This window comes from Actinomadura violacea (assembly GCF_017573465.1).
Classification (GTDB): domain Bacteria; phylum Actinomycetota; class Actinomycetes; order Streptosporangiales; family Streptosporangiaceae; genus Spirillospora; species Spirillospora violacea.
In genome coordinates, this window is the sequence record NZ_JAGEPF010000011.1 from 169,880 (window position 1) to 227,550 (window position 57,671).

A 57,671-nucleotide genomic window follows, 5' to 3' on the forward strand; every position below is an offset into this window, starting at 1 on the left:
GGCGGCAGCATCACCGGCAGGTACACGACGAACCGCAGGTAGGCGCGGGCGTGCTTCAGCTCGTTCAGCACGATCGCGACGGCGAACGGGACGACGTACCCGACGACCAGCGCGAGCAGCGTGAACTCCGCCGTGTTCACCCACGCGTCGACGAACCCGGGGTCGGCGAACACGGTGCGGAAGTTGTCGAACCCGACCCAGCGGGCCTCGCCGACGAAGTTGGTCTTCTGGAAGCTGAGCAGCACCTCGCGGACGATCGGGTACCAGGAGAAGAACGCGAAGCAGATCAGCGCCCCGCACAGGAACCCGTAGGCGGTCAGGTTGCGCTTCACGGTGCGCCGGGCGCGCGACGGGCGGCGCCGCGAGCGGGCGGCGGGGCGGACGAGCGTCCGCGCTGTGGTCATCTGTCACTCCAGGGGTGGGACGGCGGGTCCGGGACGCCGGCGCCGGCGCGCGGGCCGGCGCCCCGGAAACGGGGGCGTCAGCTCCCCGACCGCGCGAGCGCGGCGTCGGCCTTCTTCTGCGCGTCCGCGAGCAGCTGGTCGATGTTCGCGTCACGCCTGGTCAGCACGGCCTGGACGACCGAGTCGAGGATCGTGTAGAGCTGCTGGGCCTGCGGCGGCTCCAGCTTCCCGGGCACCTTGCCGTAGGCGTCCTCGTACGGCTTGAAGTTCGCGACGGGCAGGTTCGCGGCGTCCGCGCGCAGCTGCCGGTCCTGCTGCCCCACCGCGTTCTGGCCGAACAGCTTCGGCTGCGGGATGCCGACGGGACGGCCGTCCTTGGCGGCCCGCGCGTAGTTCAGCTGCCCCTGGCCGGGGGTGAGCATCGCGTAGTCGAGCCACATCAGCCCGGCCTTGATCTTCTCCGGCGACGCCTTGGGGCTGAACAGGTAGCCGTCGCCGCCCATCAGCGTTCCGGCCGACCCGGGGATCGGCGCCATCCCGTAGTCCTCGTACTTGCCCTTGAACTGGTCGACCAGCGCGGTCGCGTTGTCGGGGGCGCCGAGGTACATGCCGAGCTTCCCGGCCGCCATCATCCGCTGGACGTCGGCGTCGACGAGCAGCTGCTTGCTGCCCATCGAGTCGTCGGTCCAGCGCATGTCCTTGAGGTTCTGCAGGACGGCCTTGCCCTGCGGGCTGTTGAACGCCGTCTTCTTGCCGTCGGCGGTGACCATGTCGCCGCCCTGGCTGTAGATCGACGTGGCGAAGTGCCAGCCGCCCTGGTTCTTGGCGCTGAACTCGGCGTACCCGACCGTCCCGTCGCCGAGGGCACTGATCTTCTTGGCGTCCTCGCGAACCTCCGCCCAGGTCGTCGGCGGCCGCTCCGGGTCGAGGCCCGCCTTCTTGAACAGGGTCCGGTTGTAGAACAGGCCCATCGAGTAGTTCTGCCGGGGCAGGCCGTAGACCTTGCCGCCGTTCTTGAAGACCTTCTCGACGGCCGGATCGAGGTTCGGGTACTCCTTGGACTGGCCGATGTACGGCGTGATGTCGGCGGCCTGCCCGTTGGCGATGATGCCGCGCACGTCGGTGAAGTAGACGTAGTAGACGTCCTCCATCTGCCCGCCCGCCAGCTTCGCCTGGAAGGTGTTCGGGTCGATGCAGGGGAAGGCGTCCTTGCCCTCGACCGTGATGTTGGGGTGCAGCTTCTGGAACGCGGCGACGTCCTCGAGCCACTCCTTGCGCTGCGCGGCCTGGCTCTTGGCCGGCATGCAGCCGACCGTGATCGACACCTTGGTGCCGGCGTCCAGGGGCGCGGTGTCCTTGCCACCGGAGCCGTTCCCGCCGCAGCCGGCGACGGTGGCGCCGAGGGCCGCGGCGAGCGCGGTGGCGAGAATCCGGGATCTCATGGGGGTTCCCTCCTGGGCCGTTGGGGCGGCCGATTGCGAGGAACATACAGAGACCGACATCACAGTGCAATAGATGAATGAAGATACGCAAGAACCAAACAAACCCAACGATCGAGAGCGCAAGCCGCCGCAGAACGAAGAAAGCCGCCCAACGCGGGGGCGGCTTTTCGGACGGTCCGGATCAGGCGCGGGCGGTCCTCACCCGCGCCGTGGACGCGCGGACGACCAGCTCCGGCTCGTAGAGCAGCTCCTCGGCGGCGACCGGGCCGCCCTCCACCTGGCTCACCAGCAGCGTCACCGCGGCGCGCCCGATCGACTCGATGGGCTGCCGGACGGTCGTCAGCGGCGGGCTCACGCAATTCATGAACGCCGAGTCGTCATAGCCGACGACCGAAACGTCCTCCGGCACCGACATGCCGAGCCGCCGCACCGCACGGATGACGCCGAGCGCGAGGGGGTCGCTGGCGCAGATCACGCCGGTCACGCCGTCGCGGATCAGCCGCCCAGTGACGGCCTGGCCGCCCTCCAGCGAGAACATGCTGCGCCGCACCCACGCGCCCGGCAGCTCGACGCCGGCGCGCTCGGCTGCGGCGCGCGCCGCGGCGAGCTTGCGGTTGGACGGCACATGGTCCTCGGGCCCGAGGACCATGCCGATGCGCTCGTGGCCGAGCGACAGCAGGTGCGCGAACGCCTGCTCGGCGGCGACGGCGTCGTCCGTCGACGCCTGCGGGAAGCTGAGCTTCTCGCTCGCCGCGTTGACCAGCGCGACGGGCAGCCGCACGTCCCGCAGCCGGTGGTAGTGGTCGTGCGGCGCGTCCGCCTCGGCGTACAGCCCGCCCGCGAAGATCACCCCGGACGCCTGCTGCTGCAGCAGCATCTCCACGTAGTCGGCCTCCGACAGGCCGCCCGGCGTCAGCGTGCACAGCACCGGCGTGAACCCGCGCTGCGCCAGCGCGCCGCCGACCACCTCCGCCAGCGCCGGGAAGATCGGGTTGCCGAGCTCCGGCAGCACCAGCCCGACCAGCCGGGCCCGCTCGCCGCGCAGCTGCGTCGGGCGCTCGTAGCCCAGCACGTCCAGCGCGGTCAGCACGGCCGCGCGGGTCGCATCGGAGACCCCCGGCTTGTCGTTCAGGACGCGGCTGACGGTGGCCTCGCTGACCCCGACCTTCTTGGCGACCTCGGCCAGTCGACGTGTCATGCCGCAACTATACGACGCCCACTTGCAAACCGCTTGCGTTCCTTGCAGCTGCCCCCGACTAGCCGCCCATGGACCCGGCTGGACACGGGTACGAGGGCCAGACCTCAGCCACCGGTCACGGGCAGGCACGCGGAGCGAGCCCTGGCGAGCGCAGCGGGCATGCCCGACGACGAAGAAGGCGTTTCCCGCGGAGCGCTAGCGGAGCGGGAAACGCCTTCTTCGTCGCAACGGGGGTTCCAGGGGGTCGCCCCCCTGGGCAAAAACGGGCAGGCACGCGGAGCGAGCGCCAGCGAGCGCAGCGGGCATGCCCGACGACGGACAGGCCGTTTCGCGCGGAGCTCCAGCGGAGCGCGAAACGGCCCGTCCGTCGTGACGGGGGTTCCAGGGGGTCGCCCCCCTGGGAAACTACGCCCTGGCTACGCGGTTCACCGCCGAGAGCATCGCCTTCAGGGAGGCGGTGACGATGTTGCCGTCGATGCCGACGCCCCACACGGTCGTGCCGTTAACGTCGCACTCGACGTAGGCGGCGGCGCGCGCGTCGCCGCCGGCGCTCATCGCGTGCTCGGCGTAGTCCAGTACCCGCACGCCGATCCCGACGGACGCGAGCGCGTCCTCGAACGCCGACACCGGGCCGTTGCCGACGCCCTCGATCTCGCGGATCTCGCCGTCCACCCGGAGGTCGCAGCTGAGCACGTCCTTCTCGTCCACCCGGGACGTCGCGCGGTGCGCCAGCAGCCCGGCGCGGGGGCCGTTGCCGAGGAACTCCGCCTCGAAGATCTCCCACATCCGCTCGGGCGTGACCTCGCCGCCCTGGTCGTCGGTGTGCTCCTGCACGACGCGGGAGAACTCGATCTGCAGCCGGCGCGGCAGTTCGAGGGAGTGCTCGGTCTTCATGATGTAGGCGACGCCGCCCTTGCCGGACTGGCTGTTGACCCGGATGACGGCCTCGTAGGTGCGGCCGACGTCGTGCGGGTCGATGGGCAGGTACGGGACCTCCCAGGTGTACTCCTCGACCGGCTTGCCGGCGGCCTCGGCGTCCCGCTTGAGGTGGTCGAAGCCCTTGTTGATGGCGTCCTGGTGGGAGCCGGAGAAGGCGGTGTAGACCAGGTCGCCACCGTAGGGGTGCCGCTCGTGCACGGGCAGCTGGTTGCAGTACTCGACGGTCCGGCGGATCTCGTCGATGTCGGAGAAGTCGATCTGCGGGTCGACGCCCTGGGTGAACAGGTTCAGGCCGAGGGTGACCAGGCAGACGTTGCCGGTGCGCTCGCCGTTGCCGAACAGGCAGCCCTCGATGCGGTCGGCGCCCGCCATGTAGCCGAGTTCGGCGGCGGCGACGGCGGTGCCGCGGTCGTTGTGCGGGTGCAGCGACAGGACGACGGAGTCGCGGTAGGCCAGGTTCCGGTTCATCCACTCGATCTGGTCGGCGTAGATGTTCGGGGTCGCCATCTCCACCGTCGCCGGCAGGTTGACGATGACCTTCCTGTCCGGGGTGGGCTTCCACACGTCGTTGACGGCGTTGCAGACCTCGACGGCGTACTCCAGCTCGGTGCCGGTGAACGACTCCGGCGAGTACTCGAAGTAGATCTCGGTGTCGCCCATGTCCTCGGCGAGCTTGGCGCACAGCTTGGCGCCCTCCACCGCGATCGCGGTGATGCCGTCCTTGTCCTGGCCGAACACCACGCGGCGCTGCAGCGTGCTGGTGGAGTTGTACAGGTGGACGATCGCCTGCTTGGCGCCGCGCACCGCCTCGAACGTCCGCTCGATCAGCTCCGGCCGGGCCTGGGTCAGCACCTGGATCACCACGTCGTCGGGGATCCGGCCCTCGTCGATGATCTGCCGCACGAAGTCGTAGTCGGTCTGGCTGGCCGCCGGGAAGCCGACCTCGATCTCCTTGTAGCCCATGCGTACCAGCAGCTCGAACATCTTGAGCTTGCGGTGGGCGTCCATGGGGTCGATCAGTGCCTGGTTGCCGTCGCGCAGGTCGACCGCGCACCAGCGGGGCGCCTCGGTGACGACCTTGGCGGGCCAGGTCCGGTCGGTCAGCTTGATCGGGGTGAACGGCCGGTAGCGCTCGAACGGCATGCCGGAAGACTGCTGTTGCGGATACATCCGATGTGATCCCTCTGCTCGAACCTCACGGCCGACGTCCATAACGAAGTCCCGCAGCGAGGGAGCCGGCCTGTTACAGGCCCCCGCTGCGGCCGCTAAGGAGGAGCAGCTCACGCAACACGCCTGTCAACGTAACAGACGACGTCCCAGTAACGGAAACCGACGTCCGCATGTTGAGATGACAGGGGCCTCTACCGCCTCCTCCAACGGCGCCCGGCGGGCCGCGCATTCCCGCGCCCCACCTCAGGGCACGAGGACGGACAGGCAGGTCACGCAGCCTTCCAGGGCCTCGAACTCGCCGATGTCGACGCTGGTCACCCGCAGTCCGTCCGCGGCGAACTGCGCGGCGGTCCGCGGCGCCGACGCCGACATGAGCACGTGGTCGGGGCCGAGCGGCACCACGTGCGCGCCCGCCGGCTCCGGGACGACCCGGATGAACGGCAGCACCGAGGTGTCCACCAGTTCCGGGACCCCGATCAGGCTGCCGTCGGGCAGCGCCGTCATCGCCGACTTCAGGTGCAGGCAGCCGCGCGTGTCGACCGGCACCACCCGCCGCCCGCCCAGCAGGTGCGCGAGCTGGCAGATGCCCTCCTCGTTGGTGCGCGCGCCGCGCCCCGCGTACACGGTGTCGCCGACGCACAGCACGTCGCCGCCGTCCAGGGTGCCGGGCGCCTTGATCCGCTCGACCCGCAGCCCGAGCTCGCGGGCGGCCTGCTCGGTGCCGGACGTCTCGCCCCGCCGGCGCGGCTCCCCGGACCTGCCGAGCACCGCCAGGTCGCCGCACACCACCACCGTGTCCTCGACGAACACCGCGTCGGGGTGGCCGTCGGCGGGCGGCACCGCCCGGATCCGCCGCCCGGACGCCCGCAGCGCCGCGACGTACGCCTCGTGCTGGCGGGCGGCGAGCGCCGCGTCGACGGGGCGGCGCGCGATGTGGGTGACGATCCCCTCGGCGAGCCTCGGCCCCGGCGGCCGCACCAGGGCGGTGCCGGGGCCGGGGCGGGCGTCGGCGGGGTCCATGTCAGCGGGACGCCCCCTCGGTGGTGACGATCACGCCCAGCGCGTACGCGCGGGACATCCCGAGCAGTTCGGCGACGGCGTGCAGCGCCTGCCGCTCGCCCTCGTCGAGCGGGCCGTCCGCCAGCGCGATGCGGACGGCCTCGGCGAGGAACCACTCCTTGGCCTCCACGGCGAGGTGGGCGCCCGCCCGCTCGACCTCCTGGCCCAGGAACACCGGCGCCACCACCAGGTCGGCGTCGATGGCGTCGTCGTCGTAGTCCGGCTCCCCGTAGCGGGTGACGGTCTCGACGGCGCGGGCGCGGGCCGCGGCGTCCTCCGGCGCGCCGGAGCGCAGCACCAGGGCGGCGGCCGCGCGCATGCCGGCGGGCAGCGCCGACGCCATCTGCTGCGCGGTCGCGGCGCGGAGCGTCGACACCGGGAAGCGGCCGCGGCACGAGCGGCACTCCACCGCGTGCCCGAGCCGCCACAGCGGGACCAGCGGCACGAAGAACGGGCTGAACCAGCGCCGCGCGGCCCGCCGCCGGTAGGCGCGGTCGCCGCCGCACTGCGGGCAGTGGAACGTGCCCTCCCCGACCGTGCGGAAGACGACCGTCAGCCCGAAAACGAGCAACACCGGGGCTCTCCTCCCAAAACGGACTTCGCTCCAAAGTACCGACCCGGCGCGGCCGCCGTGGCCCGTCCCGGCGAACCGGGCCGCTCCGTTTACGCTGGGTCCATGACCGGTGACCTGGGTTCCGACGGCCGAGCGCGGCCGCGCCCGTCCTTCCTGCCGCCCGAGGGGGCCGAGCCGGACCCGCCGCCCGCCGAGCCCGGCCCGCCGCCGGCACCGCCCGCGCCGACCGGGGCGCGCCCGCGCCGCGCCGGCTGGGACTTCGCCGTGATCGCCGCCGCCGCCGTGCTGGTGGTGTCGGCGTTCCTGCCGTGGGCGCACGCCCAGACCGTCCTCGACCTGTTCGGCCGCTCGCTCACCCGCGACCAGGGCAGCGTGGCGGGGATCGACGCCGACAACCTCGTCCTCGCCGTCCCCGTGCTGGCGGTGGTCGCGATCGTGATGGCGTTCTGGAACCTGGTCTCGCGGGACCCGCGGATCGGCGCGCTCGCCGCCGTACCGGCCGTGCTGTCGCTGCTCACCTGCGGGATCTTCGTGCTGCGGCTCGGCGACGTGCCCGACCGCATGCCCGACTACGGGCTGAACCTCACCTACCAGGTGAGCCTGCGGTACGGCTGGTTCCTGGCGGTCACGATGAGCCTGCTGCTGACCGTCTTCAGCCTCGTCCGCCCGATCTCCGACCGCCTGGCGGCCAAGGAGGCCGGCCGGCCGGACGCCGAGGAGCAGCAGTACGCCGCTCAGCAGTACGCGGCGCAGCAGCAGTACTGGGGCGAGCAGGGCGCCGCGTGGCCCGAGGAGGCGCAGGCATGGGGCCGCGCCCCCGAGGAGGAGCACCCCGCACCGTCGCCGCAGCCCCGTCCCCAGCCGCGACCGCAGCCCGAGCAGGAGTGAGACCGGTCAGTCGTAGAACCCGAGCCGCCGCAGCTGCTTCGGGTCGCGCTGCCAGTCCTTCAGGACGCTGACCCGCAGGTCGAGGAAGACCTTGGTGCCGAGCAGCGCCTCGATCTGCCGGCGCGCCGCCGCGCCGACCTCGCGCAGCCGGGCGCCCTTGTGCCCGATGATGATCCCCTTCTGGCTGGACCGCTCGACGAACAGGTGCGCGTACACGTCGATCAGGTCGTCGCGGCCCTCGCGCGGGTTCATCTCGTCCACCACCACGGCGATCGAGTGCGGCAGCTCGTCGCGGACGCCCTCCAGCGCGGCCTCGCGGATCAGCTCGCCGATGAGGACCTGCTCGGGCTCGTCGGTGAGGTCGCCCTCCGGGTACAGCGGCATGCCCTCCGGCAGCCGCGAGATCAGCAGGTCGCCGACCAGGTCGACCTGGAAGCCGTCCGCCGCCGAGCACGGCACGATGTCGGCGAACTCGCCGAGCCGGCCCACCGCGAGCAGCTGCTCGGCGACCTGCTCGGGCGCGGCGAGGTCGGTCTTGGTGACGATCGCCACGACCGGCGTCCGCTTCACCCCGGCCAGCTCCCGCGCGATGTACTTGTCGCCGGGCCCGACGGGCTGGTCGGCCGGCACGCAGAAGCCGATCACGTCCACCTCGGTGAGGGTCGAGCGGACGAGGCTGTCCAGCCGCTCCCCCAGCAGCGTGCGGGGCTTGTGCAGGCCCGGCGTGTCGACCACGACGAGCTGCGCGTCCGGCCGGTGCACGATCCCGCGGATCGCCCGCCGGGTCGTCTGCGGCCGGCTGCTGGTGATCGCCACCTTGGTGCCGACCAGCGCGTTCATCAGGGTCGACTTCCCCACGTTGGGCCGCCCGATGAAGCAGGCGAACCCCGCCCGGTACCCCTCGGGCGCGGTCCCGCCCATCACGTCTCCGCTCGTCACACCGCCTATTGTTGCAGTCCCTGACACAACGGGCGCCGCGGCGAGGCCGCCGCGGGCCGGGGTCACGGGCGTGCGGCCGCCGGGATCCAGAACGGGGCGTTCAGGCGGTGGGCCACTTCGGCGGCCTTGCGGTCGTGGGCGGCGGCGGTCACGGCGGGGAGGCCGAGGAAGCGGGCCAGGTCGCCGAGGATGAGGGCCACGGGCCCGATGGTGGCGACGGCGGTGGCGCCGCCCGTGACATGCCCCTCGTACGGGAGCAGCGCCTCATAGGCGCGGGCGGCGAGGTCGGGCTCGCCGAGCGCGATGGCGCGGCGCCCGCGGATCGCCATGACCAGGTCGTAGAAGTAGTCGCGGCGAATGGGCCCGGGGTCGCCCCGGACGACGCGCCGGGCCTCGTCGACCCGGCCCGCCGCGGCGAGCGCCAGGGCGTGCAGGTCGGCGGTCGCGGCGACGTGCGGCCACTGCTCGTGCAGCCAGGCGGTCTCGCCGACCAGCTCGCCCGCGCGGCCCTGCACGTACCGGAGGCAGAACGCGCCGACGAGCATCATCCCGCGCTCGCTGCTCCAGATCCCGGTCCTGCCGATCGCGCCGCCGACCTGCGTGTAGACCCGTTCGGCCTCGTCGAAGCGGGCGCCGAACGTGTGCGCGAGGCCCGCGTACCATTCGGCGATCATGGCGAGCAGCGGGAGGCCGTACTGCTCGGCGAGGCGGCGGCCCTCGTCGAGGTGGCGCCGCGCCGCGGCGAGGTCGAGCGAGGCGACCTCGGCCTGCTGGAACTGCAGGTGGGCGAGGACCCGGTAGCGGGGCAGGTCGTGCTCGGTCGCGAGTTCGAGCAGCTCGGCGGCGATGCGGCGGCGCTCGCGCAGGCCCTCCGCGGAGCGGTAGCCGTTGAGGTAGCCGCCGTTGAGCGCGGCGGCCAGCAGGCCGGGATCACCGAGCCCGCGGGCGGTCTCCATGGCCTCGCGGGCCGCCGCGGCGCCCCGGTCGTCCTGCTCGCCCTCCAGCTCGATCGCCAGCGTCGTCAGCAGCCGGGCGCGCAGCGCGGGGTCGTCGCCGGGCGGGCCCGCGAGGGCGTGCTCGGCGGCCTCGATGACGTCCCGGTCCAGGATCCCGTACTCGCGGCTCGTCCACAGGGTCGGCACGTCGAAGGCGACGATGATCCGGGCGAGCAGGCGGACGTCCCCGAACGCACGGGCGTCGGCGATGGCGCGGCGGCGCCGGTCCCGGGCGTCGACGACGTGCCCGGCCAGGGCGGTCGCGCGGATCGCGGCCGCCTCGATCGCCAGCCGCTCGCCGGTGGCGCCGCCGCCCTGCGAGCGCAGCGTCTCGGCGGCGCGGACCCACAGGTCGGCGGCGAGGCGGTGGGCATAGCGGGCCTCGGCCGCCTCCGCCGCGAGCCGCGCGTACCGGACGGCCGGGCCGGGCGACGTCCCGGACTCCAGGTAGTGGTGCGCGATGGCGGCGACCTCGTCGGGACGGCGCCGTTCGAGGGAGGCCGCGACGCGGCCGTGCAGGCGGGTGCGGCGGGCGCTCGACAGCCCGGTGTAGAGGGTGTCGCGGACCAGCGCGTGCGCGAACCGCATCCGGCCGGGTGCGGGCTCGGTGACCAGGCCTGCGGCGAGGGCGGACTCGACGGCGTCGATCACGGCGTCCTCGTCGCCGGACAGGTCGGCGAGGACGTCCAGGCCCGCGTCGCGGCCGGCGACGGCGGCGTCCCGCAGGACGGTCTGGGCAGGCCCGGGGAGCCGGGCGATGCGGCGGCGCAGCACGTCGCCGACGCCGGCGGGCACCCGGCGGGTCGCGGCCGACAGCCCTTCGGCGGCCACGAGCCGCGCCGTCTCCCGGGTGAAGAACGGGTTCCCGCCGGTCCGCTCGGCGATGGCGGACAGCTCCGCGTCGCCGAGCCGGACGCCGCACGCCGCGCGGGCCAGCTCGGCGACCTCGTCGGCCGACAGCCCGGGCAGCTCGATCCGGGCGGGCTCGTGCCGGGCCAGCACGGCGAGCGCGGCGGCGAGCGGGTCGGGGACCTCGGTGTGCCGGAACGTCGCGGCGAGCAGGACGCGCCGGTCGCGCAGCCGCCCGGCGAGCCGGGTGAGCAGCGCGAGGGTCTCCTCGTCGGCCCAGTGCAGGTCCTCGAGGACGAGCAGGAGCGGCGTGCCGGCGGCCAGGTCCGCGAGGTAGTCGCCGGCGGCGAGGTGCAGGCGGAAGCGGCCGGCGCTGACGTCGGCGCCGCCGTCTCCGGTGGCGGCGTCGTCGAGCAGCGGGGCGAGGCGTGCGGCCAGGCCGGCGGCGGGCGGGGCGGTGGCGGCGAGGTCGCGCAGCAGCTCCGCCCAGGGCCAGGCGGCGGGCGCTCCCCCGGTCTCCGGCGCGCGTCCCCACGCGCACGTCCAGCCGCGCCCGGCGAGCAGGCGGGCGAACCGCTCGGCGAGGGCGGTCTTGCCCATGCCGGCGTCGCCGCTGATGAGGACGGTGGTGCCGCGCCCGGCCTCGGCCTCGCGGGCCGCCTCGTCCAGCCGGGCCAGTTCCCGCGTCCGCCCGACGAACGCGGCGGCCGGCGGCTCCGGCCGGACGGCCGTCTCCCGGGCGGGCGGCGGCGCCGCGCCCGCGAGGTCGGGAGCATGGGCGAGGATGCCCGCTTCGAGATCGCGCAGCGCCGGACCGGGGTCGACGCCGAGCTCCTCGGCGAGGGCGGCGCGGGCGCGGCGGAGCGCGGCCAGCGCGTCCCCCTGCCGGCTCGACCGGTAGAGGGCGAGCGCCAGCAGCCGCCACGCCTCCTCCCGCAGCGGGTTCGCGGCGGCGTGCGCCTCCAGGTCGGGGACGGCCTCGGCGGCGGCGCCGAGCGCGAGCATCGCCTCGGCACGGCGCTCCACGGCGAGGCGGCGCCGCTCGTCCAGCCGGGCGGCCTCGGCGGCCGCCCACGGCAGGGCGGCGAACTCGGCGTAGGCGGGCCCGCGCCACTCGGCGAGCGCCGCCTCCGCGCGGCGCCGGGCCTCCCCCGGGTCGGCCGGCCGCAGGGCGGCGGCCTCGTCGATCAGCGCGTCGAAGCGCCAGGCGTCGACGGCGCCGTCCGGCAGCCGCAGCGCGTACCCCGGCGGCTCGGTAACGAGGACCCGCGCGGGCGTGCGGGGCGGACGGTCCGGTTCGAGCGCGCGGCGCAGGTGCGAGACGAACGACTGGAGGCCGGCGGCGGCGCGCGGCGGGGCCGTCCCGGCCCACAGGTCGTCGACGAGCCGGTCGGCGGGCACCATCGCGCCCCGCGCGGCGACGAGCCGGGCGAGGACCGAGCGCTGCCGGGGGCCGCCGAGGTCGGCGGCGGACCCGGCCACCTCGGCACCGAAGGCCCCGAGAACGCGAACGACGGGCGACATGTCCCGGTCAGCTTAACCGGGACATGCCGGACGTTCGCGATCACTCCCCCCGTCACGCGCGGGTGGGTTCGGGCTCCCTCTCAGGCGTCCCGGCGACGGGGGCCGCGCCCTCCAGGTCGATGGCGGGCAGGACGCGGGCGAGCGGCTTGGGCAGCCACCAGTTCGCCCGTCCGAGCAGCGACATCGCGGCGGGCACCAGGACCAGCCGGACGACCGTCGCGTCCAGCGCCACCGCGACCGCGAGCCCCACCCCCATCTGCTTGATCACCAGACCGGGGTCGGCGGCGAAGCCGAGGAACACCGCGACCATGATCAGCGCGGCGCTGCTGATCACCCGGCCCGTCGCGGCCAGCCCGGACGCCACCGAGCCGCGCCCGTCGCCGTGCCGCAGCCACTCCTCCCGCACCCGCGACAGCAGGAACACCTCGTAGTCCATCGACACCCCGAACAGCACCGCGAACATCGGCAGCAGGATCAGCGACGACACCGGCACGCTGTGCGGGAGCCCGAGCAGGTGCGCGCCCCAGCCCCACTGGAACACCGCCGTCAGCACCCCGTAGGCCGCGCCGATCGACAGCAGGTTCATCGCGGCGGCCTTCAGCGGCGCGACCAGCGACCGGAAGACGATCATCAGCATCACGAACGAGGTGGCGACGACCGCCCCGATCATCGGCCAGAGCCGGTCCGACAGCGAGCGCGACAGGTCCACGTACGCGGCAGTCAGCCCGGTGATCTCCGCGCCGGGCGGCAGATCATGCGCCCGGATCCGGTCGACGACGCCCGGCGCCCGCTCGTCCTGCGGCCCGTACCGGGGCGTGGCGACGAGGACGGCGGCGTCCCTGCCCGGCGACAGCAGCGGCGGCGTCACGCTCACCACCCCGTCGGTGCGGGCGATCCGGTCGCGCAGCGCCGGCAGCGCGCCCGCGTCGGTCTTCCGCAGGTCCACCGCGACGATCAGCGGGCCGTTCGCGCCCGCGCCGAAACCCGCGGCGACCAGGTCGTACGCCCGCCGGACGGTGTTGGACCCCGGCTCGCTGCTGGCGTCGCTCGGCCACGTGCGCATGCCGAGCGCGGGCGCCGCCAGCGTGACCATCAGCACCAGCCCGGCGAGCAGCCACGGCCACGGGCGCCGCCCGACGTGCCCGGCCCAGCGCCGCACCCGCGGCGAGTCCGCGTGCACCACCGCGCCGGGCGCCCGGTCGCGGCGGCGCAGCACCCGCCGCCCCGCCAGGCCCAGCACCGCCGGCAGCAGCGAGACGGCGCTCAGCACCGTCGCCGCCACGACGAGCCCCGTCGCGAACCCCATCGTCATGTAGACCGGGTTCCCCGACAGCACCAGCCCGCACAGCGCCAGCAGCACCGTGAAACCCGCGAAGATCACCGACTGCCCGGCGGTCGCGATCGCGCGCCCCGCCGCCTCGGGCACGTCCAGGCCCTCGGCGAGCCCCTCCCGGTGCCGGGTGAGGATGAACAGCGCGTAGTCGATCCCGACGCCCAGCCCGACCATGACCGCCAGCGTCGGGGCGGTCGTCGACACGTCGGTGACCGCGGCGAGCAGCGTCACCCCGGACACGCCCGCCCCCAGCCCGGCCAGCGCCACCGCCAGCGGCAGCCCCGCCGCGACCACCGACCCGAACGCTAGGAACAGCACCACCAGCGCGGCCACGACCCCGAACCCCTCGGCCATGCCGCCGGGCGCCGTCACGTTCTCCGGCACCTGGCCGCCGAACTCGACCTGGTAGCCCGCCGCGTCCAGGTGCCTCGTCGCCGCCTTCAACCGGTCCACGGTCTCCTTCGGCGCCAGCTCGGTGACCTGCACCGAGTACCGGACGGTCAGCAGCGCGGTCCGCCCGTCCGGGCTCGGCTGCGCCGGATCCACCGCGCTGACGTGCGGGAGCGTGCGCAGCCGCGCCCCCGCGGCGGCCAGCGCCCCCTCGTCGACCCGGCCCGCCTTCGCGTGCACCACGACCCGCGCGTCCGCGCCCGACAGCGCCGGGAACCGCTGTTCCAGCAGGTCCCGCGCCTGCTGCGAGCCGCTGCCGGCCTGCGTGTAGTCGTCGTGCAGCGCGCCCCCGGCGACGGCCGCGAGACCGGCCAGCGCGCCGACGAGCACCAGCCACACGGTGATGAACCGCCACGGCCGCAAGGCCGCGGCCCTGCCGAGACGGTGGAGCAGGCGGGACATGAATCTCCCCCAGAACGATGGTCATCCGACGCCGCCCAGGCTCGCGCGCCCCGCTTGCCACCCGCTTGCCGGTGACTTGCGGCCCCCGGCCTGCCCGTACGCTGGTGCCGTGAGCGAGCTGAACGCCGAGGACGCGAAGATCATCACCCTGGCCCGGTCCGCCCGGGCCCGCACGGGCGCCGCGGAGGGCGCCGCCGTCCGGGACGAGACGGGCCGCACCTACTCCGCCACGAGCGTGGACCTGCCGTCGCTGAAGCTGTCGGCCCTCAAGGTCGCCGTCGCGATGGCCGTCTCCAGCGGCGCCGAGGACCTCGAGGCCGCCGCCGTCGTCACCGCCGCGGACGCCCCCGACCCCGCCGACATCACCGCCGTCCGCGACCTCGGCCCCAAAGCCCCCGTCCTGGTAGCCGCCCCCAACGGCACCCTCCACACCACCCTCTGACCCCAACCCGACCCCCGCTCCGGTGGTTTGAACCTCAGCCCCCGGTCACGGGCAGGCACGCGGAGCGAGTGCAGCGAGCGCAGCGGGCCTGCCCGCCGACGGACGAGGCGTTTCACGCGGAGCGCCAGCGGAGCGGGAAACGCCTCGTCCGTCGCAACGGGGGTTCCAGGGGGTCGCCCCCCTGGGTCAAGACAGCCGGTGGACCAGGACCGTGCCTACGCGGTTGCGGCGGCCGGCGATCGTCTCGGCTTTGAGGGACAGGACGGGGGCCTCGCCGTCGGGGGGGCCGACCTCGGCGGTGGAGCCCTCGATGGGGACGCGGCCGAGGGCGTGGGCGAGCAGGCCGCCGACGGTCTCGACCTCCTCGGCGTCGAGTTCGACGTCGAACAGTTCGGCGAGGTCCTCGACGGGCAGGCGGGCAGTGACCCGGGCGGCGCCGTCGTCGAGCCAGGTCACCGGCGGGGTCTCCCGGTCGTACTCGTCGGTGATCTCGCCGACGATCTCCTCGAGGATGTCCTCGATGGTGACGAGGCCGGCGGTGCCGCCGTACTCGTCGATGACGACGGCGAGGTGGATCTGCCGGGCCTGCATCTCGCGCAGGAGCTCGTCGATCGGTTTGCTGTCGGGGACGTAGGTGGCGTCGCGCATGACGGAGCCGACCGTCTCGACGGTCTCGCGGCCGGGGTTCTCCTGGCTGCGGCGGACGACGTCCTTGAGGTAGGCGATGCCGACGACGTCGTCCTCGTTCTCGCCGACGACGGGGATGCGGGAGAAGCCGCTGCGCAGCGCGAGCGACATCGCCTGCCGGAGCGTCTTGCCGCGTTCGATGAACACGATGTCGGTGCGCGGCACCATCACCTCGCGGACGAGGGTGTCGCCGAGCTCGAACACCGAGTGGATCATCTGCCGCTCGTCGGGTTCGATGAGGCTGCGCTGCTCGGCGAGGTCGACGAGGTCGCGCAGTTCGGCCTCGGACGCGAACGGGCCCTCGCGGAACCCGCGGCCGGGGGTGAGGGCGTTGCCGAGCGCGATCAGCAGCCGGGGCAGCGGCCCGAGCACCCGGGTGACGGGGTGGATCACCGCGGCGCCGGCGAGCGCGATCCGGCCGGCGTGCTGGATGCCGAGCGTGCGGGGGCCGACCCCGATCACGACGTAGCTGACCACGATCATGATCGCGGCGGCGACGACGTAGGCGCGCCACGTCTCGTCCAGCCAGGAGATGCACAGGTCAGCGACGATGACGGTGGCGACGAGCTCGCAGCCGATCCGCAGCAGCAGGACCATGTTGACGTAGCGGGCGGGGTCGGCGACGACCTCGGCGAGCTTGCCGGCGCCGCGCCGGTTCTCCCGGACGAGTTCCTCGACGGTGACCCGCGAGACGCGGGCGAGCGCGGTCTCGGCGCCGGCCAGCAGGCCCGCCATCAGGACCAGGCCCACCGCCAGGGCGGACAGCCACCCCTGCGCGGTGCTCATCGGCGGCCGCGTTCCTCCCGCCAGGAGGCGAGCAGCCCGGCCTGCAGGCCGAACATCTCCTTGTGCTCCTCGGGTTCGGCGTGGTCGTAGCCGAGCAGGTGCAGGATGCCGTGCGCGGTCAGCAGCTCCAGCTCCTCGCGCGTGCCGTGCCCCGCCTCCTTGGCCTGCTTCTCGGCGACCGACGGGCACAGCACGACGTCGCCGAGCAGGCCGGGGTCGGTCTCGCCGTCCTCGTCGGCACCGCCGGACATGTGGCCGGGGCGCAGCTCGTCCATGGGGAACGACAGCACGTCGGTCGGGCCGGGCTCGTCCATCCACTTCTCGTGCAGCTCGGTCATCGCGGCCTCGTCGACGAGCAGGATCGACAGCTCGGCGAGGGGGTGCACGCGCATCCCGTCCAGGACGTGCCGGGCGAGGGCGGCGATGCCCTTCTCGTCGACCTCGGCGCCCGACTCGTTCAGCACCTCGATGCTCACTGCCGCCCCCGCTTGCGCGGCGCGCCGCGGCCGCCCTGCTTGAACTCCGGCACCCGCGTCTCGTCGTAGCGGTTGTAGGCGTCGACGATGTCGGTCACCAGCTTGTGCCGGACGACGTCGCGGCTGTCGAGCCGGGAGAAGTGGATGTCCTCGACGCCCTCCAGGATGTCCTGGACGACGCGCAGCCCGCTGAGCTGCCCGTTCGGCAGGTCGACCTGGGTGACGTCGCCGGTGACGACGACCTTGGACCCGAAGCCGAGCCGGGTGAGGAACATCTTCATCTGCTCGGGCGAGGTGTTCTGCGCCTCGTCGAGGATGATGAACGAGTCGTTCAGGGTGCGGCCGCGCATGTAGGCGAGGGGGGCGACCTCGATGGTGCCGGCGGCCATCAGCCGCGGGATCGAGTCGGGGTCGACCATGTCGTGCAGCGCGTCGTACAGCGGCCGCAGGTACGGGTCGATCTTCTCGTAGAGCGTGCCGGGCAGGAAGCCGAGCCGCTCGCCCGCCTCGACGGCCGGGCGGGTCAGGATGATCCGGTTGACCTTCTTGTCCTGCAGCGCGCGGACGGCCTTGGCCATCGCCAGGTAGGTCTTGCCGGTGCCGGCGGGGCCGATGCCGAACACGATCGTGTGCTTGTCGATCGCGTCGACGTAGCGGCGCTGGTTCAGCGTCTTCGGGCGGATGGTGCGGCCCCGGCTGGACAGCACGTCCAGGGTGAGGACCTCGGCCGGGCGCTCGCCGCCCTCGCCGCGCAGCATCGCGAGGCTGCGCTCCACCGCGTCGGGGGTGAGCTGGGTGCCGTTCTTGAGCAGCTCCAGCATCTCGGTGAACAGGCGGGACGCGAGCTCGGTCTCGCCGTCCGGGCCGGTCACCGTGATCTCGTTGCCGCGCACGTGCACGTCGACCGCGCTGCCGAACGCGCGCTCGACCGCGTGCAGCAGCTCGTCCCGGGAGCCGAGCAGGCTCACCATCGAATGGTCGTCCGGCACCACGATCTTGATCTGGGAGCGCGCGCCCGCAGAGTCGTCGCGCCCTGGGCGAGGTGACCTCGCGTGAGTTGATTCGACCATCAGCCGGGCCTTGCGGCCTCTCCGACCTGCCTTCTGTTCGCTCCGGGTGTCCAGGGTTGCGTTTCCATGGTACTGGGCGGGTCCGGCGGAACGCCGCCGCTTTTCCCGCGCCCCGCGGGGCGCCCTGGCGGCCGGTGGGGCGGCCGGTGGGGGGTCAGCCGGGCGGCCAGTTCAGGCCACGGCCGCCGAGCACGTGCGCGTGCACGTGGAACACGGTCTGGCCGGCCTGCGCGCCGGTGTTGAAGACGATCCGGTAGCCGGTGCCGTCGATGCCCTCGTCCACCGCGACCCGGTGCGCCTCGCCCAGCACCTCGGCCAGCAGCGGCGGGTCGGCGGCGGCCAGCTCGGCGGCGGTCGGGTGGTGGTCCTTGGGGATGACCAGCACGTGCGTGGGCGCCTGCGGGTTGATGTCGCGGAACGCCAGCACGCGCGCGGAGTCCCGGACGACCTTGGCGGGCACGTCCCCCGAAATGATCTTGCAGAACAGGCAGTCGGTCATCTGTCTCCCCTCACCGCGGCCGGGGCCGCGTTCCGAGATCCTATCGAGACCGGTCCGGGGATGGCCCGCGACGCCCCAAGATCGCTAAGGTTTCCGGCGTCGATCTCCGGTTGTCGAGCCGCATTCCGACCGGCCACTGGTTAAGGTTGTCAACTCAGGGCGTACCCCCCGGTCCGAGGGCGTTGCCGCGTGCTCGCGCGGTGGGGGACACCCGATTCGATGCCGGTCCGCAAGGCCCGTCCGAAAGGCGGCCGGGGGACGGTGAAGGCGGCGGATAGGTGACCGAGGTCCTCAAGAACATGCCCTTTCGTAAACCCAACGCCGAGGGTGCGCGTCCCACTGACGTGACCGAGACCCTCGTGGCCAGGGGAACGGCGGGGGCCGTGGCCGTCGCCTGGGACGCCGATCAGGCGGTGACCGCGCTCTACAGCGCCAACTACCGCTCGCTCGTGCGTCTCGCCGCCATGCTCGTGCGCGACTCCGGGACGGCCGAGGAGGTCGTCCAGGACGCGTTCGTGGCGATGCACGGCGGATGGCGGCGCCTGCGCGACCCCGACAAGGCCCTGTCGTACCTGCGCCAGTCCGTGGTGAACCGGTCGCGATCGGTGCTGCGGCACCGCGCCGTCGTGGAGAAGTACGCCCCGAAGGGGCTACCGGACGCGCCGAGCGCGGAGGCCGGGGCGATCGGCGAACTGGAACGCTCGGCGGTGATCGACGCGCTCTCCCGGCTCCCCGCACGCCAGCGGGAGGCGCTCGTCCTGCGCTACTACGCCGATCTGTCCGAAGCGGAGATCGCCAACGCGATGGGGATCTCCCGAGGCGCCGTGAAGAGCCATACGGCGCGCGGCATGACCGCGCTACGCAACGTCCTGGAGCAATTCTCATGACCACCGACCCCCACGACGAGCACGGCGAGATCCTCCGCCGCGCCCTGCACGCGGAGGCGGACTCGGTCTCACCCGCCGACGACGGCCTGGACCTCATCCGGGCCCGGATCGCCGACCCGCGCCGCCGGCGCTGGTTCGGCCTGGAACGGTTCGGGACGGCCTGGTACGGGCTGGACCGGTTCACCCTGAACTGGGCGCGACCCGCGCTCGCGGTGGCCGCCGCGGTGGCGATCGCCGGCCTCGGCGTGACCGCGCCGCAGACGATCGACCTGATCCAGCAGTCGGTCGGCAACAACGGCCCGTCCGGCGGCGGGCACGACGACCACACCGGCGACCACGTCGACGCGCAGGGCCACCCGATCCTGCCCGGCTCCCCCAAGGCGTCGCAGTCCGGCTCGGCCGGGTCGGAGTCCCCGTCGGCGTCGGCGTCGCCGTCGCCCTCGTCCAGCCCCACGCCCTGCACGACCCCGGGGGTCGGTGACGCGAAGGCGCCCAAGCCGTCCGACACGGCGAAGAAGCACGGCGCGAAGGCGTCCGCGTCGCCATGCCCGAGCGGCACCCCCACCGCGAGCCCGACGCCGACGCCGACCCCGTCGACGCCGCCGCCGTCGACGCCCACGCAGCCGACCGAGCAACCGACGCCGCCCGCCACCAGCGCTCCCGCCACGACGACGGAGCAGGGCACCGGCGCCTCCGCGCCCTAGCCGCCCGCGCCCCGGGAGGCCTCAGGGCCGCCCGGGGCCGGTCACCAGCGGCCGGTGGCGGCCAGCAGCACGGCCGCGGCGGCCACCCCGGCCGTCGAGGTCCGCAGCACCGTCGGGCCGAGCCGGGCGGGCCGCCCGCCCGCGGCCGCGAAGCGCTCCAGCTCCTCGTCGGCGATCCCGCCTTCGGGCCCGACCACCAGCACGATCTCCCCGTCCGCGGGCGCGGCGATGGTGCTGAGCGGCTCCTCGGCGTCCTCGTGCAGGACGAGCGCGAGCGACGCGGCGGCGATCCGGGCGGCGACATCGCCGGTGGACGCCAGGTCCGGCACGTCCGGCAGCCTGCTGCGGCGCGCCTGCTTCGCCGCCTCGCGCGCGGTGTTGCGCCACCGCCCGAGGGCCTTCTCGCGGCGCTCCGGGCGCCACTGCGTCACGCACCGGGCCGCCGCCCACGGGACGATCTCGTCGACGCCGGCCTCGGTCATCGTCTCCACGGCCAGCTCGCCGCGGTCGCCCTTCGGCAGCGCCTGGACGACCACGAGCCGCGGCGCGGGCTCCGGATCCGTCCGCCGCGACAGCACGTCCAGGGTCAGCGACGCCTTGTCGGCCGCGGCGACGACGCACTCGGCGAGCAGCCCCGCGCCGTCGGTCAGGTCGACGCGCTCACCGGGCCGCAGCCGCCGCACCGTCGCGGCGTGCCGGCCCTCGGCGCCGTCCAGGACGACCCGGTCGGCGCGCAGCCGGCCGGGCTCGGCGAGGAACACCGGCGGACTCATCCCACTCCCCCCGGGCCGCCCGCACGGCCGTCCGCGCGGCCGCCGGCGGGCGGCGTGCCGTCGCGGCCCTCGCGGTAGGCCTCCGCAGTGGCTCTTCAGTGCTGGTTGAAAACGTCCCGGAGGCGGGAGAACATGCCGCGCTGGCCCGGCGCGAACTTGCCGGGCGGGCGCTCCTCGCCGCGCAGCGCGGCGAGCCGGCGCAGCAGCTCCTCCTGCTCCTCGTCGAGCCGGTTCGGCGTCTCCACGTTCACGTGGATCATCAGGTCGCCGCGGCCGGACTCGTTGAGGTGCCGCACGCCCCGGTTGTAGAGCGTGATGACCTGGCCGGACTGGGTGCCCGGCTTGATGTCGACCTCCTCGGCGGCGTCCAGCGTCTCGATCGTGACGTTGGTGCCGAGCGCGGCGGCGGTCATCGGGATCTCGACCGTGCAGTGCAGGTCGTCGCCCTCCCGCTCGAAGATCGGGTGCGGCTTCTCGGCGATCTCCAGGAACAGGTCGCCGGGCGGGCCGCCGCCGGGGCCGACCTCGCCCTCGCCGGCCAGCTGGATGTGGATGCCGTTCTCCACGCCCGCCGGGATCTTGACCTTGACGGTGCGCCGGGTGCGGACCCGGCCGTCGCCCGAGCACTCGGTGCACGGGTGCCGGATCACCGAGCCGAACCCGCCGCACGCGGGGCACGGCCGGGCCGTCATGACCTGGCCGAGGAAGGACCGCTGCACCTGCTGCACCTCGCCGCGGCCGTGGCAGGTCTCGCAGGTCTCCGGGTGGGTGCCGGGCGCGCAGCCCGACCCCTCGCAGGTGGTGCAGGCCACCGCGGTGTCGATGGACAGCTCGCGGGTGGTGCCGAACGCGGTCTCCGCCAGGTCCAGCTCGACCCGCAGCGTCGCGTTGCGGCCGCGGCGCGCGCGCGAGCGCGGGCCCCGGGAGGTCGCGGTGCCGAAGAAGGCGTCCATGATGTCGCTGAACGGGAACCCGGCGCCGCCGAAGCCGCCGGCCCCCGCGCCCGCCCCGCCGCCCGGCGCGAACGGATCCGCGCCCAGGTCGTACATCTCGCGCTTCTTGGGGTCGGAGAGCACCTCGTAGGCCTGGGTGATCTCCTTGAACTTCTCCTGCGTCTCCGGGTCGGGGTTGACGTCCGGGTGCAGCTCGCGGGCGAGCCGCCGGTACGCCTTCTTGACCTCGTCGGCGCTGGCGTCCCGGCGGACGCCGAGGGTCGCGTAGTAGTCGTTGGCCACTTACGACCCCGCCAGGATCTGTCCCACGTAGCGTGCCACTGCCCGTACCGCTCCCATCGTGCCGGGGTAATCCATGCGTGTCGGCCCGAGCACTCCCAGCCGGGCCAGCGTGAGGTCGCCGACGCCGTAGTCGGCTGCGACGACCGAGGTCGAACGGAGCCCCTCATCGGGGTTCTCGGTGCCGATCCGCACCGTAAGACTAGAGGAGTCGCCGGTCTCGCCGAGCAGCCGCATGAGGACGACCTGTTCCTCCAGCGCCACCAGCACCTCCCGCAGGCTCTGCGAGAAGTCGACGGCGGCCAGGTTCGCGGCGCCGGCGAAGACGATCTTCTCCTCGTGCTTCTCGACGAGGGTCTCCAGCAGGACCGACAGGACCGCGGCGGCCACCGGCCGCTCGTCCGGGCCCACCTTGTCCGGCAGGTCCGCCACGGCGGACGGCACGTCGCCGAAGCCCAGCCCGTCCAGGCACGTATTGAGCAACGCCCGCAGGTGCCCGACGGATTCCTCGGAGATCTTCCCCGTCTCGATGACGCGCTGCTCCACCCGCCCGGTGTTGGTGATCAGCACCAGCAGCAGCCGGCCCTCGGCGACCGGGACCAGCTCCACGTGCCGCACCGACGAGCGGGTCAGCGACGGGTACTGCACGACCGCGACCTGCCGGGTCAGCTGCGCCAGCAGCCGGACGGTGCGGCCGACGATGTCGTCGAGGTCGTAGGCGCCGGACAGGAACGTCTCGATCGCGCGGCGCTCGGCGACCGACAGCGGCTTGATCGTGGACAGCCGGTCGACGAACAGCCGGTAGCCCTTGTCGGTGGGGATGCGCCCGGCGCTGGTGTGCGGCTGGGCGATGTAGCCCTGCTCCTCCAGCACCGCCATGTCGTTGCGGATGGTGGCCGAGGACACGCCGAGGTTGTGCCGGTCCACGAGGGCCTTGGAGCCCACAGGCTCGTTGGTGTTGACGAAGTCCTCGACTATGGCGCGCAGCACCGCGAGCTTCCGGTCGTCCAGCACCCGGTCACCTCCTTCTGCACCTTCCACGGGCCCCACGTCCACATATACCGCCGACGGGGCGTTGCTGGCACTCCTTCGTTCCGAGTGCCAAGTGTACGGCCCGGCGGGGACGTTCCGGGGGCCGCGGCCGTGCGCCCGGCCCCGCGCGGCTGCGTGATCTTATCCCGGCCGTTAGTGTGCGGAACCGTGCGGAGCAAGAACTACGGAGACGACGTCCTCGCCGGCGACTGGCGCAGGCCCCGCAAGGGGCAGATCCCCGAGGTCCCGGCCGAACCCGGCCTGGTCGCCGAAGACCCCGACAGCGGCTTCTGCGGCGCCGTCGTCGGCTGCGACAAGTTCGGCGTGACGCTGGAGGACCGGTTCGGCAAGCGGCGCGTGTTCCCGCTGACCAAGTCCGGCTTCCTGATCGACGGGAAACCGGTCACGCTCGTCCGGCCGTCCGCCGCGCCCGCCGCCCCGGCCCGGTCGGCGTCCGGCTCCATCGCCGTCCAGGGGCTGCGCGCCCAGGTCGCCAAGGAGAGCCGGATCTACGTCGAGGGCCTCCACGACGCCGAGCTCGTCGAGAAGATCTGGGGACACGACCTGCGCGTCGAGGGCGTCGTCGTCGAGTACCTCGAAGGCGTCGACGACCTGCCCGCGATCGTCGAGGAGTTCGCCCCCGAGGAGGGCCGCCGCCTCGGCGTCCTCGTCGACCACCTCGTCGAAGGCTCCAAAGAGAGCCGGATCGCCGCCCAGGTGTCGTCCCCGCACGTCCTCGTGACCGGCCACCCCTTCATCGACATCTGGGAAGCCGTCAAGCCCGCCGCCGTCGGCATCGACGCCTGGCCCCGCGTGCCCCGCGGCATCCCGTGGAAAGAAGGCGTCGTCGACGCGCTCGGCTGGGACTGCGAGACGGGCGCGGCCTGGAAGCGCATCCTCCGCTCCGTCTCCACCTACACCGACCTGGAGCCCGCACTCCTCGGCCGAGTGGAAGAACTGATCGACTTCGTGACGTGTTAGCCCAGGGGGGCGACCCCCTGGAACCCCCGTTGCGACGGACGAGGCGTTTCCCGCTCCGCTAGCGCTCCGCGGGAAACGCCTCGTCCGTCGGCGGGCAGGCCCGCTGCGCTCGCTGCACTCGCTCCGCGTGCCTGCCCGTGACCCGCGGCTGAGGTTCGAACCGCCGGGGCTGGGGTTCGAACCGCCGGGGCTGGGGTTCGGACCGCCGAGGGCTGGGGTTCGGACCGCTGGGGGTGGGGTTCGGGCTGCTGGGGCGGTGGCCGGGGGTCAGGTTAGGTCTCGGGTTACGGCGTCGGCCAGGAGGCGGCCGCGGCGGGTGAGGACGGCGCGGCCGCGGGCGTGGGGGCCCGGATCGATGAGGCCCTCGGCGATGGCGCGGCGGACGGCGGCGTCGTCGAGCAGGCCGGCGGGGCAGCCGTCCGCGAGGCGGAGTTCGAGCATGATCCGCTCGATGCGGCGGTCATCGGCGTCGAGGACCTCGCGCGCGTACGCGGGAGTGGTGCCCTCGGCTAGGCGGGCGGCGTAGGCGGCCGGGTGCTTGACATTCCACCAGCGGGTTCCGCCGACGTGGCTGTGGGCGCCGGGGCCGACGCCCCACCAGTCCGCGCCCGTCCAGTACAGGAGGTTGTGGCGGCAGGCGGCCTCCGGGGTCGAGGCCCAGTTGGAGATCTCGTACCAGTGCAGGCCGTGCGCGCTGAGGAGTTCGTCGGCGATCAGATAGCGGTCGGCCATCGCGTCGTCGTCGGGGGCGGCTAGTTCACCGCGCCGCACCTGCGCTGCTAGGCGGGTGCCCTCTTCGACTATGAGCGCGTACGCGGAGACATGGTCGGGCTCGCATTCGAGGGCGGCCTCCAGGGAGGCGCGCCAGTCGTCGTCGGTCTCCCCCGGCGTCCCGTAGATGAGGTCGAGGTTGATGTGCTCGAAGCCCGCCTTGCGCGTCCACTCGACGACCTGGGGGACGCGGCCGGGCGTATGGGTCCGCTCCAGGACGGCGAGGACGTGCTCGCGCGCGCTTTGCATGCCGTAGGAGACGCGTGTGAAACCGACCTCGCGGAGCTTCGCCACATAGGCCTCGTCCACCGATTCGGGGTTGGCCTCGGTGGTGACCTCGGCGCCTGGGGCGAGGCCGAATTCGGCATCGATCGCCGCGAGGACGCGCCCCAGGTCGTCGGGCGCGAGGAGGGTCGGTGTACCGCCGCCCACGAAGACCGTCTGGACGGGAAGGTCCGCATCACCGAGCACCTTGCGGGCCATGCGGATCTCGGCGATGGCGGTGTCCGCATAGGAGTCACGGCTTGCGCCCGGGCCGAGTTCGGTGGCGGTGTAGGTGTTGAAGTCGCAGTACCCGCAGCGCGTCACGCAGAACGGCACGTGCACGTAGAACGCGAACGGCCGCGTGCCCAGGCCGTGCAGGGCGCTGCGGGGCAGCGCGCCGTCGGCGGGTACGGGATCACCGTCAGGCAGCGTAGAGGGCACCTCTACAGTCTGCCGCGCGCGTCCCTATGGTCAGACCTCGTCGAGCTTGCGGCGGAGCCAGCCGGGGATGTGCGCGTCGGTGCGGGGGAAGCGGTCGAGGTCCAGCGCGTAGGCGGACGGCGTGAGCGGCGGCGTGAACTCGGGTTCGCCGTCGTAGTCGAACTCGGCGCTGAACCGGCCGGAGCGCTCGACCTCCAGCCGGGCGGTGAACCACGCGCCCTTGCCGCGCCGGTACATCACGCGGCGCAGCTCGTCCATCTTCCCGACGGCCTGGCCGGGCGGCGTGGCCTTGCGGCGCTCGCCGTCGGCGTCCTCGACCTCGAAGGACGCGCTGTCGATGCCGACGGTGGCGCGGAACTCGAAGCCGAGCCGCTCCCAGCCCGCGGGCGCGGCCGAGCGCAGCGCGCGCACGGCGCCGTTGACGGTCTCGCGCTCCTCCGGGGAACGCAGCACCTGCTCGGAGTGGGTCACGCTCGAACCTCCGGTACCGTCGACGCACTGCCCCCGACCGTACCGACATCCGGGCCCGGATCGAGCAGCGCCGGCCGTGTCGCGGCGAAACCGCCGGCCGGGTTCGGCGCCCAGGCGGGACGATCTTGGTCGAGCCGGGCGGGCGGCGGGCGGCACGGGCCGCAATGCGGCGTGCCGCCCCTCTTGGGCGGATAGGGTCGTCCGAATGCGGAACGAGGGGCCGGTGGACTGGGGGCGCGTGCCCGCGCGGGTGCTGCTGCGCGGCGGTCCCGGCGGGTGGCACTACGTCGTCGTGGACGACAAGGGCGCGGAGCGCAGCACCGCGTTCGACGGCCCCGGCACCCGCTGGCAGACCGGCGGGCGGTCCGACCCCGAGCCGCCGTGGTGGCGGCGCCGGCTCGCCGAGACCGCCGAGGACCTGCGCTCGGCGATCGCCGAGCGGCTCACCGACGCGACCTTCCGCGACCTCGGCGCGGAGGCGGCGATCACCTGGTTCGCGGTGGACGACCCGGTCGAGTGGGAGGGCCTGGTCACGCTCCGCGAGGCCGACCCGGCACGGTTCCCGGGCCGCGTCGCGCCGTTCGTGATCACGCTGGAGCCGGGCCGCGGGGCGCTGCTCCCGGACGCGCACCTGCTGTTCAGCACGCCGGCGTCGGACGCGTGGGCGACGCTCTCGGCGGTCGCGGAGCGGTGCGGGACACCCCCGCCACGGGCGCAGTTCCTGTGCGGGTGGGCCGATCACCGCAGCGTGCAGGTGGGGCGCGGGGTGCTGTCGCTGTCGACGGAGCGGTCCGGGACGGGCGCGGAGCGGGTCGCGGAGATCTGCGGGACGCGGCGGCCCGGCTGGAGCGGCAACCCCGAGATGCGGTTCCGGCTCGACGGGATCGACCTGCTGGACGAGCCGGCCGCGGACGTGGCGGCGCTGCTGGAGGAACTGGGGCACGAGGTCGTGCGGCGCGGGCGGTCCGTGCGGCTGCCCGGGCTCGGCCTGTCGCTGTTCGAGCCCGAAAGCCGGACCGGGGGGCCGCGCAGCAGGCGGTCCACCGGTGCCGCGGAGCGCTTCGAGGCCGTGTCGATGCTGCTCCCGGCCTCGTTCGCCCGGCTCTGGACGAACGCCTGACGTTCCCGGGCCGTGCGGCGCGTCCCGGGTGATCGGGTTCGCCGTAACGATCCCGACGCCCACCGGGGACCGGCCCGTCACCGGCGCGCAATCAGCCCGCCCTAGGTTTCCCGATCATGAGAAGCCGTGCGCGTCACACAGCCCTCGCCCTGTCCGCCGCCGCCGTCGCTCCCCTCGCCCTCGCCGCCGCCCCCGCCGAAGCCTCCCCCGCCGTCTCCCCCGCCGTCTCCTCCGCACGGGCGATCAATGTCCACCGCGGCGGGCCCGCCCGCTCGTTCTCCTTCACCGCCGGCCGCGCCGGGGAGGCCCTCATCGGCTTCACCGCGTCCGCGCCGGGGGTGTCGTGGGCCCGCAAGGGCGCCGAGTCCGCCGTGGTGTCGATCGCGGTGGACGGCCGGCACGTCACCGACCTCGTCGTCCCCTCGTCCGACCCGACGCCCCGCAGCCTCGCCCTCGGCCACGTCGCCCGCGGCCGGCACAAGGTCACCCTGCGGTTCGCCAAGGGCAGCGCTCCGGCGGCGAGCCGGGTCCGGCTCGCGCGCACCGGCGTCCGGATGCCCGCCGCCGACCAGCGCGTCCTGCGCTACGCGCCCGTCGTGGTCGGGCGGACCGGCTGGCCGCTGGGCGACCCGTACCAGAACGCCACGACCGACACCCCGCTGATCGCCTGGCACGAGACCAGGCCCGCGGCCACGCCCGGCCACGAGATCATCGAATACTCGGTCGTATGGAGCAATGAGGACGGCGGGACGGACACGCCCGCGCTCATGGCCCGCTGGGGCCGCACCACCGACATCGAGTGGATCTACCGGGTGGAGGTCGACGCGAAGGGGAACCGAGTCGAGGGCACCGGCGAGTACCAGGCGCCCGCGCACGCGACCCTGAAGTTCACCGGCAAGTACGAGGCCGACCATCCGGTCCTGCAGACGTGCACCTCGAACAACAACATGTGCGACGTCGTCACCCCGGACTCGCCGCTGCGCTTCATGCCGGACGTCACCGCGACGCGTCCCGCCGACCGCACCCGCGAGTACGTGATGGACCAGCAGCCCTGGACGTACCGGGTCATGGCGCAGGAGATGCTCCGCGAAGGCAAGATCGAGAACCCGTCGGATCCGGCGACGACGGCGGTCGGCGACCAGCGCACCTACCTGTACGTCGAGTTCGCCAAGACCACCGGCGCCGCCACCGGGACCGGGTCGGTGCCGGGCGTGGCGCTCGGCGTGCGGCTGAAGTCCGACCCGTCGCGGCTCTACCGCTCCGACCACGACCAGCCGACCTGGTCGATCGACCGGGACGGGCCCGTCGCGACGACGGTCGAACTGCCCGCGGGCACGAAGGCGTCCGACATCGCGAGCGTCGAGGCGCTCCGGCGCCCCACCGGGATCGGGGACGACGGCGCGCCCGCCACCGTGACCTCGGTGAACCGGGGCTTCTTCCTGGACGCCTCGTACCTGCCGCAGCCCTCGTTCCTGGCCTGGAAGGGCTCGGCCGCGCTGACGCCGCAGGCCCCGTCGGCCGTCCTCTGGCGGCCCTGACCGCCCCCGAGGACCCCGCACGGGCGACGGGGGCGGGAAAGGCGGGAAACCGGACGAACTCCGGGTGCGTCGTAAGAGTCGTACACTTCGCCAAAGCTCGCTCAGCGAACCGGAGAGGACACCCGCCATGGCCTACGGGCCTCCCCCGTCGCCCGGCCAGGGACAGCAACCCGGCCAGAACCAGGCCTGGCAGCAGCAGCCGCCCCAGCAGAGCCCGTGGCAGCAGCCCGGTTCGGCCTGGCAGCAGCCGCAGCAGCCTCCGCAGCCCGAGGGCGGGGCGTGGCAGCAGCCCCCGCAGCCCGGGAACAACGCCTGGCAGCAGCCCGACCAGAGCCAGGGCTGGCAGCAGCCGCCCCAGGGGCGCGGCACCACGCCGATGCCCGGCCATTTCGGTCCCGTCAGCGACGACGACAGGACCTGGTCGCTGATGGCCTACCTCGGCCAGTTCCTCGTCGGCGCGATCGCGCCCGCCGTCGTCTACCTCGGCAAGGCGCGCACGCCGTTCGTCCGCCGGCACGCCGCGCAGGGGCTGAACATGGGCATCGCGGCGCTCGCCGTGTGGATCGTCGGCGGCCTGCTCTCGCTCGCCGCCGAGGTACTGATCTGGGTGCCGCTGCTGTTCACCGCGGCCGTGCTGTTCTTCCTGGTGTACGCCGCGCGGGCCGCCAACCGCGGCGAGTTCCGCCGGGTCCCCGTCGTGGTCGCCTGGCCGATCGTCAAGTAGCCGGACCCCGGGCCGCGCCCGGGGCCCCGGCGGCTACTTGCGGCCCTTGTCGGCGGAGGAGTCCCCGCCACCGGTGGACAGCGCGGCGACGAACGCCTCCTGCGGGACGTCCACCCGCCCGATCGTCTTCATCCGCTTCTTGCCCTCCTTCTGCTTCTCCAGCAGCTTGCGCTTGCGGGAGATGTCGCCGCCGTAGCACTTGGCGAGGACGTCCTTGCGGATGGCGCGGATGTTCTCGCGCGCGATGATGCGCGCGCCGATCGCGGCCTGGATGGGCACCTCGTACTGCTGCCGCGGGATCAGCTCCTTGAGCTTCGCGGTCATCATCAGCCCGTACTCGCGGGACTTCTCGCGGTGCACGATCTGGCTGAACGCGTCCACCGACTCGCCCTGCAGCAGGATGTCGACCTTCACCAGGTCGGACTCCTGCTCGCCGCTCGGCTCGTAGTCCAGCGACGCGTACCCGCGGGTCCGCGACTTCAGCTGGTCGAAGAAGTCGAAGATGATCTCGGCGAGGGGCAGCGTGTAGCGGATCTCGACCCGGTCCTCCGACAGGTAGTCCATGCCGAGCAGCACCCCGCGCCGCCCCTGGCACAGCTCCATGATCGCGCCGATGTGGTCCGACGGCGACAGCAGCGTCGCCTTCACCACCGGCTCGTACACCGCGCCGATCTTGCCCTCGGGGAACTCGCTGGGGTTGGTGACGGTGTGCTCCGACCCGTCCTCCATGACCACCCGGTACACCACGTTCGGCGCCGTCGAGATCAGCGACAGGCCGAACTCGCGCTCCAGCCGCTCGCGGACGATCTCCATGTGCAGCAGGCCGAGGAACCCGCAGCGGAACCCGAACCCGAGCGCCGCCGACGTCTCCGGCTCGTAGATCAGCGCCGCGTCGTTCAGCCGCAGCTTGTCCAGGGCGTCGCGCAGCTCGGGGTACTCGTCGCCGTCCACCGGGTACAGGCCCGAGAACACCATCGGCTTCGGGTCCTGGTAGCCGCCGAGCGCGTCCGGCGCCGGCCGGCCCGCGACGGTCACCGTGTCGCCGACCCGCGCCTGCCGGACGTCCTTCACCCCGGTGATCAGGTAGCCGACCTCGCCGACGCCGAGCCCCTGGACGGGCTTCGGCTCCGGGGAGATCACGCCGACCTCGAGGGTGTCGTGCGCCGCCCCGGTCGACATCATCAGGCTCTTCTCGCGGCGCGACAGGTGCCCGTCCATGATCCGGACGTAGGTGACCACGCCGCGGTAGGTGTCGTACACCGAGTCGAAGATCAGCGCGCGGGCCGGGCCGTCCGGGTCGCCGACCGGCCCCGGCACGTCCGCGACGATCTTGTCGAGCAGCTCGCGCACGCCCTCGCCGGTCTTGCCGGACACCCGCAGCACCTCGGACGGGTCGCAGCCGATGATCCCGGCCAGCTCCTCGGCGTACTTCTCCGGCTGCGCCGCGGGCAGGTCGATCTTGTTCAGCACCGGGATCAGGTGCAGGTCCGCCTCGAGCGCCAGGTACAGGTTCGCGAGCGTCTGCGCCTCGATGCCCTGCGCCGCGTCCACCAGCAGCACCGCGCCCTCGCACGCCGCCAGCGACCGCGACACCTCGTAGGAGAAGTCGACGTGGCCGGGGGTGTCGATCAGGTTGAGCACGTAGTCGGTGCCGCCCGCGCTCCAGGGCAGCCGGACCGCCTGGCTCTTGATCGTGATGCCGCGCTCGCGCTCGATGTCCATCCGGTCGAGGTACTGGGCGCGCATCTGGCGCTCCTCGACGACACCGGTCAACTGCAGCATCCGGTCCGCGAGCGTCGACTTGCCGTGGTCGATGTGCGCGATGATGCAGAAGTTGCGGATGATCGCGGGATCGGTCTTGTCAGGCTCAGGCGCTGGCACCGGGGTCCGTTCGCAAACTCACAGGTGGACAATGGATCTGTACGTTCCATAGTCCCATGCCGGACGCGATGCTCCGTGCAGGGCCTCCGCGGCGTCCGGCGCCCGTCCCCGATCGGCCGGTTCGCGGTGCGCCGACGCGGTTGGTAGGCTGTGCGACTGCGTGTGGCGTAGCGTCGTGCCCCGGGGCACCGTCCGCCCCCGTCAGACATCCTGTTCGCGCCTGCCGAGTCGGCAGGCCACGATCGCAACCAAGGCTGAGGCACTACGACGTGGCTAACATCAAGTCCCAGATCAAGCGGAACAAGCAGAACGAGAAGGCGCGGCTGCGCAACAAGGCCGTCAAGTCGGAGCTGAAGACCGCGATCCGCAAGTTCCGCGAGGCCGCCGAGGCCGGTGACCTCGACGGGGCCACCACCGCGCAGCGCACCGCCGCCCGCAAGCTGGACAAGGCCGTCAGCAAGGGCGTCATCCACAAGAACCAGGCCGCCAACCGCAAGTCGGCGATCGCCAAGCAGGCCGCCGCCCTGCAGGCCAAGTAAGCACGGCGCTCGAAGCAGACGCGCACGCCCGGGGCCGGTCCATCGCGACCGGCCCTGACGCATGCCCGGACTTCCTCAGGGCGGGGGGACGCCATGGACGCGCGGCGCACGGTGAAGATCTCCAAGTACCTCGCCAAGCACCTGCGGCACCGCCCCGAGCGCATCGGCCTCACCCTCGACGCCGGCGGCTGGGCGAGCGTCCCCGACCTGCTCGACGCCGCCGCCCGGCACGGCTTCCCGTTCACCCGCGCCGAGCTCGAGCACGTCGTCGCCGTCAACGACAAGCGGCGCTACGCCCTCGACGGCGACCGGATCCGGGCCGTCCAGGGGCACAGCATCGACGTCGACCTCGGGCTCCCGGCCGTCCAGCCGCCCGACCTGCTGTACCACGGCACCACCGAGGCCGCCGCGCCCGCGATCCGGCGCGAGGGCCTGCGGCGGATGGACCGGCACGCCGTCCACCTGTCCCCCGACACCGCGACCGCGCGGCGCGTCGGCGCCCGCCGCGGCCGTCCCGTCGTGCTCGTCGTCGAGGCCCGGCGGATGGCCGCCGACGGGCACGCGTTCCGCGTCAGCGCGAACGGCGTGTGGCTGGCCGACGCCGTCCCGCCGGAATATCTTCGCTGATCAGCGCGGCGTCCGCCCACGACGGGACGTGCCGCACCCAGTCCGGGGCGTCGCCCTTCTGCGGCCCGAACAGGTACCGGTACGGGACGACCGCGCGGATCGCCCGGTGCACGTCCAGCCGGTCGTCGATCATGTGGGTGATGCCGAGCTCGGCGCAGTGCAGCGCCTTCTCCGGCCGCTTCCGGCAGAACCGCACGTTCCCCCTGGCCAGACCCGTCCTGCCGTAGAAGTCGTGGTGGTCCAGCCACGCCAGCGTCCGCTCGCGGACCCGGTCGCCGCACTTGGAGATGATCCACGCGCGTCCGCCGAACGCCTCCACCAGGACCGGCAGCACCTCGTACACGCCGTCCGCCGCGGGCGACGCCATCGCCTCCGCGAACGACCCGCCGAGGAAGGCCGTGTCCGCCACCCCCGGCGCCGACACACCTTGGATGACGCGACCGAAATCGATGCCGAGACGAGGTTCCATGCCTCGACCCTGATCTCTCGGCCGCTAGAACAGAACTATCGATGACTCGGCGGTCTATAGTCTCCGGTTATGGAGCTGAGCCGCCTGTCGACCGACGCGCTCGCCTCCTTCGCCGCGTTCGCCGACCGCCTCAACTTCACCCGCGCCGCCGAGGACCTGCACATCTCCCAGCCGGCCCTGCACGTCAAGATCCGCAAACTCGCCGAGACCATCGGCCGCCCCCTCTACACCCGGCACGGCCGCCGCATCGCGCTCACCCCCGCCGGCGAGGCCGTCGCCCGCCTCGCCCGCGACTTCGACGCCCGCGTCACCGCCTTCCTCGCCGACCTCGACGGCACCACCGCGTCCCGCCTCCCCGTCCTCGCCGCCGGCGAAGGCGCCTACCTCTACCTGCTCGGCGACGCCGTCCGGCACGGCGTCCGGCTCATCAACGGGGACCGCGCGCGCACCCTCACCGCCGTCCGCACCGGCCGCGCCGACCTCGGCGTCGCCGTCCTGGACGTCCTGCCCGCCGACCTCGCCGCCGTCCCGCTGGCCGCCTACCCGCAGGCCCTCGCCGTCCCCGCCGACCACCCGCTCGCCGGCCGCACGTCCCTCACCCTCGCCGACCTCGCCGGCGCGTCCCTCGTCGTCCCGCCGCCGGCCGGGCCGCACCGCATCGCCCTCGAACGCGCCCTCCGCGCCGCCGCGGTCCCCTGGACGGCCGCCGTCGAGGCCGAGGGCTGGCCGCTGCTGCTGCACTTCGTGTCCCTGCGCGCCGGACTCGCCGTCGTGAACGGCTGCGTCGTCCCGCCGCCGGGCGTCGTCCTCCGCGAGATCACCGACCTGCCCGCCGTCCCCTACTACGCCGTCCACCTGCCGGGCCGTGGCACCGACCCCCTCGTCGCCGGCCTGCTGACCAGGATCCGCGCCGCACTGAACACCGGGAGCCCACCGTGCACTTCGAGATCACCGTCGACATCGACGCCGCCCCCGAGACCGTCTGGAACCTGCTGAAGGACGTCGAGCGCTGGCCCGACATGACCGCCTCGATCAACCGCGTCGAACTGCTCGACGGCCCCGTCCGCGACGGCGCGCGAGCCCGCGTCCACCAGCCCGGCATGCCCGCCGCGATCTGGACCGTCACCGCGTTCACCGAGAACGAGAACTTCACCTGGCAGTCCCGCTCGCCAGGCGTCACGACGACCGGCGGCCACGAGGTCCGCCCCGGCGCGGCCGGCGGCAGCACCGTCCGCCTCACCCTCGACCAGACCGGCCCGCTAGCCCCGGTGCTCGCCCTCCTCCTCGGCTCCCGGACCCGCCGCTACGTCACCATGGAGGCCACCGGCCTCAAGACCATCGCCGAATCCTCCTGACCCGGCACACCGGCAACACCGCAGCGGCCCCTCGCCGCAACGCGCGCTCGCAGCGGCCCTGAACAAGCCCTCAGCGCCGCCGAGAGCTTTGCGGAACTCACTCGGCGGCGGCCTGCTCCAGGTCCGCTCACAGCGCCCGGTCAGCCGCGGGCGGCGACGATGTCGGCGACGGTCTTCTCCAGCGCGTACGCGGGGTCGGCCGCGCCGCCCTTCACCTGCGCGTCGGCCTCCGCGACCGCGGTCAGCGCGCGCGCCACCCCGTCGCCCGACCAGCCGCGCAGCTGCCTCTGCACGCGCTCGATCTTCCACGGTGGCATCCCCAGGTCCTTGGCCAGCGCGGCGCCACGCGCTCCGCGCGGCGCACCGCCGACCTTGGCCAGCCCTCGCACGCCCTGGGCGAGCGCACTGACGATCAATACCGGCGCCACGCCGGTCGCGAGCGCCCAGCGCAACTGCTCCAGCGCCTCGGCGAGGTGCCCCTCGATCGCCTTGTCCGCGACGGTGAACCCGCTGACCTCGGCGCGCCCGCGGTAGTAGCGGGCGACGGCCGCGTCGTCGATCTTCCCTCCGGTGTCGGAGACGAGCTGGCTGCACGCGGCCGCCAGCTCGCGCAGGTCGTTGCCGACCGCCTCCAGCAGCCCGCGCGCCGCGTCCGGCGAGATCTTGCCGCCGGACCGGCGGATCTCCGCCCGCACGAAGTCGACCCGCTCCCCCACCTTGGTCACCTTGGGGCAGGCGATCTTGCGCGCCTTCAGCTTCGTCAGCCCGTCCACCAGCGCCTTGCCCTTGGCTCCGCCGTGGTGGACGGCCACCAACACCACGTCGTCCGCCGGCGTCTTGGCGTACTTGAGCACCTCGGCGGCGAGGTCCTTGCCGAGATCCTGCGCCGACCGGATCACGAGCACCTTCCCGCCCCCGAACAGCGACGGCGACGTCAGCTCCGCGATCCGCCCGGGCTCGAGCCCGCCCGGCGCGAGGTCGATCACCTCGGCGTCCGGGTCCTGCGCCCGCACCGACGCGGCGACCTCGCCGATCGCCCGCTCGACGAGCAGTTCTTCGTCTCCCACGATCAGGATGATGGCCTCGGACACCCCACGAGCATGCCACGCCGACCCCCCTCCCCGCGCCACCTCGCCCCCGCTCACGTGGTCTCCAAGCCGTCGACGAGCGCCGCGGCGCCCTCCGCCGTGCTGCGTTCGGACGCGCCCCGCCGCAGCCGGTAGAAGATCCCGGGGATCTTCGGGCCGTCCCGGCGCAGCAGGTAGGCGACGTCCTGGACCCGGCGGCAGTCGCCGGGGTCGAGGCCCGCCGGATCGCCCCGGTGCGCGTCCCACAGGTCCTGCATCTCCTGCAGCGCCTCCTCGCGCCGGCCCGCGTGCCGCCGGTGGGCCCCGGCCAGCTCGACGCAGTCGAGCAGCGCCGGGCACACCGGAAGGAACAGCCTGACGAGATAGTCCGCCAGGCTCAGATCCCGGTAGAGCGCGAGCGCCATCCCGACCGTGAACCAGCCCAGGCCCGCAGCCAGGAGCGCGGCCGAGTAGGCGCGATGGTCGCGCAGGCTCCAGACCATGCTCTGGCGCTGGCACAGCAGGACGTCTCCGGGCCACGGGACGTCGCGCACCTCGATGCCGAACCAGCCGCGGTACCTGTCCGGGCGGCGGATGCGGGCCGCCGCGGACGCGACCTCCTCCGGCGCGGGCCGCGCCCCGGCGAGGGCGGTGTTCCACGGCAGCTCGAAAAGCTCCGTCTCGTACAGCTCCTGAACCGCGGCGGCACGGTACACGGCGCGCTCCTCCAGCCACGCGAGCGCCGTCCGGGACACCATCAGCCACGCCGCGCCCACAACGGCGAGCATCTCGCCCGCCGCCGGGAAGACCAGCACGGCGACCGGTGCGACGGCCGCGACGAGCAGCGTCCCGGCCACCCGGTACCGCCGCCGCCACTGCGCGCGGTGATAGAGGTCGCTGTAGGCGAGCAGCCGGCGCAGGTGCCGGCTCCGGTCCTGACGCCGGTCGATCCGCAGCGATGCGCCGTGCGGGACCGGATGGGTCGTCTGCGCGGCCATGGCTCAGCCCCCCATCGGGCACAGGGGCCGGTCGCGCAGCCGCTGCGGCGCGTCCGGCACCGCGTCGCCGACCGTGGGGCTCACGCCGCGCCAGCCGCCCATCCGGCAGGCGCGCGCGGCGAGCGCCTTCGCATCGAGGACCATGTCGAGTTGCATGGCGGCGAATCCGAGCGCGAAATGCAGCCCCCCGGTGTCCTGCCAGGTGGCGAGCGGAGGGTCGGCCGGCTCGGGGTATCTGACGCGCAGCAGGCGTTCGGCCGAGCGCACGTCGATGACGTCGATGTAGCCCGTCCGGGCGGAGAGCACGGCGTCGTTCCCGACTGCGGTCAGCGTGCCGACGTACATCGACTCCCCGGGCAGTGCCCGCTCTTTCACCTGCCGGTCGCGCACGTCGTAGGCGAAGACGTCGCCGCCGGGCCCAGCGGCGACCACGGTTCCGTCCTGGACGACGACGGCCAGCACCGCGGGGTGCGAACCGAGCGGGACCGGCCGCCCGGCGCGGCCGCCCCTGTCCAGCGGCCACATGATCATGCCGGTCCGGGTGCAGCCGACGACCCGGGCGCGCTGCGCGTCGACGGCCAGGCAGGCGAGCGGGTCCGCCAGCGTCCTCTCCGAGACCTCCCGCGGCGGCGCCGTGCCGTCGTAGGCGTAGGTGACGAGCCGGTCGGCCCAGGACACATAGAGCCGGCCACGGTCCTCGTCCAGCGCGGCCTTGGGCCGGACGGCGGGGCCGGGCGGCGGGCGCAGGTCACCGATCCGCTCGAGACGGCGGCCGCCGTCCCAGCGCCACACCAGGACGTGCCCGTCAGCGGTGACCAGCGCCGCCGACTTCGACCGCGCGCTGAGCACGCCCGGCGAGAGGCTGTACTTCGACGGGTAGGAGACCTCGGCGTCGGCACGCCCCGTGCTCGGGTCGTACACCGTCAGCCAGGCACGCTTCCCGAACAGTCCCGTCAGGAGGAGCATCTTGCCGCTGTCCGGAAGGACGGCGACGCCGGACGCGCCCGCCACCCACTGCTTGAACATGCGGCGGTCGGCCTGTCCGTGGACGGCCAGCGCACCAGGCCCCGCCGGCGTGACGGTGGTGCCGCCGTCCCCGCTCACGGCCGCCGCGCCCTGGACGGGGGCTCCCTCCCCGACGACCGGGGCGGCCGCACTCACCTCCCCATCGAGGAGCAGCCCGGCGGTGCGGACGGGGACGAGGCCCTTCTCCCCGGCGAGCCACAGCGTGCCGTCCGTCACCGGCAGCGGGCGGCTCCCCTCAGCGGCGAAGACGGGTTTGCGGAGCCGTTTCCCCGTCCGTGCGTCCAGGGGGCTGATGAAGCCGTTCGCGGTCATGGCGAACGCGGCCTTGCCGTCCTGGTCGTAGACGATGCCGGTCCCTGGCGACTGGAGGTCGATCGCGCCGGTGCGCTCGGCCGCCTTGCCTGACCTCTGCCAGAACGAGGCCTCCCCGCCGGCCGTGATCTGGGCGAGCGCCCCGCCCTTCGGCGCGAACGCCAGCGCTGCGACGTCGGCGCCCTCGGCGAAGCGGACCGGCGGCTTCTGCGCGGCTCCCGGCCACAGCAGGGAACCGTCACCGGTCGCCGCCGCGAGATCCTTTCCGTTCGTCGAGAAGGAGAGGGCTCTCACAGTGGCCCCTCGGCCGGGCAGTGGCAGGGCACCGGATCGCCCTGCCGGCGCCAGCGCGACGGTCCGCACGCCGGCAGAACGGCCGGCGTAGGCGAGCGTCCGCCCGTCCGGGGCCAGGGCCAGGGCCGTCACCGCGCCTGCGGTGGCGACCTTCCGCGGGACCTGCGGCGCCCCCGCCACGAGGGACCACACGGCGACCTCCGCCGTGCCGCCGGCCGCGGCAACCGTGCGGCCATCGGCCGCCATCACCAGCGAACGCAGCGGGGAAGGCGCGCCGCGCAGCAGCTCGCGCAGTCGGAAGTCGCCGTAGACCGCGTTCAGCAGAGCCGAACGCGCACCGCCGCTCCCCGAGGAGATCCGCTGGGCGGCCAGTGCCCGCAGCAGCGCGGTCCCGGGCTCCGCAGTCGCGTGCCCGGCCACCTCGCCGGCGATCCCGCGCGCCGACCGGAGGTCGGCCTGGCGTTCGGCCTCCTTGCCCGAATCGCCGCGACTGTGGAGCGCGTACCCGCCCGCCACGGCGAGCAGCGCGACCACCACGCCCACGGTCGCCCACCTCAGCCGGCGGCTCGGACGCCTTCGGGCCAGCCGGAGCGCCGTCGCCACATCGGGCGCCGGGAGCCGTTGCGGCGCGCGGACGCCGAGCCGCATGACCCGTGCGCGCACCGGCCGCGGCTCGGGGGCCTGCTCCCTTCCCAGGATCAGGCGCTTGCCGTTCTCCTCCGCGAAGCGAGCGAGTCCCTCGTCGTCCTCGACCGGGAAAAGCCGGTCGCCCCCGTCCAGCCTGGCCACGACCGTCAGCGCCGGGTCGAGCCGCGTCCCGGTGGCGAGCGCGTCGGCCAGCACGGCCAGCGGCGCGGCGAGCGGCGTCCGCGGGACGGTGTCGCGGCCCTTGCCGCTCGCCGCGACGAGCCGCCACCGCACGCCCGCCACCGGCCCGTCCGGCGGCGACACCGTCACCGCCGCCGCCTCGCCACAGGTCAGCGGGTCGATCTCGGTGAACGCCATCTCCTTCGGGCACGGCCATGCGCAGGGCGGGCGCCCCTCGGGCAGGTCGACGGCCTCGGCGACGAGCGTCACCGGCTCGTACCCCGCCCTTCCGCGCACCGGCACGCTCATCTGCACCGTCCGCGGCGCGGGCCCGTCCGGCGCGGCGGCGAGCAGATCGACGAGGTCCAGCACCTGTGCGCGGGCCACCGGAGCGGGTGTGCGGTCCGCGCCGGCCCATTCAGCGAGGGCCGTCTCCAGGCACCGCTCCGCGTCCGCATCGCGGCCGTGCCACCGATGCCGAACGGTCTCCGCGGCGTACAGGAAGGCGCGCAGGCGCCGGGCAAGGAAGGGGTAGGGGGCGCCCGAGGCGTACAGCTTCCCCTGGACGGCTTCCGCGAACTCACCCTCCCTCAGCCTGGCCAGCACGTCGACATCGTCGCCGGCCGCGCGCCGGGCGGCATCCAGCAGCCACTTGCCCCGGACGAACACCTCGGCGATCTTGTCGGCCGTCTCCAGTTTCCTGGAGCGGCCCTTCCCGCCGCTGGTCCGCCACTGCTCGACGATGCGCGTGAGCTCTTCGGGTTCCCGTTCCGTCACTTGCATGCGGCCAGCGCCTCCCCTGCTCTCATGTGCGCCTCCTCCGGGACGGCGATGTCCGGGTCGTGCGCGGCCCACGGCGACAGCAGCGAGCAGGCCCGCCCCACGAGAAATTTCGACGTCAGGCCGAGCACGACGAGCCGGCCGCTCCCCGATCCGAAGGCCGCGTAGCGACCGTTGCCGGTGAAGGCCGCGCTGTACAGCGGCGCCACCGTCAGCCCGTGCCCGTCGGCGGGGTTCACCGCGGCGATCTCGCTCCCGTCGTCGGCGTCGATGACGCGGACCGACCCGGCCTGGTCCGGCACCAGCCAGGTCTTCCGGTCCGGCGAGACCGCGATGTTCATCACGGTGCCGGTGACCCGGGCCGTCGGCTGCACGCCGGTCCGCCGCAGCCGCAGGTCGGTGACCCCCAGGTCGCCGGTGCCGGCGCCGACGAGCAGCTTCGAGGACGCCAGCGGCACGGCCACCGCGAGCCCGCCGGGGAAGCCCAAGTTCCGCGGCTCGCCGACCGGCGGAACGATGGCCGCGTGGTCTCCGTCGTAACCGACGATCAGTTCGCCGCTGCTCGGGACGAACAGCAGGGTTCGCGCGGCCCCGTGCCCGGCGGTCCGGACGGTGCGTAGAAGCCGCCCGTCCCGCAGCTCCCACACCTCGACGGTGCCCTGGAGGTCACCGACCGCGACCCGGCCCGCCCGCAGGTCGGCCGCCATCGACAGCACGCGTCCCAGCCCGTGCGGCGTCCGCCCGCCCAGCACGCGCACGACCCGGCCGCCGTCGCGGTCCGACACCACGGCGCGGCCGTCCATGTGGCCGGTCAGCAGAGTCTTCCCGTCGGCGGTGACGGCGAGCGCCAGGATGGGGCCGTACCCGCTCAGATCGACGGTCTGCACGATCCGCATGCTCGGCACCTCGACCACCCGGACCAGCCCGTCCATGCCCGCGGTGATCACCCGCCCCCGCGCGCGGGGATCGGTGCGCACCTGCGTGACCAGGCCCTTGTGCAGGGCCGGCCCGGGCCGCACCGACCAGTCCGTCGGATGCCAGGCGTCGGTGAGCGCGACCAGCCTGCCGCCCGCCGCGTCGAGCTGCGGCTCCCCCCGGAACCGCATGGCGCGCCCGCCGAGCTCCGGTCCGAGCCAGTTCCCGGTGTTCAGATCCAGGACCTTCAGGGCGGTCGGAACGTCCTGCCTCAGCGCCCCCGACGAACCGACCACCAGCCGGTCGCCGTCCCGTCCCGCCGCGAGCCGGATCACGCCCGACGGGTCCTCGATCTCGCGCACGACCTTCCAGCGGCCGGTCTCCCACACCGTGACCCGGCCGAACGGGGGCCCCTTGCCGATGATCTGGCGTCCGACCGCCAGCACGCGGCGGCCATCGGCCAGGCGCGCCACAGCGAGCGCGTGCGAACCGTTGAAGACCGAGCGGTTGGCCGGGCGCAGGACCCGCTCGCGGCGGCCGGACGACGCCGAGTGGACGGCCACCTCCACTTCCCCCCGCTTCGCGCTCGTCACGGCCACCGAGCCGTCGTCGACGAACGCGACGTCGTTGGGCTCCAGCACCGGCAGCGGGACGGCGGCGTGGTGCGGCAGCAGGCCCGCCCGGGCCGGCGGCCCGGCGGCCCATGGCCAGATCACCGCGCCACGCCCGGCCCGTAGGACAGCCAGCCGGCCGCCGTCCGGCGAGACCGCCAGGCGCTGGACCGCGCCGCCCGCGGAGCCCTCCCCCATCGGCCGCGGAACCCGGCCCGTGACGTCCCAGCGGACGACGAGCCCGTTCTCGTCCCCGCTGATCAGCGACCGCCCGTCGGGGGTGAAGGCCAGCGCGGTCACCCCGCCGCCGCCGTGGTGCGCCGCCCGGTACCGGCCGCCGCCGGGTTCCTGCACCCGCACCCGGTGGCCGTCGCCCCCGACCGCGACGCGGCGGCCGTCGGCCGAGACCGCCACCGCGCCGGCGGGCCGGTCGCCTGCGGCGACTCCGCGCAGCCGCGGGTCCACCGCCGCCACCCGCAGCAGCGCGTCCCGCGCCTCCGGCTTCCGCGGCCCGAGCCGCTGCGCCGCCAGCGCGGCCACCGCCGCGAGGCCCGGTTCGGTACGGGCGTCCCGGCCGGTGATCGAGGCCAGCTCGCGCACCCGCCTGGCGTCCCGCTCGCCCCGCGCCCGCCCGACCGCCCAGACCGCGGCCAGCGCCAGGACGATCACGACCAGCAGGGGTGCCATCCAGTACGGATGGCGGGACGGATGGATCCGCATCAGCGCCAGGGACGCCGCTACGTCATCCGCCTTCTCCGTCTGCAGACGCGGACCTCGATGCTCCGCCTCGGCCTGGACCTCGGCCCAGTTGGCGGGCGAGACCAGCAGCCTGAGCCTCAGCTCCGCCACGGGGATCACCTTCCGCCGGAACTTCGTCACTCCGAGGAGCGCGCCGTCCCGGGTCACCCGGCCGCTCAGCACCGTCCGTCGGTCGTAAGGGGCGCGCGCGTCCGGTGTGAGGCCATGCAGGTAGGCCAGAGCCAGCGCCATCGCACCGCCCGCCGACGGCCCGCCGACGTCGTCGACCTTCCTGCGGTCGTCGCCGTACGGCAGGAGGCACCAGCGGTTGAACGAACGAGCACGGAAGCGAGGGTGGCCCTTCGCCCACTCCAGCGCCTCGTTGAACGACTCCCGCATTCCCCCGTCGTCGTGCGTCGGAGGCGGCCCCTTCAGCACGGCCGGGTTCGCGCGCTTGAACCGGAGAACCCTCACCTCCAGCGTGAGGACCCTGCCGCCCTGCTCCTCCGCGACCACGATCGGCAGCCGCACGACCCGCCGGCGGCGCCGCCACGGCGGCTGCGACCAGCCGCCGAAAAGCCGGGCGCGCAGCCGCGAGACCGCGGCGCGGAACCCGGTCACGGCGTGCCACCCGGGTCGGCCGGGCCCCGCAGGAGACTCCGAAGGGCCTCGCCGGTCCGTTCGTCCTTGGCATGCTCGGCCGACCACCGCACCGCCTCCGGGGAGAGCAGCGCCGGATCGCCGACCAGCTCCGGGCCGACCGAAACGCTCAGGCTGTCCTGCCAGCCGCCCACGATCAGCGCCCCCTCCGCCGCGTCGTACGCCCACCGCAGCGGGATGACGCACTCGCGCGAGGACCCGCCGCCGGCCTCGTGCAGCACCAGCTCCAGCCACCGGCCGTCGGCCTCCCGCGAGCTCACGGACGCGCTGACGATCAGGCGCCCGTCGCCGCTCTCATAGACGGTCACCTTGAGATCGAGGTGCGGCACCACGAGGATCCGCTCGTCCCTCGGCTCGTCCGGCGTGTAATCGGCCAGGGCCCGCTGGAGCGTCAGCGGCTCGGAGCGGACCCCCTCCGCCAGCTCGCCCTCGCGCCCCGGCCACGGCACCACGGTGTGCCCCCCGGCCGAGGCCCTTCCCGAGCGCGGGCGGCGCGGCGCGGGCCCCACCTCGTAGGGAGGCGGGGAGTCCACCTCGAGACGCATGCGGCCGCCGGTGAGCCACTTGAGGTAGGTGACGGCGCCGCCGTCGGCCTCGGCCCGCACGATGACGGGCACGTCCCCCGCCGACGGGGGCACCTCGAGGACGACTTCGCCCCCGTCCTCCTGCTCGGTGACGGCCAAGCGCATGGGACCCCCGCCGACGTCCGCGGACCGCTCCCCCGGCCCGATCACGGGAAGGTCCCTCAGCCAGTTCGTGACCGCCTCCACCATCTCCGCGGACACCCCTGCGTCGGGCGGAGCGGACGGCCCCTGCGCGCCCTCCGAATCCGCCGCGCCCGGTGCGCCCGGTGCGGTCGGCGTGCCCGGTGCGGTCGGTGCGGCGGGTGCGGTCGGAGCGGTCGGCGTGCCCGACAGCCGGGCCGTCGCCTGCTGCGCGACCCCCCGAACACCGGCGTCCAGGCCGGCCAGCCGCCGGGTCAGCTCCGCCAGCGCCCGGCGAGCCGGCTCGGGAAAACGGCCCAAATCGGCGTCGGCGAGTTCCTCGCACAGGGCGATGCCCCCGTGCTCGGCCAGCCCGGCCGCCCCGGCGTCCCGCAGCCACAGGCTCATCTGGTCCATCGCTCCGCCGAACCACGAACCGGTGGGGGCGAACCAGTGCATCAGCAGCACGCCGGAGGCCCCGCGACCGGCGTCGATCGCGCCGATCAGGCCGCGGGACGACCGCTCGACCAGCTCCCACGGCAGGATGTGGAACATCTCGGGCCCCGGGTCGCCCTCCTCCACCAGCCGTCCGACGAGCGACCAGCGCAGGACCACCGGCTCGGCCGCGAGGACGGCGAGGTCGGCCGGGTCCTGGCGCACCTGCGGCCACTGCCGCTCCAGCCGCTCGACGACGGCTATCCCGGCCTCGCTCACCAGCACCGGAGCGCCCGCATGGGTCAGTTCGGCGGCCGCCTCCACCCCGTCCGGGCCAGGTTCGGCCCGGACCAGGCCGAGCACGCCGTGCCGTTCGCCGGAGGCGGACTCGAGGACGATCCGCCGGCGCTCCCAGCCCTCCTCGAAGCGAGGATCGCGGCGGGCGTCACGCGCCCGGTCACCGCTGTTCGGCTCCGCCTGCGGATCCCAGGTACCGGTACCGTCCCGCTGAAGCGCGACCTCGGTCACCCATTCGCTCAAGGGCCTGTGCACGGCGCTCATCTCCCGCCCCTGACGTCGAGCTCGCGCAGGAGCCGGACGGCCATCGGCCCGATGTCGCCAGCCGCCTCCAGGGCGGCCGCCGCCGGATAGTGCCCCAGATAGGCGTCGCGTGCCTTCCGGAGCCTCTTCCAGCCGTCGGCCGAGACCCGTGACAGCAGATCGGCCGGCAGCGCCGCGGCCCAGTGCACGGGCTGCGCAAACTCGATGCGGCGCCCCTCCCCGCGCCACCGCACCACGAACTTCACCAGCCGCAACAGGACGCCGGCCTGTTCGGCTGGGACGCCGTCCCGGTACGGGACCCACAGCACCCGCACGACGCCGCCGTCCGCGCCACCCATGTCCTCGACGTCGTCCACGTCCTGTACTCCGGACGCGCACCCGAGATGGGCCAGACCCCGCCTAGTCGGGTCCAGAATCAGCCGGTAACGCGGGTCGTAGTGGATGCTGTTGACCGTCAGGTCGCGTACCTCGGCGTCGCGGCCCAGATCACCGCCGGTCACCGCGAAGGGGAACCCGCGCAGGTCCAGCGCCTTGTACTCCAGCAGAGGCTCGCCGTGCTGCTCGAGTGTGGCCGAGCAGACCCGGCCGGACGACACCTTGACTATGGGGTAGCACCCCCGGATCCCCATTCCGGACAGGACGTCGCGGACCAGCGAGGCCATCAGCCCCGGCGGCACGGTGCCGGAGAAGTCCAGATCGTTGACCTTGGCGCCGGGCCCGTCGCCGACCAGGTCGCGGACCACGCCCCCGACCGCCCAGATCAGGTGGCCGAGTTCCCACACCCGCGCGAACAGCAGGGCGAAGAACGGGCCGACGGGCTCCGGTGCCCCGTCGGTGAGCCGCCCGACCACGTCGGGCATGTCCACCGCCACGTCCTCCACCCGGTGGATCGCCTCCGGGCTGCGTTGCGGCGGGAGCGGCCCGCACCGCTCCACCCTGTCCAGACATTCCGGCAACGACCGGACGGGCACTCCCTCGTCACCATCGACCAGCACATGGTCGTAGGAGTCGAGCGGCGTCTCGGCCCCGGCAGGGGCGTTGTAGACGAACCCCGCTATCCTGCGGCCGTCGATCCGGTCGTCGACCATCACCGCGAGCCCCCCGCAGCGCACGTAATGGTCGGCAAGACCGAAACCGCCGGGGACACGCGAAAAGCCGGAGCCGCCGGAAGGCTCCGGCGCGGACGAGACGGAAACGGGTTCCTGCATGTGCTACCTCGCGGATTGAACGGCGGCCGGCGCGGCCGGCGATGGGACCTGCCCGCCGCGAAAGTCCCCGGCACGTATGCTCGAAGGCGATCGACCATGTCCGCCTCCGCAGGACACCTTTCGCGATCGATTCACACGCCCCGAGACCTTCGCCCGATTCCAGGCCCCCACCGTGATCGACATGGATCAGATGCCTTCATCAGAGCACCCGTTTGTCGCAGATGTGTCGCATTCGAGCACGTCCCGGGATAGCACGGACGGGGCCGCGGCCACCGGCCGGCTCCTTGTCTCGCTCCTTCTGCAGCGTGGCCCTTATCGCCGGTGCTGGGAACGGCGCCTCGGCCGTGTTCTCCCGGACGGCGCACTGAACAAGGCGGCCGTGGCCAAAGTGATCGCCGAGCACCTGTGGAGCAGCGGGGAGCGGCCGGACACCGACACCGCGCTGCCGCGCAAGATCAAGGACCGGGTGTACCGGGCACTGGCCGGCGACCTCGTCAGCGCCGAGACCCTGACGTGGTTCGCCGAGGCGTTCGGCATGACCGGCGAAGACCGGGAGCGGCTCTGGACGCTCCGCTTCCCCGACCCGGCGGGCTCCGGCGGGCCGGTCGTGAACAGCCTGCGCGGCCCCCAGTTCGTGCCGCTCCCGCAGCGCCACCGCACCATCTCCATCTTCGAGCGCCGCCGGATCGGCCCGGCCGGGACGGTCATCGGGCACCGGACGACCCGGGCGCTGCTGGCCTGCGAGGACGCCGTCACCAGCTATCCGTACCGGCTGCCCGGCGGGGCCCGGCGCGTGCACGTCCAGCGCGGCGGTCACATCACCGCCCGGCACGACTTCGCGGACAGTTCGCCGGTCGTGGAGATCACGCTCAGCACGCCGCTGTGCCGTGGGCAGGTGGCGTCTCTGGAGTACGACGTGGAATTCGAGGCGCAGGCGGGCCCGGCCCTCGAATACCGCCGGGTGGCGCATGCGCGGTGCGAGAATGTGGACATCGTCGTCGAGTTCTCCCCGGAGCACCGTCCGGGGCGGGTGTGGTGGACGGTGTGGGACGACTTTCGCGGCGGAACCGTCCTGCATCAGGAACCCGCCGTCCTGGATGCCGAAGGCTGCGCCCACCGTTTCGTGCCCTTCCTTGAGAACGCCGCCGTCGGATTCCGTTGGGCCTGGTGACACGATGCGAACCTCGTTCTCATTGCGATGATCATTTACGCCCCTCGGCCGGCACACAATGACCACAGGACCCGACCCGGATACGGGCTTACGCCGAACGCCGCACCGAGCAGCGAGTCGGAGAAGATCGGCGCCATCGGCGGCGCCCGATGGGTTAGTGGTGAGGGATGGCGGTTATGCCGGATTTGGTGCGGACTATGGCTATGTCTCCGTCCTGGTCGGTGCGGTGGACTTGAGTGTGGAGGTGGTGCAGGAGGGCGAGGGTCGAGGGGGCGGGGTGGCCATAGTCGTTGTCGCGGCCGACGGAGACGAGGGAGATCGACGCGTGGGCGGCGGCCAGGAAGCGGAGGTCCTGGCTGCGGGAGCCGTGGTGCGGGACCTTCAGGACTTGGACGCGAGGGACGCTCGTTTCCAGAGCGCGCTGCGCGTCGGTCTCGACGTCGCCGGCGAGCAGGGCGCTGAACCCGGGGCGGCGGGCCACCAGGACGACGCTCGCGTTGTTGATCGTGGTGCCGTCGTCCTGCGGGGTCAGGGCGGGGCCGATGGCCATTGGCGCGAGGATCGCGAGGGTGAGGTCGCCGACGCGCCATTGCCGCCCGGCGAGCGCGGGGCGCGTCGGGAGGCCGGCGATGAAGCGGTTCTCGGCGCCGTCGGTCAGGGGCGTCCTCAGGATCTCGTGGACGGCGCGGCCTCGCCGGACCCCGGACACCCCACCGATGTGGTCGGCGTGCGGATGCGTCAGGACCAGCAGCGGCACGTCCATCACGTGCAGGCCGGACAGGCACCGGTCGACCGGCCCGGGCGCGGGGCCCGTGTCCACCACGACGGCGCGGCCGGGTCCAGCGGCGAGCGCCAGCGCGTCGCCTTGGCCCACGTCGCACGCCACCAGCTGCCAGCCCGGCGGCGGCCAGCCGGGCGCCGTGATGCGAAGTACGACGACGGCGACCAGCACGCCGGCCATGGCCGCGACCGCGGCCATGCGGAGCCGGGGATGGCGCAGGATCAGGACGGCGACGCCGCCGGCCAGCAGCAGTGTCACCGCGCCGAGCCCGCCGCCCGTCCACGGGATGGTGGCGTACGGGAGCGCGGCGGCGGTCCGGGCGACCCAGATGATCCAGCCGACGGCGAGGCCGGCGGGCCAGGCCGTCAGGCGGGCGAGCGGCAGGGAGACGGGCGCGATGGCGGTGCTGAGGGCACCGAGCAGCGTCGCGGGTGCGACGGCCGGCGCGGCCAGCAGGTTCGCCAGCAGGGACACCACGCCGACCTCGCCGGAGAGCATCACCAGAACCGGGGCCACGGCGACCTCGGCGGCGGCCGCGACGGCGAGGGCGTCCGCGAGCGGCCCGGGCAGACGGCGCGCGAGCCGTTCCCGCCACGGCGGCGCGAGGACGAGCAGGCCCGCCGTCGCCAGTACGGAGAGGGCGAAGCCGTACGACCGCGCCAGTTCCGGGTCGATGAGGACGAGCAGCAGCACCGCGGCGCACAGCGCGGGCACCCCCGGCCGGGACCGTCCGGTGAACAGCGCCAGCAGCGCCACCAGGCCCATGACCGTGGCCCGCAGGACGCTCGGGTCCGGCCGCGCGACCAGCACGAACGCGGCCACCGCAGCCACCGCGACCGGCGGGGCGCGCCGTCGGCCGAGCCCGGCGGTGCGGCACAGCCAGAGGACCGCGCCGATGACGATGGCGAGGTTGGCGCCGGAGACGACCAGCAGGTGGCTCAGACCGGCGGTGCGGAAGTCCTCGGCGAGGGCGGGATCGAGCCGGGAGGTGTCGCCGTCGACCATGCCGGGCAGGACTCCCCGCTGGTCGGCCGGGAGCCGGTCGACCGCCGCGCGCAGCCGTCCCCGGACGGCCTCGGCGGCGCGCTGGACGGCGGACGGCCGGCCGAGGAGCGCGGGCGGACCCCGCACGATCACCACGGCGGCGAGCAGCTCGGCGCCGCGCGGCTTGTCGAACCGGCCGCGCAGCCGCACCCGCTGGCTCGGCAGGAGACCGAGCCACCGCCGGTCGTGCGCGATCAGCAGCACCGGCACGCGCACTCTGGTCCGGGCGACCTCCTCGACCCGCGCCCGGACGATCACCATGGGCCGCCCGCCGGCCTTCCTGGCCTGCGGGTCCCCGGTGAGGACCGCCTCGGCCGACGACGTTCCTCCCGTGCGGGCGAGCGCCCGCACCGGCCCGGTGCCGATGGCGGTCGCGCGGAATGCCACGCCCGTCGAGGATGCGGCCGCACAGACCAGCACCATCCCCAACAGGCGCCGATTGACCGTCCGGGAAGACCAGAGGCCGTCCCTTGAGCGCAGAAGGGCCAGGAAGGCAGCGGCCCAACGTCCCTGGCCCGGCGCCGATCCTCGCCTCGCCGGTCGCTCACGATCGTCAGGACTTCGGCCGGCATCCGGGGAAGATGCGGTGCTTGCGTGCGGGTGCGGAGGTTCTTCCAGCACCGCGCCCGGTAGCGGAAGCGCGCCCTGAGAGGTGGACGAACTTTCACGCCTTGGCATCGGACCGGCCAATCGCCGATCGCGCTGACTGATTCTCGTTGTGGCTGGTGCGGGGCGTGGAGGGCAGGGCAAGGCCGGGTCTGTCGGGGTGAGCGCGCCTCTCGGGGCGGCCGAATTCGGAGCGGCGCGTGCGGGCCGCTCTACGCGGGGCAGGAGCGAGTTCGTCGGGTCGGGGGGTTTCCGGACGGCCGGACCGCCACGTCCAGGACCCTCTCCGCGAAGCAAGGCCGGGTCCACCGGGGCGGGCGGGATCGGGGCGGGGGGAGCGGCGCGTCGAGGACTCTCGGGTCGGGGCATGAGCGGACCCGCCGGGGCAGGTGGAGTCGGGGCGGCTGGAGCGGCGCGTTCGGGGCTCTCAGGGCGAGACAGGAGCGGGTCCGCCGAGGCGGACGGCATCGGGACGCCCGGAGCAGCGTGACCGAGACTCTCCGGGCAGGGTGGGGGCGGATCCGCCGAGGCAGGTGGCGCCGGGGCTGCGGGAGCGGCGTGTTCGGGGCGTTCGGGGCGGGTTTGTTGGCGGGGGCGGCGGGACGGTACGAGGAGGTAGAGGGCGGCGGCGGTCGTGGTGGCGGCGACGGTCCAGGTGACGGCGGACGGGAAGCCGATCGTCAGGGCGGCGGTGGTCCAGGCGGCGAGGGCCGGCCAGACCAGGCGGAGGTCGTGGGTCATACGCGCACCATCGGTTTCAGGTCGGCGAAGCGGCGGGCGCCGATGCCGTCGACGTCCTGGAGCTGGTCGACGGAGCGGAAGCCGCCGTGCTGGGTGCGGTAGTCGACGATGCGCTGGGCGAGGACGGGGCCCACGCCGGGGAGCTGGTCGAGCTGGGCGGCGGTGGCGGTGTTGAGGTCGATGGGCGTCCCGGGCGCGGCGGACCCGCCCGCGGCGGGCGGCGGTTCGCCCGGTGGAGGTGCGCCGGGCGGGGGTGAGGGCAGTCGGATGTCGACCGGTATCTGTTCGCCGTCAACGAGCTTGCGGGCGAGGTTGAGCGTGCCGGTGCCGGCGCCGGGACGCACCCCGCCCGCGGCCTTGATGGCCTCTTCGACGCGGGAGCCGGACGGCAGGGTGACCACGCCCGGGTGCTTGACCTTGCCGAGGACGTGGACGACGACCACCGACGCCGGGCTCGCGGCGCCGGCCGGGACGGCGGCGGGCGACGGGCCGGACGGTGCGGGCGAGGCCGGGCCGTCCGGCCCGGCGACCTCGGTCGCGCCGGCGTCCGCGGCGGCGGGCGCCGGGTCGGGCCGGGGTCGGGCCAGCCAGAGGTAGCCGGCCGCGACGAGCGCGGCGATCACCGCGATGACGGCCAGGACGCGGACGTTCCCCTTCTCCGGGCCGGAGCGCAGCCGGGCCGACGGCGGCTGTTCGGAGGGCTTCAGCCGGTCGGCGAGGGACTGCAGGCGGTCGTTGGCTGTCATGAAGCCGACGCTAGGTGCGCCGCCCGCCCGCGAGCAGGCCCCGCGGAAAATGTGGATAACCCGGGCCGCACCTCAGCTGACCAGGGAAGACAGGTCAGAGGTGCGGGGCGATCACCACTCCGAGCATGCCGGGGCCGACGTGGGCGCCGATGACGGGGCCGACCTCGCCCACGTAGACGTCCTCGACGTGCGGGATGCGCTCGCGGAGCCGGGCGGCGAGGGCGTCGGCGCGGTGGGCGGCGGCGAGGTGCTGGACGCCGAGGTCGACGCGGCGGGCGCCCGCCTCCTCGACGGCGATCTCCTCCAGCCGGGCCAGGGCCCGGGCGGCCGTGCGGACCTTCTCCAGCGGGATGATCCGGCCGCCGGCGATGTCCAGGAGGGGCTTGACCATGAGCGCGGAGCCGAGCAGCGCGCCGGCGGCGCCGATCCGGCCGCCGCGGCGCAGGTGCTCGAGGGTGTCGACATAGAGCAGCGACCGGGACATACCGGCGCGGCGCTCGGCGACGTCCGCGGCCGTCTCGGCGTCCGCGCCCGCCATCGCGGCGGCAGCCGCGGACAGCGCGGCGAGCCCGAGGCCCATCCCGATGGTCCCGCTGTCGACGACGTGGACGGGTACGGGCGCGTCTGCCGCGGCGAGGCGTGCGGCGGCGAGCGTCCCCGACATGGCGGGGGACAAATGGACGGACACCACAGCGGTGGCGCCGGCCTCCGCGGCGCTCTCGTAAGCCTGGAGGAACCGTCCGGGCGAGGGGCGGGAGGTGGTGACGGGCCGCCGGTCTCGCAGCGCCCGGACCGCTTCCTCGCCGCTGATGTCCCCTTCATCGCGCATGGCGCCGCCAAGGGAGATCTGCATGGGGACGACGGTCAGCCCGTGCCGTTCGGCGAGCCCCGGCGGGAGGTAGGCGGTGGAATCCGTGACGACCGCGACGGCGCTGCCCATGAACGGGACATTACTCCCCGGTGCACGCCGCGGAACGTCCGCACCGCGAGGGACTCAGGGCTGCACGGGGACGCCGCCGCGCCACACGCGCAGGGCCCGAAGCCCGAACGCCCAGGCGAACGCGCCCTCGTGATCGGCGTCCCAGAGCACGATGTCGGCGAGCATGCCGGGCGCCAGGGAGCCGCGGTCGCCGACGCGCAGGGCGGCGGCCCCGCCGAGGGTGGCGGCGCGCAGCGCCTCGGTGACGCTCAGCCCGAACATGGCGACGGACAGGCCGATGACCAGCGGCATCGAGGTGATGCCGCACTGGCCGGGGTTGTGATCGGTGCCGAGCGCGACGGTGACGCCGCGGTCGAGCATCTGCCGGACGGGCGCCGGGGCGCGGCTGCTGTTGAGGGCGCTGCCGGGGCAGACGGTGGCCGTGACGCCAGCGTGCGCGAGGGCCTTGATGTCGTCGTCGTTGGCCTGGGTGAGCAGGTCGGCGGAGGCGCAGCCGACCTCGGCGGCGACCTGCGCGGCGCCGATGCGCTCGTTGGCGCAGGCGTGCATGCGGGCCTTAAGCCCGGCGCGCTTGCCGGTGAGCAGCAGGGCGCGGGCCTCTTCCGCCGTGAAGTGGCCCTCGTCGCAGTAGACGTCGATCGAGTCCGCGCCCGCGACGGCGGCGTCGCCGGCCCACAGCCGGACGGCCTCGATGTAGTCGCGGCGGCGGCCGAAGAACTCCGGCGGGAGGATGTGCGCGGCGAGGAACGTCGCGTGGATGCGCGGCATGGACGGCTCGCCTTCGAGCGAGCGCAGCATCCGGATGTCGGCGAGCTCACCGTCGCGGGTGAGGTGGTAGCCGGTCTTGGCCTCGACGGTGGTAGTGCCGGCGAGGATCCACTGGCGCAGCCGCTCGCGGACGCCGTTGCACAGCGTCCAGGGGTCGGTGCCGCGGGTCACGGTGACGGTGGAGTTGACGCCGCCGCCGGCCGCGGCGATCGCCGAGTGCGACGACCCGCTGGTGCGCATCGCGAGCTCGGCCCAGCGGTTGCCCGCGTAGACGGGGTGGGAGTGCGCGTCGATGAGGCCGGGGGTGACCAGGCCGCCGCCGAGGTTCTCGACGTGGTCGACGTCGACGATGTCGTCGATGATGCCGGGGACGCTCTGCGGGAGGTCCGAGGCGGGGCCCGCCCATACGATCCGGTCGTCGTGGATCAGTACGGCGGCGTTGCTGCAGACGTCGGTGCCCGTCCAGAGCCTGCCGATGTTCGTCAACAGCCGTACCGTCATAGGGTCACCGACCTGCTTGGGACGACGCGCCGCGCGGCGCGGTACCGGACGCTCTGAAGGAAGGGAGCACGGTGGGACGCAGCGGGCCGCCCGCACGCCGTCCGGTGTTCGCACCTGCCATCGATGGGGCCACCTGCTCTCGATCCGAAACGCCGACTGGGTGCCGGCGATTCACCGTTGGAGGGTCGGGTGGCCGGGCGACCACCGCTGGCAACAGACCGGAGATATCGGTTTCGTCACGGTAGTGCACTGAAGGCCCGCCCGACAAGCTCTGCCGGGCGGCGTCCGGCCGTCCGGACGCGAGCCGCAGGACGATCCGCGCACCCCTCGGTGTCCGGTCGCAGCGCATTGACAGCCATCACCCGCCCCCTAGCCCTTCGACCGTACGGATTTCAACGAGCTCGTCAAGCCGATTGGGGAACCTGTCACCGTTCGGCGACCGGGATCCGCCCGGCGCCCGATATTCGGACGGGCCCAGACCGCCCTTTCGGACGGCCTGAGCCCGTGCGACGGGTGATCGCGGACCGGTCAGACGATCTGCGCGGCGACCTCGTACCGGGACATTTCGCCCGCGAGGTCCTCCGGGACGCGCGCGTGCAGCAGCGTCCCCTCGGCGACGTGCTCCTGCTTGAGCACCTCGCCGCGGTCGTGCACCCGCGCGACCAGGTCGCCGCGCTCGTACGGCACCAGCGCGCGCACCTCGGCGTTCAGGCCCGGCAGGTCGGCCTCGACGGCCTCCCGCAGGTCCTCGATGCCGAACCCGGTGCGGGCGGAGACGACGACGCTGTGCGGCTCGCGCCGCTGCAGGCGGGCGATCGCCAGGTCGTCGGCCGCGTCCGCCTTGTTGATGACGATGATCTCCGGGATGGCGTCGGCGCCGATCTCGCGCAGCACCTCGCGGACGGCGTCGATCTGCGACTCGGGGTCGGCGTCGGAGCCGTCCACGACGTGCAGGATCAGCCCGGCGTCGGTGACCTCCTCCAGCGTCGAGCGGAACGCCTCGACGAGCTGGTGCGGCAGGTGCCGGACGAACCCGACGGTGTCGGCGAGGGTGTAGGCGCGGCCGCCCGGCGTCTCGGCGCGCCGGACGGTCGGGTCGAGGGTGGCGAACAGCGCGTTCTCCACCAGCACCCCGGCACCGGTGAGCCGGTTGAGCAGGGACGACTTGCCGGCGTTGGTGTAGCCGGCGATGGCGACGGCGGGCACCTCGTTGCGGCGCCGCTCGCCACGCTTGGTGTCGCGGGCCTTGGACATCTCGGCGATCTGGCGGCGCAGCTTGGCCATCCGGGTGCGGATCCGGCGCCGGTCCAGCTCGATCTTGGTCTCACCGGGCCCGCGGCCGCCGATGCCGACGCCGCCCGCGGCGCGCCCGCCGACCTGCCGGGACAGGTTGCCGCCCCAGCCGCGCAGGCGCGGCAGCAGGTAGTTCAGCTGGGCGAGCTCGACCTGCGCCTTGCCCTCGCGGCTCTTGGCGTGCTGGGCGAAGATGTCGAGGATCAGCGCGGTCCGGTCGATGACCTTGACCTGGACGGTCTCCTCCAGGTGCCGCAGCTGGCTGGGCGCCAGCTCGCCGTCGCAGATGACGGTGTCGGCGCCGGTCGCGATGACGACGTCGCGCAGCTCGGCGGCCTTGCCGGAGCCGATGTAGGTGGCCGGGTCGGGCCGGGACCGGCGCTGGACGAGTCCCTCGAGCACCTCCGAGCCCGCGGTCTCGGCGAGCAGCGCCAGCTCGCGCAGCGAGTTCTCGGCGTCCGCGGCGGTGCCCTCGGTCCACACGCCGACGAGGACGACCCGCTCCAGCCGCAGGGCGCGGTACTCGACCTCGGTGACGTCGGTGAGCTCGGTGGACAGTCCCGCGACGCGGCGCAGTGCCCGCCGGTCCTCGAGGTCCAGCTCGCCGGTCATGGGATCGGCCTCGAGCTCGTCGAAGGTCCGGTCTTCGTGGGTCTGGTCTGCAGAGAAAGGTTGAGTCATATGTCCTCGGTAGAACGCCGCGGCGCGGCCGTATCTTCCCCGGGATCGTCTCACGGCCGTCCTCACCGGTCACGTGGTTATCGGACGCCCTCGCACCCGCGCGCCCGTCCCGTCGCCCGGACGGCGCCGCCGCGGTCGTGGATTGGCGGAATCGCGCGCGGGGAGGTCAACGGCACGGCGGGCCGGGCCCCGCTTTGACCGGGCTCCGTACCGCCGAGTAGCGTTACTCCGTAAGACAGAAGTGGAATTTCACGATACGAAAGGGCGAGCAGATGGCCGAACTGGAAGGTGTCGAGGTCAACGGGCCTCTCGGGGAGCGGTACGAGGAGATCCTGACGCCCGAGGCGCTCGGCCTGCTCGCCGCCCTGCAGCGTGAGCTGGGCGGCCGCCGCAAGGAGCTGCTGGCGGCCCGCGCCGAGCGGCAGCGCAGGCTGTCGGAGGGCGGGACGCTGGACTTCCTGCCCGAGACCGCGACGGTCCGCTCCGACGAGACCTGGCGGGTCGCCGACCCGGCGCCGGGCCTGGAGGACCGCCGGGTCGAGATCACCGGCCCCACCGACCGCAAGATGACCATCAACGCGCTGAACTCGGGCGCGAAGGTGTGGCTGGCCGACTTCGAGGACGCCAACACCCCGCTGTGGACCAACATGATCGAGGGGCAGCTGAACCTGCGCGACGCCCTCGACCGCACCATCGACTTCACCGACGCCAAGTCGGGCAAGTCCTACGCCCTCAAGGACGACGCCGAGCTGGCCACCATCGTGGTCCGGCCCCGCGGCTGGCACATGGACGAGAAGCACCTGCTGATCGACGGTGAGCCGATGTCGGGCTCGCTGTTCGACTTCGGGCTGTACCTCTTCCACAGCGCACGCCGGCAGCTGGCCAAGGGCAAGGGTCCCTACTTCTACCTGCCGAAGATGGAGAGCCACCTCGAGGCGCGGCTGTGGAACGACGCCTTCAACCTGGCCCAGGACTCCCTGGAGATCCCGCGCGGCACCGTCCGCGCGACCGTGCTGATCGAGACGATCCCGGCCGCGTTCGAGATGGAGGAGATCCTCTACGAGCTGCGCGACCACTCCGCGGGCCTGAACGCCGGCCGCTGGGACTACCTGTTCTCGGTCATCAAGAAGTTCCGTGACCGCGGCGCCGACTTCATCCTGCCCGAGCGCAACGCCATCACGATGACCGCGCCGTTCATGCGCGCCTACACCGAGCTCCTCGTCCGCACCTGCCACAAGCGCGGCGCACACGCCATCGGCGGCATGGCCGCGTTCATCCCCTCCCGCAAGGACGAGGAGGTCAACAAGGTCGCGCTGGAGAAGGTCCGGGCCGACAAGACCCGCGAGTCCGGCGACGGGTTCGACGGCTCCTGGGTCGCCCACCCCGACCTCGTCCCGGTCTGCCGCGAGGTCTTCGACGGCGTGCTGGGCGACAAGCCCAACCAGCGCGACCGGCTCCGCGAGGACGTCACCGTCTCGGCCGCCGACCTGCTCAACATCAAGGCGACCCCCGGCGACATCACCGAGGCCGGCGTGCGCAACAACATCGACGTCGCGCTGCGCTACCTCGCCACCTGGCTCAACGGCTCCGGCGCCGTCGCCATCCACAACCTCATGGAGGACGCCGCCACCGCGGAGATCTCCCGCTCGCAGGTGTGGCAGTGGATCTACAACGGCGTCTCCACCGCCGAGGGCAAGAAGATCACCAAGGAGTGGGTCGAGCAGCTCCTGGACGAGGAGCTCGCCAAGATCCGCGCCGAGCTGGGCGACGCCTACAACGAGCCGCGCTACAACCAGGCCGTGACCCTGTTCAAGGAGGTCACCCTGGCCGACGAGTACTCCGAGTTCCTCACCACCCCCGCCTACCAGCAGTTCCCGTAACTCCCAGGGGGCACTCCCCTGGAACCCCCGTCACGACGGACGGGCCGTTTCCCGCTCCCCTGGAGCTCCGTGCGAAACGGCCCGTCCGACGAGGGCGGGCGCGGCCCGATCTTGTCGTGCAGGCGGGGGCTGGAGGATGGTGGAGGGGATGGAACCGGTACTGAAGGCGCTGGGCCTGCGGCTCGACGCGCTGCTCGGGCCCGATCGGGTGATCACCGATCCGGTGCGGCTGCGCACGTACGAGTGCGACGGCCTCACCAACCACCGCTCGACGCCCGGGATCGTAGTGCTGCCCGACACCGCCGAGGAGATCGCGGCGATCGTGCGCGCGTGCGCGGAGGCGGGCGTCCCGTACGTGGCGCGCGGCTCCGGGACGGGCCTGTCGGGCGGCGCGCTGCCCCGCGCGGACGGCGTGCTGGTCGTCACGTCCCGGATGCGGCGGATCCTGGAGATCGACATCCCGGGGCAGCGGGCCGTGGTCGAGCCCGGCGTGATCAACCTGGACGTGACCCGCGCGGTGCGGCCGTACGGGTACTACTTCGCGCCCGATCCGTCCAGCCAGCAGATCTGCTCGGTCGGCGGGAACGTCGCGGAGAACTCCGGCGGCGCGCACTGCCTGAAGTACGGCTTCACCGCGCACCACGTGCTGGCCTGCGAGGTCGTGACGCCGGACGGCGAGCTGGTGGAGCTGTCGGCGGACGGTCCCGGCTACGACCTGCTCGGCGTGTTCGTCGGCGCGGAGGGCACGCTCGGCATCACCACCAAGATCACGGTGCGGCTGACGCGGGTGCCCGAGACCGTGCAGACGCTGCTCGCGGCGTTCGGCTCGATCGAGGCGGGCGGCACCGCGGTGTCGGCGATCATCGGCGCCGGGATGGTGCCGGCGGCGATCGAGATGATGGACGCGCTGTCGATCGAGGCGGCGGAGGCGGCGGTGCGCTGCGAGTACCCGCCGGGCGCGGGCGCGGTGCTGATCGTGGAGCTGGACGGCCCGGACGCCGAGGTCGCCGCGCAGTTCACCGAGGTCGAGCGGCTGTGCCGGGACGCGGGCGCGTTCGAGATCCGGATCGCCGCGGACGACGCGGAGCGCGCGCTGATCTGGAAGGGCCGCAAGTCGGCGTTCGCGGCGGTCGGCCGGATCAGCCCCGCCTACCTGGTGCAGGACGGCGTCATCCCGCGCACCGCGCTGCCGCGGGTGCTGGCGCGGATCGACGCGCTGTCGGCGGAGTCGGGCGTGCGGGTGGCGAACGTGTTCCACGCCGGGGACGGCAACCTGCATCCGCTGGTGCTGTTCGACGACGCCGAGCCGGGCGCCGCGGAGCGCGCGGAGGAGGTGTCGGGCGCGATCCTCGACCTGTGCATCGAGCACGGCGGGTCCATAACGGGCGAGCACGGCGTGGGCGTCGACAAGTCCCGCTACATGCCGCGGATGTTCACCGACACCGATCTGGACACCATGCAGATGGTC

Annotated in this window: 46 protein-coding genes (2 of these 46 running past the window's edge); 15 read left to right on the top strand and 31 right to left on the bottom strand. The window is 73.7% G+C overall.

Annotated elements, in window-relative coordinates; genetic code table 11:
• The 6 genes from J4709_RS18985 to J4709_RS19010 all read right to left on the bottom strand — a co-directional run.
• On the bottom strand, positions 1–404 hold the 5' end (the start) of the coding sequence (locus J4709_RS18985; protein ID WP_208242530.1) for a carbohydrate ABC transporter permease. 526 nt of this gene lie to the left of the window's left edge; the window shows 404 of its 930 coding nt (coding positions 1–404); the start codon lies at positions 402–404; its stop codon lies off the left edge, out of view.
• A 77-nt stretch (positions 405–481) separates the two neighbouring features.
• Positions 482–1,846, bottom strand: a complete 1,365-nt coding sequence (locus J4709_RS18990) for an ABC transporter substrate-binding protein (RefSeq protein ID WP_208242532.1) — start codon at positions 1,844–1,846, stop codon at positions 482–484.
• Between the two features lie 181 nt (positions 1,847–2,027).
• Complete coding sequence (locus J4709_RS18995; protein WP_208242534.1) at positions 2,028–3,044, bottom strand: LacI family DNA-binding transcriptional regulator; 1,017 nt, start codon at positions 3,042–3,044, stop codon at positions 2,028–2,030.
• Between the two features lie 405 nt (positions 3,045–3,449).
• Positions 3,450–5,153 carry a 2-isopropylmalate synthase gene (leuA, locus tag J4709_RS19000; protein ID WP_208242535.1) on the bottom strand — a complete coding sequence of 568 codons (1,704 nt, stop codon included), beginning with the start codon at positions 5,151–5,153 and terminating at the stop codon, positions 3,450–3,452.
• Positions 5,154–5,396: 243 nt separating this feature from the next.
• Positions 5,397–6,173 (bottom strand): dimethylargininase, encoded by a 777-nt coding sequence (ddaH, locus tag J4709_RS19005; RefSeq protein ID WP_208242536.1) that lies wholly within the window; start codon positions 6,171–6,173, stop codon positions 5,397–5,399.
• Between the two features lies 1 nt (position 6,174).
• Positions 6,175–6,786, bottom strand: coding sequence for a TerB family tellurite resistance protein (locus J4709_RS19010; protein ID WP_208242537.1), 612 nt, complete (start codon positions 6,784–6,786; stop codon positions 6,175–6,177).
• Positions 6,787–6,888: 102 nt separating this feature from the next.
• Between J4709_RS19010 and J4709_RS19015 the strand changes: the two genes are divergently transcribed.
• Positions 6,889–7,674, top strand: a complete 786-nt coding sequence (locus J4709_RS19015; RefSeq protein WP_208242538.1) for a hypothetical protein — start codon at positions 6,889–6,891, stop codon at positions 7,672–7,674.
• A 6-nt stretch (positions 7,675–7,680) separates the two neighbouring features.
• Here J4709_RS19015 and era read toward each other — a convergent pair whose 3' ends face one another.
• The 3 genes from era to J4709_RS19030 all read right to left on the bottom strand — a co-directional run bounded on the left by era (position 7,681) and on the right by J4709_RS19030 (position 14,166).
• Positions 7,681–8,595: a GTPase Era gene (gene era, locus J4709_RS19020; protein ID WP_208242773.1), complete on the bottom strand. Its 915-nt coding sequence runs from the start codon at positions 8,593–8,595 to the stop codon at positions 7,681–7,683.
• 80 nt (positions 8,596–8,675) lie between these two features.
• Entirely contained in the window at positions 8,676–11,981 is a 3,306-nt protein-coding gene (locus J4709_RS19025; RefSeq protein WP_208242539.1) for an ATP-binding protein, read from the bottom strand.
• Positions 11,982–12,033: 52 nt separating this feature from the next.
• Positions 12,034–14,166 carry an MMPL family transporter gene (locus tag J4709_RS19030; RefSeq protein WP_208242540.1) on the bottom strand — a complete coding sequence of 711 codons (2,133 nt, stop codon included), beginning with the start codon at positions 14,164–14,166 and terminating at the stop codon, positions 12,034–12,036.
• A 109-nt stretch (positions 14,167–14,275) separates the two neighbouring features.
• On the opposite strand from J4709_RS19030, the gene J4709_RS19035 reads away from it, so the two are divergent.
• Positions 14,276–14,608, top strand: coding sequence for a cytidine deaminase-like protein (locus J4709_RS19035; RefSeq protein ID WP_208242541.1), 333 nt, complete (start codon positions 14,276–14,278; stop codon positions 14,606–14,608).
• Between the two features lie 186 nt (positions 14,609–14,794).
• Here the strand turns inward: J4709_RS19035 and J4709_RS19040 are convergent, their stop codons facing one another.
• The 4 genes from J4709_RS19040 to J4709_RS19055 form a co-directional block, all read right to left on the bottom strand.
• Entirely contained in the window at positions 14,795–16,081 is a 1,287-nt protein-coding gene (locus tag J4709_RS19040; RefSeq protein ID WP_208242543.1) for a hemolysin family protein, read from the bottom strand.
• On the bottom strand, positions 16,078–16,557 hold the full coding sequence (gene ybeY, locus J4709_RS19045; RefSeq protein ID WP_173099723.1) for an rRNA maturation RNase YbeY: 480 nt from the start codon (positions 16,555–16,557) through the stop codon (positions 16,078–16,080). Before ybeY ends, J4709_RS19040 begins: the two co-directional genes overlap by 4 nt.
• Positions 16,554–17,627: a PhoH family protein gene (locus tag J4709_RS19050; protein ID WP_208242545.1), complete on the bottom strand. Its 1,074-nt coding sequence runs from the start codon at positions 17,625–17,627 to the stop codon at positions 16,554–16,556. The genes ybeY and J4709_RS19050 overlap by 4 nt, the downstream gene beginning before the upstream one ends.
• Before the next feature lie 154 nt (positions 17,628–17,781).
• On the bottom strand, positions 17,782–18,126 hold the full coding sequence (locus J4709_RS19055) for a histidine triad nucleotide-binding protein (RefSeq protein WP_208242547.1): 345 nt from the start codon (positions 18,124–18,126) through the stop codon (positions 17,782–17,784).
• 299 nt (positions 18,127–18,425) lie between these two features.
• On the opposite strand from J4709_RS19055, the gene J4709_RS19060 reads away from it, so the two are divergent.
• Positions 18,426–19,013, top strand: coding sequence for a SigE family RNA polymerase sigma factor (locus J4709_RS19060; RefSeq protein WP_208242774.1), 588 nt, complete (start codon positions 18,426–18,428; stop codon positions 19,011–19,013).
• The gene (locus tag J4709_RS19065; RefSeq protein ID WP_208242549.1) at positions 19,010–19,717 is read left to right on the top strand and encodes a hypothetical protein; all 708 of its coding nucleotides are present in this window, start codon (positions 19,010–19,012) and stop codon (positions 19,715–19,717) included. The genes J4709_RS19060 and J4709_RS19065 overlap by 4 nt, the downstream gene beginning before the upstream one ends.
• 41 nt (positions 19,718–19,758) lie before the next feature.
• On the opposite strand, the gene J4709_RS19070 is transcribed toward J4709_RS19065, so the two are convergent.
• The 3 genes from J4709_RS19070 to hrcA all read right to left on the bottom strand — a co-directional run bounded on the left by J4709_RS19070 (position 19,759) and on the right by hrcA (position 22,736).
• The gene (locus tag J4709_RS19070) at positions 19,759–20,490 is read right to left on the bottom strand and encodes a 16S rRNA (uracil(1498)-N(3))-methyltransferase (protein WP_208242551.1); all 732 of its coding nucleotides are present in this window, start codon (positions 20,488–20,490) and stop codon (positions 19,759–19,761) included.
• A gap of 95 nt (positions 20,491–20,585) precedes the next feature.
• Positions 20,586–21,725, bottom strand: a complete 1,140-nt coding sequence (gene dnaJ, locus J4709_RS19075; protein WP_208242552.1) for a molecular chaperone DnaJ — start codon at positions 21,723–21,725, stop codon at positions 20,586–20,588.
• On the bottom strand, positions 21,726–22,736 hold the full coding sequence (gene hrcA / locus J4709_RS19080; protein WP_173099717.1) for a heat-inducible transcriptional repressor HrcA: 1,011 nt from the start codon (positions 22,734–22,736) through the stop codon (positions 21,726–21,728). It abuts the gene before it with no gap.
• A gap of 186 nt (positions 22,737–22,922) precedes the next feature.
• Between hrcA and J4709_RS19085 the strand changes: the two genes are divergently transcribed.
• Entirely contained in the window at positions 22,923–23,735 is an 813-nt protein-coding gene (locus J4709_RS19085; RefSeq protein WP_208242554.1) for a DUF3097 domain-containing protein, read from the top strand.
• Positions 23,736–24,002: 267 nt separating this feature from the next.
• On the opposite strand, the gene hemW is transcribed toward J4709_RS19085, so the two are convergent.
• Together hemW and J4709_RS19095 are read right to left on the bottom strand one after the other, a co-directional pair.
• Positions 24,003–25,211, bottom strand: coding sequence for a radical SAM family heme chaperone HemW (hemW, locus tag J4709_RS19090; protein WP_208242556.1), 1,209 nt, complete (start codon positions 25,209–25,211; stop codon positions 24,003–24,005).
• Positions 25,212–25,241: 30 nt separating this feature from the next.
• Positions 25,242–25,682, bottom strand: a complete 441-nt coding sequence (locus tag J4709_RS19095) for an antitoxin YezG family protein (RefSeq protein WP_208242558.1) — start codon at positions 25,680–25,682, stop codon at positions 25,242–25,244.
• Positions 25,683–25,887: 205 nt separating this feature from the next.
• Here J4709_RS19095 and J4709_RS19100 point away from each other — a divergent pair, with 205 nt between their 5' ends.
• The 3 genes from J4709_RS19100 (at position 25,888) to J4709_RS19110 (ending at position 29,064) form a co-directional block, all read left to right on the top strand.
• Positions 25,888–26,802 carry a hypothetical protein gene (locus J4709_RS19100; RefSeq protein ID WP_208242560.1) on the top strand — a complete coding sequence of 305 codons (915 nt, stop codon included), beginning with the start codon at positions 25,888–25,890 and terminating at the stop codon, positions 26,800–26,802.
• A gap of 116 nt (positions 26,803–26,918) precedes the next feature.
• Positions 26,919–28,340, top strand: coding sequence for a hypothetical protein (locus J4709_RS19105; protein WP_208242562.1), 1,422 nt, complete (start codon positions 26,919–26,921; stop codon positions 28,338–28,340).
• Positions 28,341–28,467: 127 nt separating this feature from the next.
• Positions 28,468–29,064 carry a DUF4870 domain-containing protein gene (locus J4709_RS19110; protein WP_208242564.1) on the top strand — a complete coding sequence of 199 codons (597 nt, stop codon included), beginning with the start codon at positions 28,468–28,470 and terminating at the stop codon, positions 29,062–29,064.
• Positions 29,065–29,097: 33 nt separating this feature from the next.
• Here the strand turns inward: J4709_RS19110 and lepA are convergent, their stop codons facing one another.
• On the bottom strand, positions 29,098–30,945 hold the full coding sequence (gene lepA / locus J4709_RS19115; RefSeq protein WP_208242569.1) for a translation elongation factor 4: 1,848 nt from the start codon (positions 30,943–30,945) through the stop codon (positions 29,098–29,100).
• A 269-nt stretch (positions 30,946–31,214) separates the two neighbouring features.
• On the opposite strand from lepA, the gene rpsT reads away from it, so the two are divergent.
• Together rpsT and J4709_RS19125 are read left to right on the top strand one after the other, a co-directional pair.
• The gene (gene rpsT, locus J4709_RS19120; RefSeq protein WP_208242570.1) at positions 31,215–31,484 is read left to right on the top strand and encodes a 30S ribosomal protein S20; all 270 of its coding nucleotides are present in this window, start codon (positions 31,215–31,217) and stop codon (positions 31,482–31,484) included.
• Between the two features lie 93 nt (positions 31,485–31,577).
• On the top strand, positions 31,578–32,111 hold the full coding sequence (locus J4709_RS19125) for an RNA 2'-phosphotransferase (protein WP_208242571.1): 534 nt from the start codon (positions 31,578–31,580) through the stop codon (positions 32,109–32,111).
• Here J4709_RS19125 and J4709_RS19130 read toward each other — a convergent pair.
• Positions 32,056–32,580: a hypothetical protein gene (locus tag J4709_RS19130; protein ID WP_208242573.1), complete on the bottom strand. Its 525-nt coding sequence runs from the start codon at positions 32,578–32,580 to the stop codon at positions 32,056–32,058. The two genes, J4709_RS19125 and J4709_RS19130, sit on opposite strands and share 56 nt — an antisense overlap.
• 69 nt (positions 32,581–32,649) lie before the next feature.
• Between J4709_RS19130 and J4709_RS19135 the strand changes: the two genes are divergently transcribed.
• Both J4709_RS19135 and J4709_RS19140 read left to right on the top strand, forming a co-directional pair.
• Positions 32,650–33,576, top strand: coding sequence for a LysR family transcriptional regulator (locus J4709_RS19135; protein WP_208242575.1), 927 nt, complete (start codon positions 32,650–32,652; stop codon positions 33,574–33,576).
• Positions 33,516–33,935, top strand: a complete 420-nt coding sequence (locus tag J4709_RS19140) for an SRPBCC family protein (protein ID WP_208242577.1) — start codon at positions 33,516–33,518, stop codon at positions 33,933–33,935. The genes J4709_RS19135 and J4709_RS19140 overlap by 61 nt, the downstream gene beginning before the upstream one ends.
• Before the next feature lie 140 nt (positions 33,936–34,075).
• On the opposite strand, the gene holA is transcribed toward J4709_RS19140, so the two are convergent.
• Genes holA through J4709_RS19170 form a run of 6 tightly spaced genes read right to left on the bottom strand, consistent with a single transcriptional unit; the run spans position 34,076 to position 44,931 of the window.
• The gene (gene holA, locus J4709_RS19145; RefSeq protein ID WP_307801361.1) at positions 34,076–35,026 is read right to left on the bottom strand and encodes a DNA polymerase III subunit delta; all 951 of its coding nucleotides are present in this window, start codon (positions 35,024–35,026) and stop codon (positions 34,076–34,078) included.
• 50 nt (positions 35,027–35,076) lie between these two features.
• Positions 35,077–36,000 carry an S-4TM family putative pore-forming effector gene (locus J4709_RS19150; RefSeq protein ID WP_208242579.1) on the bottom strand — a complete coding sequence of 308 codons (924 nt, stop codon included), beginning with the start codon at positions 35,998–36,000 and terminating at the stop codon, positions 35,077–35,079.
• A gap of 3 nt (positions 36,001–36,003) precedes the next feature.
• The gene (locus tag J4709_RS19155; protein ID WP_208242581.1) at positions 36,004–39,222 is read right to left on the bottom strand and encodes a WD40 repeat domain-containing protein; all 3,219 of its coding nucleotides are present in this window, start codon (positions 39,220–39,222) and stop codon (positions 36,004–36,006) included.
• A complete protein-coding gene (locus J4709_RS19160) occupies positions 39,213–42,104 on the bottom strand; it encodes a WD40 repeat domain-containing protein (RefSeq protein WP_208242583.1) in 2,892 nt (963 codons plus the stop codon). The genes J4709_RS19155 and J4709_RS19160 overlap by 10 nt, the downstream gene beginning before the upstream one ends.
• Positions 42,101–43,843 (bottom strand): hypothetical protein, encoded by a 1,743-nt coding sequence (locus J4709_RS19165; protein WP_208242585.1) that lies wholly within the window; start codon positions 43,841–43,843, stop codon positions 42,101–42,103. The genes J4709_RS19160 and J4709_RS19165 overlap by 4 nt, the downstream gene beginning before the upstream one ends.
• Positions 43,840–44,931 carry a tRNA nucleotidyltransferase/poly(A) polymerase family protein gene (locus J4709_RS19170; protein ID WP_232383759.1) on the bottom strand — a complete coding sequence of 364 codons (1,092 nt, stop codon included), beginning with the start codon at positions 44,929–44,931 and terminating at the stop codon, positions 43,840–43,842. Before J4709_RS19170 ends, J4709_RS19165 begins: the two co-directional genes overlap by 4 nt.
• A 499-nt stretch (positions 44,932–45,430) precedes the next feature.
• On the opposite strand from J4709_RS19170, the gene J4709_RS19175 reads away from it, so the two are divergent.
• Positions 45,431–46,222, top strand: coding sequence for a hypothetical protein (locus J4709_RS19175; protein ID WP_208242589.1), 792 nt, complete (start codon positions 45,431–45,433; stop codon positions 46,220–46,222).
• Positions 46,223–46,376: 154 nt separating this feature from the next.
• On the opposite strand, the gene J4709_RS19180 is transcribed toward J4709_RS19175, so the two are convergent.
• The 5 genes from J4709_RS19180 to hflX form a co-directional block, all read right to left on the bottom strand.
• Entirely contained in the window at positions 46,377–48,434 is a 2,058-nt protein-coding gene (locus J4709_RS19180) for a ComEC/Rec2 family competence protein (RefSeq protein ID WP_307801362.1), read from the bottom strand.
• A 956-nt stretch (positions 48,435–49,390) separates the two neighbouring features.
• Positions 49,391–50,140, bottom strand: coding sequence for a ComEA family DNA-binding protein (locus J4709_RS19185; RefSeq protein WP_208242594.1), 750 nt, complete (start codon positions 50,138–50,140; stop codon positions 49,391–49,393).
• 94 nt (positions 50,141–50,234) lie between these two features.
• Positions 50,235–51,080 carry a DegV family protein gene (locus tag J4709_RS19190; RefSeq protein WP_208242596.1) on the bottom strand — a complete coding sequence of 282 codons (846 nt, stop codon included), beginning with the start codon at positions 51,078–51,080 and terminating at the stop codon, positions 50,235–50,237.
• A gap of 54 nt (positions 51,081–51,134) precedes the next feature.
• Complete coding sequence (gene hutI / locus J4709_RS19195) at positions 51,135–52,349, bottom strand: imidazolonepropionase (RefSeq protein ID WP_173099701.1); 1,215 nt, start codon at positions 52,347–52,349, stop codon at positions 51,135–51,137.
• A 528-nt stretch (positions 52,350–52,877) separates the two neighbouring features.
• Positions 52,878–54,323, bottom strand: coding sequence for a GTPase HflX (gene hflX, locus J4709_RS19200; protein WP_208242598.1), 1,446 nt, complete (start codon positions 54,321–54,323; stop codon positions 52,878–52,880).
• 272 nt (positions 54,324–54,595) lie between these two features.
• On the opposite strand from hflX, the gene aceB reads away from it, so the two are divergent.
• Entirely contained in the window at positions 54,596–56,203 is a 1,608-nt protein-coding gene (gene aceB / locus J4709_RS19205) for a malate synthase A (RefSeq protein ID WP_208242600.1), read from the top strand.
• Positions 56,204–56,351: 148 nt separating this feature from the next.
• A protein-coding gene (locus tag J4709_RS19210; RefSeq protein WP_208242602.1) for an FAD-linked oxidase C-terminal domain-containing protein crosses the window boundary here: on the top strand, positions 56,352–57,671 show its 5' portion. It continues 129 nt past the right edge of the window; 1,320 of the gene's 1,449 nt are visible here — the first part of the coding sequence; its start codon is at positions 56,352–56,354; its stop codon lies beyond the right edge, outside the window.

What these genes read in the sequence shown, in the direction of transcription:
- J4709_RS18990 (WP_208242532.1), bottom strand. Translation starts at nt 1,846, where the DNA reads ATGAGATCCCGGATTCTCGCCACCGCGCTCGCCGCGGCCCTCGGCGCC.
- J4709_RS18995 (WP_208242534.1), bottom strand. Translation starts at nt 3,044, where the DNA reads ATGACACGTCGACTGGCCGAGGTCGCCAAGAAGGTCGGGGTCAGCGAG.
- leuA (WP_208242535.1), bottom strand. Translation starts at nt 5,153, where the DNA reads ATGTATCCGCAACAGCAGTCTTCCGGCATGCCGTTCGAGCGCTACCGG.
- ddaH (WP_208242536.1), bottom strand. Translation starts at nt 6,173, where the DNA reads ATGGACCCCGCCGACGCCCGCCCCGGCCCCGGCACCGCCCTGGTGCGG.
- J4709_RS19015 (WP_208242538.1), top strand. Translation starts at nt 6,889, where the DNA reads ATGACCGGTGACCTGGGTTCCGACGGCCGAGCGCGGCCGCGCCCGTCC.
- era (WP_208242773.1), bottom strand. Translation starts at nt 8,595, where the DNA reads ATGGGCGGGACCGCGCCCGAGGGGTACCGGGCGGGGTTCGCCTGCTTC.
- J4709_RS19025 (WP_208242539.1), bottom strand. Translation starts at nt 11,981, where the DNA reads ATGTCGCCCGTCGTTCGCGTTCTCGGGGCCTTCGGTGCCGAGGTGGCC.
- J4709_RS19030 (WP_208242540.1), bottom strand. Translation starts at nt 14,166, where the DNA reads ATGTCCCGCCTGCTCCACCGTCTCGGCAGGGCCGCGGCCTTGCGGCCG.
- J4709_RS19040 (WP_208242543.1), bottom strand. Translation starts at nt 16,081, where the DNA reads ATGAGCACCGCGCAGGGGTGGCTGTCCGCCCTGGCGGTGGGCCTGGTC.
- J4709_RS19050 (WP_208242545.1), bottom strand. Translation starts at nt 17,627, where the DNA reads ATGGTCGAATCAACTCACGCGAGGTCACCTCGCCCAGGGCGCGACGAC.
- J4709_RS19055 (WP_208242547.1), bottom strand. Translation starts at nt 18,126, where the DNA reads ATGACCGACTGCCTGTTCTGCAAGATCATTTCGGGGGACGTGCCCGCC.
- J4709_RS19060 (WP_208242774.1), top strand. Translation starts at nt 18,426, where the DNA reads ATGCCCTTTCGTAAACCCAACGCCGAGGGTGCGCGTCCCACTGACGTG.
- J4709_RS19065 (WP_208242549.1), top strand. Translation starts at nt 19,010, where the DNA reads ATGACCACCGACCCCCACGACGAGCACGGCGAGATCCTCCGCCGCGCC.
- J4709_RS19070 (WP_208242551.1), bottom strand. Translation starts at nt 20,490, where the DNA reads ATGAGTCCGCCGGTGTTCCTCGCCGAGCCCGGCCGGCTGCGCGCCGAC.
- J4709_RS19100 (WP_208242560.1), top strand. Translation starts at nt 25,888, where the DNA reads ATGCGGAACGAGGGGCCGGTGGACTGGGGGCGCGTGCCCGCGCGGGTG.
- J4709_RS19105 (WP_208242562.1), top strand. Translation starts at nt 26,919, where the DNA reads ATGAGAAGCCGTGCGCGTCACACAGCCCTCGCCCTGTCCGCCGCCGCC.
- J4709_RS19110 (WP_208242564.1), top strand. Translation starts at nt 28,468, where the DNA reads ATGGCCTACGGGCCTCCCCCGTCGCCCGGCCAGGGACAGCAACCCGGC.
- J4709_RS19125 (WP_208242571.1), top strand. Translation starts at nt 31,578, where the DNA reads ATGGACGCGCGGCGCACGGTGAAGATCTCCAAGTACCTCGCCAAGCAC.
- J4709_RS19130 (WP_208242573.1), bottom strand. Translation starts at nt 32,580, where the DNA reads ATGGAACCTCGTCTCGGCATCGATTTCGGTCGCGTCATCCAAGGTGTG.
- J4709_RS19135 (WP_208242575.1), top strand. Translation starts at nt 32,650, where the DNA reads ATGGAGCTGAGCCGCCTGTCGACCGACGCGCTCGCCTCCTTCGCCGCG.
- J4709_RS19150 (WP_208242579.1), bottom strand. Translation starts at nt 36,000, where the DNA reads ATGGCCGCGCAGACGACCCATCCGGTCCCGCACGGCGCATCGCTGCGG.
- J4709_RS19155 (WP_208242581.1), bottom strand. Translation starts at nt 39,222, where the DNA reads ATGCAAGTGACGGAACGGGAACCCGAAGAGCTCACGCGCATCGTCGAG.
- J4709_RS19165 (WP_208242585.1), bottom strand. Translation starts at nt 43,843, where the DNA reads ATGAGCGCCGTGCACAGGCCCTTGAGCGAATGGGTGACCGAGGTCGCG.
- J4709_RS19170 (WP_232383759.1), bottom strand. Translation starts at nt 44,931, where the DNA reads ATGGTCGACGACCGGATCGACGGCCGCAGGATAGCGGGGTTCGTCTAC.
- J4709_RS19185 (WP_208242594.1), bottom strand. Translation starts at nt 50,140, where the DNA reads ATGACAGCCAACGACCGCCTGCAGTCCCTCGCCGACCGGCTGAAGCCC.
- J4709_RS19190 (WP_208242596.1), bottom strand. Translation starts at nt 51,080, where the DNA reads ATGGGCAGCGCCGTCGCGGTCGTCACGGATTCCACCGCCTACCTCCCG.
- hutI (WP_173099701.1), bottom strand. Translation starts at nt 52,349, where the DNA reads ATGACGGTACGGCTGTTGACGAACATCGGCAGGCTCTGGACGGGCACC.
- hflX (WP_208242598.1), bottom strand. Translation starts at nt 54,323, where the DNA reads ATGACTCAACCTTTCTCTGCAGACCAGACCCACGAAGACCGGACCTTC.
- aceB (WP_208242600.1), top strand. Translation starts at nt 54,596, where the DNA reads ATGGCCGAACTGGAAGGTGTCGAGGTCAACGGGCCTCTCGGGGAGCGG.